The sequence below is a fragment of the Streptococcus sp. 2106 genome (assembly GCF_013277315.1).
GTDB lineage: Bacteria > Bacillota > Bacilli > Lactobacillales > Streptococcaceae > Streptococcus > Streptococcus pseudopneumoniae.
On record NZ_VMMS01000071.1, the window covers coordinates 1 to 41,217 of the forward strand.

Annotated in this window: 39 protein-coding genes; 4 read left to right on the plus strand and 35 right to left on the minus strand. The window is 39.6% G+C overall.

The features are described from left to right. The 3 genes from HT723_RS11315 to HT723_RS08025 all read right to left on the minus strand — a co-directional run. Positions 1 to 227, minus strand: a 227-nt coding sequence (locus tag HT723_RS11315) for a hypothetical protein (protein ID WP_205403120.1), incomplete at its 3' end; no start/stop codon positions are given. A 111-nt stretch (positions 228 to 338) separates the two neighbouring features. Continuing rightward, positions 339 to 1,973 (minus strand): hypothetical protein, encoded by a 1,635-nt coding sequence (locus tag HT723_RS08020; protein WP_172934999.1) that lies wholly within the window; start codon positions 1,971 to 1,973, stop codon positions 339 to 341. Next, positions 1,954 to 2,703 (minus strand): ABC transporter ATP-binding protein, encoded by a 750-nt coding sequence (locus HT723_RS08025; RefSeq protein ID WP_172935000.1) that lies wholly within the window; start codon positions 2,701 to 2,703, stop codon positions 1,954 to 1,956. The genes HT723_RS08020 and HT723_RS08025 overlap by 20 nt, the downstream gene beginning before the upstream one ends. Before the next feature lie 179 nt (positions 2,704 to 2,882). Here HT723_RS08025 and HT723_RS08030 point away from each other — a divergent pair, with 179 nt between their 5' ends. After that, on the plus strand, positions 2,883 to 4,337 hold the full coding sequence (locus HT723_RS08030; protein ID WP_001181041.1) for an alpha-amylase: 1,455 nt from the start codon (positions 2,883 to 2,885) through the stop codon (positions 4,335 to 4,337). Between the two features lie 89 nt (positions 4,338 to 4,426). Here HT723_RS08030 and alaS read toward each other — a convergent pair whose 3' ends face one another. The 13 genes from alaS to HT723_RS08095 form a co-directional block, all read right to left on the minus strand. Then, entirely contained in the window at positions 4,427 to 7,045 is a 2,619-nt protein-coding gene (gene alaS, locus HT723_RS08035; protein ID WP_000811769.1) for an alanine--tRNA ligase, read from the minus strand. Between the two features lie 21 nt (positions 7,046 to 7,066). Continuing rightward, positions 7,067 to 7,552: an LURP-one-related/scramblase family protein gene (locus tag HT723_RS08040; protein ID WP_172935001.1), complete on the minus strand. Its 486-nt coding sequence runs from the start codon at positions 7,550 to 7,552 to the stop codon at positions 7,067 to 7,069. Positions 7,553 to 7,844: 292 nt separating this feature from the next. Further along, positions 7,845 to 8,144: a hypothetical protein gene (locus HT723_RS08045; RefSeq protein WP_119947996.1), complete on the minus strand. Its 300-nt coding sequence runs from the start codon at positions 8,142 to 8,144 to the stop codon at positions 7,845 to 7,847. Positions 8,145 to 8,212: 68 nt separating this feature from the next. Further along, the gene (locus HT723_RS08050; RefSeq protein ID WP_172935002.1) at positions 8,213 to 9,367 is read right to left on the minus strand and encodes a GIY-YIG nuclease family protein; all 1,155 of its coding nucleotides are present in this window, start codon (positions 9,365 to 9,367) and stop codon (positions 8,213 to 8,215) included. Next, positions 9,360 to 11,291 (minus strand): DEAD/DEAH box helicase family protein, encoded by a 1,932-nt coding sequence (locus tag HT723_RS08055; RefSeq protein WP_172935003.1) that lies wholly within the window; start codon positions 11,289 to 11,291, stop codon positions 9,360 to 9,362. Before HT723_RS08055 ends, HT723_RS08050 begins: the two co-directional genes overlap by 8 nt. Next, positions 11,288 to 14,080 (minus strand): class I SAM-dependent DNA methyltransferase, encoded by a 2,793-nt coding sequence (locus HT723_RS08060; protein WP_172935004.1) that lies wholly within the window; start codon positions 14,078 to 14,080, stop codon positions 11,288 to 11,290. The genes HT723_RS08055 and HT723_RS08060 overlap by 4 nt, the downstream gene beginning before the upstream one ends. 259 nt (positions 14,081 to 14,339) lie before the next feature. Then, positions 14,340 to 15,410 carry an ABC transporter substrate-binding protein gene (locus HT723_RS08065; protein ID WP_172935005.1) on the minus strand — a complete coding sequence of 357 codons (1,071 nt, stop codon included), beginning with the start codon at positions 15,408 to 15,410 and terminating at the stop codon, positions 14,340 to 14,342. Continuing rightward, on the minus strand, positions 15,407 to 16,180 hold the full coding sequence (locus tag HT723_RS08070; protein WP_172935006.1) for an ABC transporter permease: 774 nt from the start codon (positions 16,178 to 16,180) through the stop codon (positions 15,407 to 15,409). The genes HT723_RS08065 and HT723_RS08070 overlap by 4 nt, the downstream gene beginning before the upstream one ends. After that, positions 16,177 to 16,983 (minus strand): ABC transporter permease, encoded by an 807-nt coding sequence (locus tag HT723_RS08075; protein ID WP_000753657.1) that lies wholly within the window; start codon positions 16,981 to 16,983, stop codon positions 16,177 to 16,179. The genes HT723_RS08070 and HT723_RS08075 overlap by 4 nt, the downstream gene beginning before the upstream one ends. Continuing rightward, a complete protein-coding gene (locus tag HT723_RS08080; protein WP_000742908.1) occupies positions 16,964 to 18,121 on the minus strand; it encodes an ABC transporter ATP-binding protein in 1,158 nt (385 codons plus the stop codon). Before HT723_RS08080 ends, HT723_RS08075 begins: the two co-directional genes overlap by 20 nt. A gap of 159 nt (positions 18,122 to 18,280) precedes the next feature. After that, complete coding sequence (murB, locus tag HT723_RS08085) at positions 18,281 to 19,186, minus strand: UDP-N-acetylmuramate dehydrogenase (RefSeq protein ID WP_172935007.1); 906 nt, start codon at positions 19,184 to 19,186, stop codon at positions 18,281 to 18,283. Positions 19,187 to 19,450: 264 nt separating this feature from the next. Beyond that, the gene (locus HT723_RS08090) at positions 19,451 to 20,668 is read right to left on the minus strand and encodes a tyrosine-type recombinase/integrase (protein WP_001291561.1); all 1,218 of its coding nucleotides are present in this window, start codon (positions 20,666 to 20,668) and stop codon (positions 19,451 to 19,453) included. Between the two features lie 81 nt (positions 20,669 to 20,749). Further along, the gene (locus HT723_RS08095; RefSeq protein ID WP_000814511.1) at positions 20,750 to 20,953 is read right to left on the minus strand and encodes an excisionase; all 204 of its coding nucleotides are present in this window, start codon (positions 20,951 to 20,953) and stop codon (positions 20,750 to 20,752) included. Here HT723_RS08095 and HT723_RS11625 point away from each other — a divergent pair. Beyond that, on the plus strand, positions 20,937 to 21,188 hold the full coding sequence (locus HT723_RS11625) for a hypothetical protein (protein WP_001845478.1): 252 nt from the start codon (positions 20,937 to 20,939) through the stop codon (positions 21,186 to 21,188). The genes HT723_RS08095 and HT723_RS11625 overlap by 17 nt on opposite strands. Before the next feature lie 225 nt (positions 21,189 to 21,413). Here HT723_RS11625 and HT723_RS08100 read toward each other — a convergent pair whose 3' ends face one another. Both HT723_RS08100 and HT723_RS08105 read right to left on the minus strand, forming a co-directional pair. After that, positions 21,414 to 21,644: a helix-turn-helix domain-containing protein gene (locus tag HT723_RS08100; protein ID WP_000857133.1), complete on the minus strand. Its 231-nt coding sequence runs from the start codon at positions 21,642 to 21,644 to the stop codon at positions 21,414 to 21,416. Continuing rightward, on the minus strand, positions 21,641 to 22,063 hold the full coding sequence (locus HT723_RS08105; RefSeq protein WP_000804885.1) for a sigma-70 family RNA polymerase sigma factor: 423 nt from the start codon (positions 22,061 to 22,063) through the stop codon (positions 21,641 to 21,643). Before HT723_RS08105 ends, HT723_RS08100 begins: the two co-directional genes overlap by 4 nt. 504 nt (positions 22,064 to 22,567) lie before the next feature. Here HT723_RS08105 and HT723_RS08110 point away from each other — a divergent pair. Further along, positions 22,568 to 22,921: a helix-turn-helix transcriptional regulator gene (locus tag HT723_RS08110; RefSeq protein ID WP_001227347.1), complete on the plus strand. Its 354-nt coding sequence runs from the start codon at positions 22,568 to 22,570 to the stop codon at positions 22,919 to 22,921. Between the two features lie 59 nt (positions 22,922 to 22,980). On the opposite strand, the gene HT723_RS08115 is transcribed toward HT723_RS08110, so the two are convergent. From HT723_RS08115 to budA, 16 genes are all read right to left on the minus strand, one after another. Further along, the gene (locus HT723_RS08115; RefSeq protein ID WP_000336323.1) at positions 22,981 to 23,148 is read right to left on the minus strand and encodes a cysteine-rich KTR domain-containing protein; all 168 of its coding nucleotides are present in this window, start codon (positions 23,146 to 23,148) and stop codon (positions 22,981 to 22,983) included. 118 nt (positions 23,149 to 23,266) lie between these two features. Continuing rightward, positions 23,267 to 25,186 carry a tetracycline resistance ribosomal protection protein Tet(M) gene (tet(M), locus tag HT723_RS08120; RefSeq protein WP_000691736.1) on the minus strand — a complete coding sequence of 640 codons (1,920 nt, stop codon included), beginning with the start codon at positions 25,184 to 25,186 and terminating at the stop codon, positions 23,267 to 23,269. Positions 25,187 to 25,437: 251 nt separating this feature from the next. Then, complete coding sequence (locus HT723_RS08125) at positions 25,438 to 26,370, minus strand: conjugal transfer protein (protein ID WP_001224319.1); 933 nt, start codon at positions 26,368 to 26,370, stop codon at positions 25,438 to 25,440. Beyond that, positions 26,367 to 27,368, minus strand: a complete 1,002-nt coding sequence (locus HT723_RS08130) for a bifunctional lysozyme/C40 family peptidase (protein WP_000769868.1) — start codon at positions 27,366 to 27,368, stop codon at positions 26,367 to 26,369. The genes HT723_RS08125 and HT723_RS08130 overlap by 4 nt, the downstream gene beginning before the upstream one ends. Next, entirely contained in the window at positions 27,365 to 29,542 is a 2,178-nt protein-coding gene (locus HT723_RS08135) for a membrane protein (protein WP_000804748.1), read from the minus strand. The genes HT723_RS08130 and HT723_RS08135 overlap by 4 nt, the downstream gene beginning before the upstream one ends. A gap of 2 nt (positions 29,543 to 29,544) precedes the next feature. Next, on the minus strand, positions 29,545 to 31,992 hold the full coding sequence (locus tag HT723_RS08140; protein WP_000331160.1) for an ATP-binding protein: 2,448 nt from the start codon (positions 31,990 to 31,992) through the stop codon (positions 29,545 to 29,547). Next, positions 31,976 to 32,368, minus strand: a complete 393-nt coding sequence (locus HT723_RS08145) for a conjugal transfer protein (RefSeq protein WP_000723888.1) — start codon at positions 32,366 to 32,368, stop codon at positions 31,976 to 31,978. The genes HT723_RS08140 and HT723_RS08145 overlap by 17 nt, the downstream gene beginning before the upstream one ends. A gap of 88 nt (positions 32,369 to 32,456) precedes the next feature. Then, positions 32,457 to 32,954 carry an antirestriction protein ArdA gene (locus HT723_RS08150; protein ID WP_000342539.1) on the minus strand — a complete coding sequence of 166 codons (498 nt, stop codon included), beginning with the start codon at positions 32,952 to 32,954 and terminating at the stop codon, positions 32,457 to 32,459. 116 nt (positions 32,955 to 33,070) lie between these two features. Beyond that, entirely contained in the window at positions 33,071 to 33,292 is a 222-nt protein-coding gene (locus HT723_RS08155; protein WP_001009056.1) for a hypothetical protein, read from the minus strand. 42 nt (positions 33,293 to 33,334) lie between these two features. Then, positions 33,335 to 34,540, minus strand: coding sequence for a MobT family relaxase (gene mobT / locus HT723_RS08160; protein ID WP_172935008.1), 1,206 nt, complete (start codon positions 34,538 to 34,540; stop codon positions 33,335 to 33,337). A gap of 22 nt (positions 34,541 to 34,562) precedes the next feature. After that, on the minus strand, positions 34,563 to 34,715 hold the full coding sequence (locus HT723_RS08165; RefSeq protein WP_000879507.1) for a hypothetical protein: 153 nt from the start codon (positions 34,713 to 34,715) through the stop codon (positions 34,563 to 34,565). A gap of 2 nt (positions 34,716 to 34,717) precedes the next feature. Beyond that, complete coding sequence (locus HT723_RS08170; protein ID WP_000813488.1) at positions 34,718 to 36,103, minus strand: FtsK/SpoIIIE domain-containing protein; 1,386 nt, start codon at positions 36,101 to 36,103, stop codon at positions 34,718 to 34,720. Positions 36,104 to 36,131: 28 nt separating this feature from the next. Continuing rightward, positions 36,132 to 36,518, minus strand: coding sequence for a YdcP family protein (locus HT723_RS08175; protein WP_000985015.1), 387 nt, complete (start codon positions 36,516 to 36,518; stop codon positions 36,132 to 36,134). A gap of 15 nt (positions 36,519 to 36,533) precedes the next feature. Next, the gene (locus tag HT723_RS08180) at positions 36,534 to 36,848 is read right to left on the minus strand and encodes a YdcP family protein (RefSeq protein ID WP_000420682.1); all 315 of its coding nucleotides are present in this window, start codon (positions 36,846 to 36,848) and stop codon (positions 36,534 to 36,536) included. Between the two features lie 365 nt (positions 36,849 to 37,213). Continuing rightward, positions 37,214 to 37,966 carry a YhfC family glutamic-type intramembrane protease gene (locus HT723_RS08185; RefSeq protein WP_172935009.1) on the minus strand — a complete coding sequence of 251 codons (753 nt, stop codon included), beginning with the start codon at positions 37,964 to 37,966 and terminating at the stop codon, positions 37,214 to 37,216. A 9-nt stretch (positions 37,967 to 37,975) separates the two neighbouring features. Then, positions 37,976 to 38,707, minus strand: coding sequence for an acetolactate decarboxylase (budA, locus tag HT723_RS08190; protein WP_172928955.1), 732 nt, complete (start codon positions 38,705 to 38,707; stop codon positions 37,976 to 37,978). A gap of 245 nt (positions 38,708 to 38,952) precedes the next feature. Between budA and HT723_RS08195 the strand changes: the two genes are divergently transcribed. Next, the gene (locus HT723_RS08195; RefSeq protein ID WP_000744852.1) at positions 38,953 to 40,224 is read left to right on the plus strand and encodes a PLP-dependent aminotransferase family protein; all 1,272 of its coding nucleotides are present in this window, start codon (positions 38,953 to 38,955) and stop codon (positions 40,222 to 40,224) included. A 19-nt stretch (positions 40,225 to 40,243) separates the two neighbouring features. Here the strand turns inward: HT723_RS08195 and HT723_RS08200 are convergent, their stop codons facing one another. Next, positions 40,244 to 41,059 carry an ABC transporter substrate-binding protein gene (locus HT723_RS08200; RefSeq protein WP_050261700.1) on the minus strand — a complete coding sequence of 272 codons (816 nt, stop codon included), beginning with the start codon at positions 41,057 to 41,059 and terminating at the stop codon, positions 40,244 to 40,246. Positions 41,060 to 41,217: the final 158 nt, after the last annotated feature.

Genomic DNA, 41,217 nt, shown 5'->3' on the forward strand with positions numbered 1-41,217 from the left:
TGAAAATGATTGAGTATCAATATACTATCAATAAATAATATTATAGAAGCAACAATAATTATAATTTCACCTATCTGCGTCATTCTATTTCGAACTTTAAATATATGTTCTATCAAAAATACTTGAATCACACACATTATAGGAATGAATGTTTTTGAAATTGAAAAATATCCCAATAAATAAACTATAAACAACAATAATAGAACTATATTATATTTCTTATTCAAAACATTCCTCTCTATATTTTTGATTACCAATCTTAATCATTTACAACTACATTCTAACAAACTATAAAAGCATTTGTCGAATTGAATTTATCAAGCAAGCGACCAACTAGCTCATCTTTTTTCTATTTCTGCCAATATGCGTGACAGGTAGTAATGATAGCCAAAAATAGCAAGAGCAAGCAAGAGGATAAGAACTCCTACTCCCAAGCTGATGGCAAGGACAGGGACGAGAGACCGAACCAAGAATAAGCTCCCTATTACAAGGGCCATTAAGATTGCACTATAAATAAAAATCAAAACTATTGCTACTATACGATTTGAACGGTTTACCAGGTCCGTAATGCTACTCCAATTGGTTGACAGATTTTTCACGTCCTTAAAGTAATTGTGGCAAGAAAGGATGACACTGGCAAGGATCCATGCCACAAGGAGGTAAATCATCGAAAGAATGGGCAAGCCTAGATATAGAGAAAGGCCAAGTAAAGTCAGAACTGGTAAAAAGGACTGGACAGCAAATATAATCCAAAATTTCACTTTCACATAACGAGCAAAGTCAAAGGGTAAACTCTTAAGAAAATCAACATTTTCCCTCTCCAAGGACAAGGCAATTGAATGCAGGCTGGTGATATTGTTATTGACAACTGCTATAAACACTCCTACAAAAAACAAAGGTAACCAGTATGGAGGATGAATGTCTGGAACTATCTGAGAATCTCGGATTTTGGAAATCAGACCGATCATCATGAGATAAGGAAGGAAAGCACTTGTAAAAAGCACTGTAATCACGCCAGTCCCCTGTCCCAAGAGGGTGAGGTGGTAGCGTAAAACCATACGGAAAAATCCCTTTTTAGTAGTTGAAATTCTCTCCTTACTGCGACGTTCTTTCTTGACCTTCTCCTCACTGTTAAGCAGAATCACGTCATAAAAACGAGGAAAAACCTTCTTTTTGCTCAAGTAAAGCAAGAAGACAGTTAGTCCTATCCAAGCGAGCAGACCCAGGATGGCTTCTGTCGAAAAAGGCTCCACTGCTATTTTGTAAAAGAGATGAATAGGATAAAGGAGAAATGGAATGTCTCTAACTTTGTCAACAATACGTCCAGAAGTCGACTGTAGAAAGAAGACATATATTAAAGGTATGAGAACTCCTATCCCAATCATCACATTCGAAAAAATAGACTGATACTTTCTGAAGACCCTAGTCTGAGCCAAGAAATGTACTGCCACTACCATCACTAAAGTAACAGAGACAAATAATAAGGCCAAGGACAGTAGCATCAAAGGCAAGCCCAGCCAAAGAGAAGGTGCTAGCCTAATATAGAGGGCTAGAAAATAAGCTGGGATTGGTAAAATTCCAGTTAGAGCTGGCAAGAGAACAGACAGTCCTTTAGCGATTATAATCTCTGATTCTTTAAAGGCATAGGGCCTATAAGATGCCAAGTCCTTACTCTCATAAAAGACATTGTAAAAGGCAGTTAAAGAAGTTGAAAAGGCAACCACTAGTAAAATAGCAACCATGAAACTAAAATAAACAGGCATTTCCTCAAAAGGAAAATGAATGGCTATAGTACTAAAAAAGATGAGCATCAAGAGACTGAAAAAAATGTAAGAACTTAGGACTCTAGCGGAAACATTTACTTTTTTCCCAGGATTCTTAGCCTGCTTCTTTCGTAGGTTAGCCAGATTAGCTTCTTGAGATGAATAGAGGATATTGATATCAACTAATTTTTTAATGACCTTGAGACGCATCTGAAACCTCCTCTTTTCTACCAGCAAGGCTAAGATAGATACTTTCTAAAGACTGGTCTGGATGGTCTTTTCTCAAGTCCTCTACGCTACCACAATAAATCAAATGTCCCTTTTTCAAAATGGCAATCCGATCACAGACTTGCTCAGCTACCTCTAGGACATGAGTTGAAAACAAGACCGTCTTGCCTTTTTGTACATGTTCCTTCATCATTTGCTTCAAATCAAAGGCAGCCTGGGGATCCAAACCAGTCAAGGGTTCGTCCAAAACCCAAATATCGGGATCAGACAAGAGTGCCCCAATGACAAAGACTTTTTGACGCATTCCGTGAGAAAGGGTTTCAATAACCTGATAACGATTTTCAGCAAAATCAAAAACGTTCAATAGCCTAGCTAGACTAGCCTCCAAGTCAGAGCTAGTCAGATCATAGGATGAAGCAATCAATTCCCAAAATTCATTGGCCGTTAAACGTAAAAATAAGTCAGGCGAGTCTGCTACGTAGCCAATCTTTCGTTTAATAGCCAAGCGATTTTCCGATAACTCCTGACCGTCTACCAAAATACGACCACTGCTGGGTGAAATGATACTGACTAGGGATTTTATAGTGGTCGATTTTCCAGCCCCATTATGGCCAATCAAGCCCATAATCTCCCCATTTTCAATCTGCAAATTGAGATTGCTCAAAGCCTCTTTATCACCATACAACTTACTAACATTTTGAAATTCAATCATGGGATGACTCCTATCTTTATCTATATCACATACTATTATACTAGCACTTTGATACAAAAAAATCAACACTTTATTTTAAGTAGATACAATAGTTTCCTTCTATTCTTACGCAAACGTTTGCGCCAAGAGATACTTTATGATAGAATAAAGAACAAGATTGACAAGTAAGAGGAAACATCATGCAAAATCAAACACTCATGCAATACTTTGAATGGTATCTGCCCCACGACGGTCAGCACTGGACACGTCTGGCTGAAGATGCTCCACACCTAGCTGATCTCGGTATCAGTCATGTCTGGATGCCACCAGCTTTCAAGGCTACCAATGAAAAAGATGTAGGTTATGGTGTCTATGACTTATTCGACCTAGGAGAGTTTAACCAAAAAGGGACTGTCCGCACCAAGTATGGTTTCAAAGAAGACTATCTTCAAGCCATTCAAACTCTAAAAGCACAGGGAATTCAACCTATGGCTGATGTGGTTCTCAACCACAAGGCTGCTGCCGATCACAGGGAAGCCTTTCAGGTCATCGAAGTGGATCCTGTAGACCGTACAGTTGAACTTGGAGAACCCTTCACCATCAATGGCTGGACTAGTTTTACCTTCGATGGTCGCCAAGATACCTACAATGACTTCCACTGGCACTGGTACCACTTCACAGGTACAGACTACGATGCCAAACGTCGTAAGTCTGGGATTTATCTCATCCAAGGGGATAATAAGGGCTGGGCCAACGAGGAATTGGTTGATAATGAAAACGGAAACTACGACTACCTCATGTATGCTGATCTAGACTTTAAGCATCCTGAAGTCATCCAAAATATCTATGACTGGGCTGATTGGTTCATGGAAACGACTGGTGTAGCTGGTTTCCGCTTGGATGCCGTTAAACACATTGACTCTTTCTTTATGAGCAATTTCATCCGTGATATGAAGGAAAAATACGGTGAGGATTTCTATGTTTTTGGTGAATTTTGGAACCCAGACAAGGAAGCCAACCTAGACTATCTTGAAAAAACGGAAGAACGATTCGATCTTGTCGATGTTCGTCTCCACCAGAATCTCTTTGATGCTAGTCGAGCAGGTTCCAACTACGATCTTCGTAGCATTTTCACAGATAGCTTGGTTGAACTCAAACCTGACAAGGCTGTGACTTTTGTCGACAACCACGATACCCAACGAGGTCAGGCTCTTGAGTCTACCGTTGAAGAATGGTTCAAACCAGCAGCCTATGCCCTCATTCTGTTACGTCAAAATGGCCTTCCATGTGTCTTTTACGGAGACTACTATGGGATTTCAGGGCAGTATGCTCAAGAAGATTTCAAAGAAGTCCTTGACCGCCTCCTAACCATCCGAAAAGATTTGGCCTATGGAGAGCAAACAGACTACTTTGATGATGCTAACTGTATCGGTTGGGTACGTTCAGGTGCTGAAAATCAATCCCCAATCGCAGTCTTGATCTCAAATGACCAAGAAAACAGCAAGTCAATGTTTATCGGCCAAGAATGGGCTAACCAAACTTTCGTAGATTTACTTGGAAACCACCAAGATCAAGTTACAATCGATGAGGAAGGTTATGGACAATTCCCAGTCTCAGCTAGATCCGTAAGTGTCTGGGCAACCAATACAATCTAATAACTCATAATAATCCAGCCAGATCCAATCGGATTTGGCTTTTTTGCATTCACAAAAAGACCTACCCAAATGGATAGATCTTTACTTGATTACAATTTACCTGCTACTGCATCCAACAATTCTTGGATTTTAGCTTGGTTGCTTCCTCCTGCCATGGCCATGTCTGATTTACCACCACCACGTCCATCGACGATTGGTGCTAATTCTTTGACAAGGTTTCCTGCATGAAGGTCTTTTGTCTTGCTGGCTACAAGGACATTGACTTTGTCACCGATAGCGGCAACTAGGACAAGAAGATCAGAGTAGTCTTTTTGTTTCCAGTTATCTGCAAAAGTACGAAGGGCACCGGCATCGGATACAGACACTTGACTAGCAATGTAACAATGACCGTTGACTTCCTTAACATCTTTGAAGATATCGCCTGCGGCTGCAGCTGCGGCTTTTTCTTTCAACTCAGCATTTTCTTTTTGAAGTTGACGAAGTTGTTCTTGAAGTCCTTCTACCTTGTGAGGTACTTCCTTGACTTGAGGTGCTTTCAAGGTTGCTGCGACAGCTTTAAGAGCATCCTCTTGTTCACGATAGGCTTCAAAGGCTTCCTTACCAGTCACTGCCAAGATACGGCGAGTTCCTGAACCGATTCCTTCTTCTTTGACAATTTTGAAGAGACCAATCTCAGAAGTGTTGCCAACATGAGTACCACCACAAAGTTCAATAGAGTAGTCACCGATAGTCACGACACGAACTTCCTTGCCGTATTTCTCACCAAAGAGGGCCATAGCTCCCATTTCTTTAGCAGTGTCAACATCCGTTTCAACTGTCTTCACTTCAAGTGCTTCCCAAATTTTCTCGTTAACTTGCTGTTCAATCGCACGCAATTCTTCAGCAGTCACTGCTTGGAAGTGGGTAAAGTCAAAGCGAAGGAATTCAACTTCGTTAAGAGATCCTGCCTGTGTTGCGTGGTTTCCAAGGATATTGTGAAGGGCAGCGTGAAGCAAGTGAGTAGCAGTGTGGTTTTTCATAACACGGTGACGACGATTTGTATCAATTGCTAAAGTATATTCTTGGTTCAAGGCAAGCGGTGCAAGGACTTCAACAGTGTGAAGAGCTTGTCCGTTTGGTGCTTTTTGAACATTGGTCACAGTAGCCACAACCTTACCTGACTCATCCAAGATTTGTCCGTGGTCAGCTACCTGTCCACCCATTTCAGCATAAAATGACGTTTCCGCAAAGATAAGAGAGGCAGTTCCTTCTGAAACAGCTTCTACTTCTGCATTGTCCGCCACGATAGCTACCAATTTAGAAGACAATTGGCTAGCATTGTAGTTGAAGACACTTTCTACAGTGATGTTTTGAAGAGTTTCATTTTGCATACCCATTGAGCCACCCTTGACAGCTGACGCACGCGCGCGTTCTTGCTGTTCTTTCATGGCTGCTTCAAAACCTTCACGGTCTACAGTCATACCAGCTTCTTCAGCGATTTCTTCAGTCAATTCAACTGGGAACCCATAAGTATCATAGAGTTTGAAGACATCTGAACCAGCGATAACAGATTGACCTTTTTCTTTCAAGTCTGCTACAATGCCTTGGGCAAAGTGTTGACCTGAGTGAAGGGTACGGGCAAATGATTCTTCTTCGCTCTTAACGATTTTCTCAATAAAGTCACGTTTCTCAAGCACTTCTGGGTAGTAGCTTTCCATGATTTTTCCAACAGTTGGAACGAGTTTGTAAAGGAAAGGCTCGTTGATACCCAATTTTTGACCATGCATAGAAGCACGACGAAGAAGACGACGAAGGACATAACCACGACCTTCATTTCCTGGAAGGGCACCATCACCGATGGCAAATGAAAGTGAACGGATGTGGTCAGCGATGACCTTGAAGCTCATGTTGTCGCCATCTTGGTCATAAACCTTACCAGACAATTTCTCGACTTCACGAATGATTGGCATGAAGAGGTCTGTTTCAAAGTTTGTCTTAGCCCCTTGGATAACCGCCACCAAACGCTCCAAACCAGCGCCCGTATCAATGTTCTTGTGTGGCAATTCCTTGTACTCGCTACGAGGAACAGCAGGGTCTGCGTTAAATTGTGACAAAACGATGTTCCAGATTTCGATGTAACGGTCGTTTTCAATATCTTCTGCAAGTAAACGAAGACCGATATTTTCTGGGTCAAAGGCTTCTCCACGGTCAAAGAAAATCTCTGTATCAGGTCCAGAAGGTCCCGCACCGATTTCCCAGAAGTTGTCCTCGATCGGAATCAAGTGACTTGGGTCCACTCCCACTTCAATCCAGCGGTTGTAAGAATCTTTATCATCTGGATAGTAAGTCATGTAAAGTTTTTCAGCAGGGAAATCAAACCATTCAGGGCTTGTCAAAAGCTCATAAGCCCAAGTGATAGCTTCGTCACGGAAGTAATCTCCAATAGAGAAGTTCCCCAACATTTCAAACATGGTATGGTGACGTGCAGTCTTCCCTACGTTCTCGATGTCGTTGGTACGGATAGCCTTTTGAGCATTGGTAATACGTGGATTTTCAGGAATAATGGTCCCGTCAAAGTATTTCTTAAGGGTTGCTACCCCAGAGTTGATCCACAAAAGAGTTGGGTCATTTACAGGAACCAAGCTCACTGATGGTTCTACTGAGTGACCTTTGGTCGCCCAGAAGTCAAGCCACATTTGGCGTACTTGTGCACTAGATAGTTGTTTCATATCGTCTCCTTATTTACTTGTTTAATGTGATTGGCTTTCTAGCATTTCCACATAGTCAATCGCGACACAGAGGGAAATGACTAGATCTGCGTAAGCGTCCTCCAGAACCGTTAAGGTATAGGTAGAGGTCAAATGGAAGAGTTCCTTCTTAATTTCCGCAATCAGCTGATCGCGATCATCCAGCAATTTGAAATTCAAATCCCAGATATTGCCCTCGATACGAAGACCTAGATTATCAAACTCATACTTATCTCGCCAGAAGGTCAACTTCTTGCGAATGACAAAACTCGAGCCATCCCGAAGCTGAATCCCAAAACGAGGAAGCAAGGTCAAGATTTCTTTACTAATCTGACTGACTTGTTCACCATTAGCATCATAGATGGTAAAAGTTTTGGGAATCTTAAAAAATGATCCCTCTATCTGATAGGCGATTTCTCCCCTGTCATCCTTGATAGCGAAGCGTTCGCCTCCAAGGCGAAACTTTTGTTTGACAAGAAATGTTTTCATCAACACCTCCAAAAATCAAAAGACAAGCTCATATCACGAAGGGCGAAAAACCGCGGTACCACCTTCATTCAATGAACTTGTCATTCTCTTGTTCTTATGCAATTGTTAAATTGAGTAGCATGACTTCCTAGCTTAGATGGCTCGCAGCACCGCCATTTCTCTGGACTAAGACAAGAGAAAATCAATTCTCAACTTTCTTATTATAACGTTTTTTTAAGCTGGCGTCAACTGGAAATGATTCTAACCAATAGTAGTGTGGTAGGAGAGAAGATATTTTGCCTTCTAACACTGTTTAATAGGTTTCACCTATACCCAGACGCTTCCACTCAGAAAACTCCACCTTGAACAATTCTGGGGCTTTTGTAGCCTTATCATATACCACAACGTAATAACCTTTTTTATTCCAGAACTTGCCTAAAATCTCAGCGTCTTCCAATTCAGCCTCATAGTCTAACATCTCATATCGTTGTGTTTCTTTGACTGTTTCCTCTTTTTTATCATTATCAACCCCAACAGTGACAAAATTTACACCTATAAAGATAACCATGTAAAACAATACCAAGGCAAAGCCCAAACCCTTTAATAACTTCATTTTCTTTTCTCTACTTTCTTCTTTTGTGTTCTCTAAATATTAAATAATCTTATAAATAGTGTCTTTCTTTATTTGAATCTAATTTCAAATCCAATTTTTTCAATCACTTCTTGGATTTCATCTAGCGATACTAAAAACCATTCTTTAGGAACAAAGCTCTCTCCATTTGGTGCTATTAATTCTATGTCTAACTGTTTGTCTGCAAAATAATGATGAAGAGTCGTTTCTAATTTTAGAGCGCTAAAATTCTGAACCTCAAAACTAGCTACTAAACGGACAGGAGCATAAAGATAGGTTCCTTCTCTTTCTGCATTTGCTAACCGTTTGGTAATTTGATCCTCTGTAAAACCGATTTTATAGAGATTACTAATGTTGGCAATTTGAGGATTGCTACTCAAGGATTTCACCACATAGATATATCCAGTTGTAATTCGTTCACCCGGACTAATGCCAATCATCACATCATCTATCAATTCGGTTACCATTCGTCCATGTCGGGTTCTATCGTGTAAATTTGAGACAAAAGAACGGAGTAAGGCCTTCTTATTTTCTGTACCATTTTCATATACGAGATGAAGTTCAGCGTTTGTATAGCCATTCTTGTCAGTGAAGTCTTCTCCTTTAGAAACAACATAAACCATTACTCCATTATCCACATAGAACATACCAGGTTTAATTTCTTTTTCTTTTATCACATCAGGCTTTCTGACTTGACGACGACCTTCACTAATTTCATCATGAACACGAGTAAATAATCCTTGATAATTTTCAAAGTTTCCCATCCGTTTACGTGTTCGTGTTTTATCACGCGCTTGAATCGTTCGTTTATAACGTGAGACATCAAATAAAGATTTTTCAGCACTATTTACTGACTCAAACAATTCATCTGATAAAATATCTGTTAAACTAGCAGGACTTGAAATAGGGGTCTCGGACTCAACTATATCTATTTTTAATAGTCCAAATTCATCATAAGGTTCTAACTTTCGGATGCTATCAGGAGATTTTCTAATACCATTCAATCGAGAAAATAAACTGCGTTCTTTAATATTTCTAGACTTTTGTGGCTCTTGCCCATTATTCTCTCTCACCCAATCTATAATTTCTAAAAATTTCTCTACTTCATGATCTGTAACTATTTTTTTCTTAGGTTTTAAAAGGGCTATTAAATGTTCAAAATCAGAATCGTTAAATATGTCATTTAAGTTTTTAAAATCAGTCATTACCGCTCTCCATCTTCAGCTTCATCTGAGACAACTGTAACAAAGCATAAGCAAGTCTCTGTTCGTACTTATCATGACTTGATTTATCTGGATGACGACCATTTTCATTTAAAAACTGCTTAATTTGAGGATAAAGAATTAACAGTTCTTCTTCAGAAAACTCCATCTTCTGACCATCCATATAATCTTGTATTAGACGCAAAGTCGGAGCATCAATTTCACGTGATATAACTTCGTAAGCTCTCTGGAAAGGATTAATCTGATTAATCAAATCAATGGATAACTCATCAATATTCACAAATTTATCTGCCATTTTTAGAAAGTCTGTTTGCCCTACTCCCTCTTTCCGTTCAGCTGATTGAACTACCGATTGACTAATAAACTGTTGACGAACTTCTTCAACTTCAGCCCCACTTAAGTCAGGATAGATTTGTTTAATGATAGCTGGAATCATTTGCTTATTAATGACTTCTGCATCCGTTCCCGCAGCAATTGCAGTTTGGATACGCGGTTCTTGTAAGATACTAGCACGTAAGTCATTCATGTCATTTTCTATGATATCTTTTGTTCTTTGAGTAGTCGGCTCTTTTAAGCCTTTCACAAACATTTCGGCACCAGAAGATTTCTGGTCTTCTCGATCTTTTCGTTTGAACTTGAAATTTGGTGCTAAAACAGACTCCATCAATAGGCTAGCTGTAATAGCCTTCATAACATTATTCACAGCAAAGAAAACTTCATCATCTTGAGCATCTGGTTGGGAAATAAGATTGGTAAATTGAGCATGCGATTTATTGGAACTATCTCGTGTTACTCGACCTATAATCTGAACAATTTCTGTTAGCGACTGACGATAGCCAATCGTCAAAGCATACTCAGCATAAGGCCAGTCAAAACCTTCTTTAGCCATACCAAGTGCGATAATGATATCGAGATCATCTAAATTGGTCATCTTGTTTAGATAATCCTGTACTTTTTCACGCCCTTCTTCCGTGACAAGGTCAGCAACCTTCAATACACGACCTGTTTCCTCAGTAACCAACCATAATCCAGTCTTAGGATCTGGAACAGCTTGCCCCAGTTCGTCTAAAATTCGGTCAACTTCATCATACTTATCCTTAGTTGACTCACCCGAGTTTACATTGGGAATATGAATAATGGTTTTCTTGCTTGTGTCCAGTACTTCGTGCAAAGCATCCGTGTAACGACCACGATAAAAGTTATAACCCATGGCAAAACTTTTCAGATATTTGTACCCCTCCAACTGTTCATAATAAGTATAGGATACCTTGTCGAATTTTTGCTCATCTTCAGGTGCCAAAATAGGTACAGAATCTCCACGGAAATAAGACCCTGTCATAGCCACTACATGGGCTGTTGAATTAGCTAATATGTTTCTCAAGGCATTCCCTAAAACTGAATTATCATCTTGAGATACATGATGAAATTCATCGATAGCTAAAAGAACATCATTAAAATCACTATCAGCCAGCTGTTCAAAGGCAAAACGCAAGGTGGCATGCGTACAGATTAAAACTTTATCGTCAGGTGACTCTGAATTCATAAAGTCTACAAACTGTTTTACCTTACTTTTGCTGGTTCCTTGTTCAGTCAAATTATTTTTGGGAAGAACTTCCCAATCCCAGTAAAAACCATAATCTGTCAATTTTGTTGAACGAAAGGATTTTCCGATAGATCTTTCTGGAACAGCTATGATAGCTTTTTTCAGACCTTGAGCATGTAGTTTATCAAGAGCAATAAACATCAGAGCTCTCGACTTCCCAGAGGCAGGAGGCGCCTTAATCAGTAAGTGTTGAGAAGTTCTCTTAGCATATACACGCGCCTGCATTTCACGCATTCCAAGTGCATTATTTGATTGACTAGCACCTGTACCATTGTAATTGATTTCAAATATATTTGAGGTCATTTCGCTTCCTTTTCTGTCATTTCTTTGTACAGATTCAATAAGACACTGAGCCTTTCTTCATCTGATTCAAAAGTTTTTTGCTGGTAGGCACGTTCTACGATACCATCAATTTTTTCATGTGCTTGGCGAAGACGTTCGTTCATCGGCTTATTGGCTCCACCGTACAATTCAGCCAAGGTTCCACCTTCTTCTTCTCGAACATCCAGCATTTCAAAAACAGCATCCTCAAGCATACTTTTCCGAGATTCCGAAAGTTCTGGAATTGGGAATGTATTATAAACCAGTCCAGCTGAATAACGATAATCTGTCTTTAATTTACCACCAATTGAACGAAGCCAAACCATATGCATTTTGGATTCTAAGATACCAAGAAGCCAGATAGGAGCATTGTAAATAACCATGGCAGAATTAGATATGACCGTATCATCTCCTACAAATCCCATAGGTACATAATCTCTAAATTCTGATGAGGTACACGGAACAACAATAGCTTGACAACCTTCTATATCGCCTTTTTCATATGCTTCGTCCCATTCACCTCGTTGTACAAATTTCCATGGCGTAGATGCAGTTTCTCTTGTTCCAGCAGCCTTAGAATTCAGGCGTTCTTGCCTTACATTTTCAAATAATTGATGGAATTCCTGGATCTTATCTAATTTAGTATATTCATCTTGATCAATCCAAGTAGTATATCTAAAATTTCCATTGATATACTCATCTGCTCCAATATACTTTTTAAAATACACTTCAGTTTCAGGATATCTTTGAACTAATTTATTTTTATCATCATTTGTCAGTATTAGATATTTACTTCTTGGTATATTCCCAAAGACTATTTTTGGAAAATTATTTAACTTCTCTGTATCATTGTGATTAGATACAATAATATCATCTGCAAAAGTCAGGTAGGGATTTATATTCTTTCCATAACTTTCTCCCTTATCACTATATATGATTCTTTTCTTATCATTTTTATTTGAAAATCCAATAATCGTAACTGTGACCCCTGCATTATGGGCCGCACTATTGTTCCATTTAAAAGATTGATACGCAAAGGAAATTTGACCATATCGTAGAAGAACATTCCACAAAATTGAAACTTGTTCACCTTGATTTATTGAATTTGTTGTTACAAAAGCATATTGAGCATTTTTACCATAAATAAGGTGAGTTGCCTTATAAAACCATCCCGAAATATAATCTAATTTTTTAGAAGAAATTTCTGAACAAATCACATTTTCTAGTTCCTTCTTTTGTTCCAAGGTCATTTTTTTAGAGCCTATATACGGCGGATTTCCAAATATATAAACTTCGTCATCTTCCTTAGCATTCAACACAGTTTCCCAGTCAATTCTTAGAGCATTCCCACAGACGATATTTCCAGCTTCTCTTAAAGGTAATAGTCTTGGATGGACATCAGCAAGAGCTTCTTCCATTTCCACATTCATCTGGTGTTCTGCTATATACAAGGATAGCCTTGCTACTTCATGAGCGAAATCATCCAATTCAATTCCTGAAAACTGGGATAGAGAAATCTTAGATGCATCAGCAATCAATTCTCCTTGATAAACAGCTTTTTCATTCAAGGAGTCACGAATTTCACGCTGTTTGACTAAGATATTAATCTCTAAACGACGAAGTTCTTTATAGGTAATGATGAGGAAATTTCCAGAACCACAAGCAGGATCTAAAAACTTGATAGAGGCCATACGAGTGAGTAACTCTTCTAACTTGGGTAAGATTTGTCGTAATTCCTTGCGACGATGTTCCTCACTAAAGTCACCACCTCCTATATAGTAATCAGCTCGTTCTTCTAATTCCGTAAATGCTGCTCGTAAATTATCTAAAAATAGTGGTTTGATGACCTTCATAATATTGGGCACGCTAGTATAGTGCATACCCGATGTTGATCTCGCTTCTGCATTTGCCACGGTTTGAATCATTGAGCCCAAAATATCTGGATTGATTTCATTCCAGTTTAGCAATTCTCCTGCTTCAATGAGTAATTGACGAGTTCTTTTATTGAAAATAAGGTCATGATGTGGCTCTGAAAAAAGCTTACCATTTACATAGGGAAAATCTGATAACCAAGACTCCAAATCTTGACGACTAAATTCAGGCATATCTAAAACAGTAAATAGTTTTCTAACACACTCATTCAAGTCAGAAGCATCTTCGGATGTCCTCATCTTAATAACATTTGTGAAAGCTCCCTTGGAGATGATATTTGTATCTTCTGCAAATAGTAGAAAAAGAACACGAATCAAAAATAGATTAAATGATTTACCATCAGTTTCAGTGATTGCTAGTTCAGGATTGATAGAAATTAGTTCATCATAAAGTTTGGTGAAACGCTCTGCCGCTTTTACATCAGCAGGATTTTCCTTATCATAATCAATCTTTTCAATACCATTCCAAGGTAAGAAGAAATCACAATGGGCTGGTAAATCATTAAAAGAAATTGCTAGAGTTAGCCCTGTCTGTGTATCCTTTGCATATAATTCTTGAAAATCTGTTGTAATAATAAATCGAGATTTACGAACCTGATCCTCCAACTCTTTATCAATCTCAGTCAGAGCAAGGAATGGCTGATTTTCAACTTTACGAAAATACAATTTGTTTTTTATTATAAAATCATCAGATGCCACTTTACTTGCTCTTGTTATGGTCGTTTTAGTAATGTCAAACAATGAAACAAATTCAATAATGAATGTCGATTTATTAAGATTCTCTACTAAAACCTTAGTTCTATCCTCAATCTCAGTGATATTTAATAACTTTTTAGCCATTAGATACCTCCAAGAAACGCAAAAAGCCTACTGAATTTTCAGTAGGTTTCAATCTATATTTTTTGCATTTTTTTTATTAGGTTATATATATATATATGCATTTGCGTAGTCTGGCTCATTTTGAACTCCTTTAGAATTAAAGTTTCAGAGATGCTATAAACAATACTAATAACTCTCTGCCTAAAACTATTATACCATAATTTCTATTTTTTCTAAAAAACGAACCAGCTTGACTGATTCGTTTCGTGACTGCTAACTCCTACTTCCGATACATTTTAAACTGTAGGAAGAGGTCGCTATATTTTCCTGTCCATTTATGGTCAAATTTCTCATAAACTTCTAGGTGTTTCATGGTTTCAGCATCTGGATAGAATGCCTTGTCTTCTTTTTTCTCCTCTGGGAGTAATTCCTTAGCTGGTAGGTTTGGTGTTGAATAGCCGACATACTCTGCATTTTTGAGTGCATTTTCAGGTTTCAACATAAAGTTGATAAAGGCATAGGCGGCATCTTGGTTTTTGACGGTTTTGGGAATGACCATATTGTCAAACCAAAGGTTGCTGGCCTCAGTCGGTACCACATAGCGTAGATTTTCGTTTTTTTCCAGCATTTGGCTGGCTTCCCCTGAAAAGGTCACACCGATAGCAGCGTTGTTCTGAATCATGTAGCCCTTCATCTCATCCGCCACAATAGCCTTGATATTTGGAGTCAGCTTGTAGAGCTTATCTACTGTCTCTTCCAACTGCTGGGAATCCTTGGAGTTGAGGCTGTAGCCAAGCGAGTTAAGCCCTAGTCCCAATACCTCACGCGCACCGTCAAAAAGCATGATAGAGTTCTTATACTCTGGCTTCCAGAGGTCATCCCAATGCTCAGGCGCTTCATCTACCATGGTTTCATTGTAGACAATTCCTAATGTTCCCCAGAAGTAAGGGATGGAGAATTTATTGCCTGGGTCAAAGGACTGGTTGAGAAACTCTGGTCCGATATTTTCAAGACCTTCAAGTTTTGAATAGTCAAGCGGTAGCAAGAGGTCTTCGTCCTTCATCTTATTGATCATATATTCACTAGGGATGGCAATGTCGTAGGTCGTTCCACCCTGCTTGATCTTGGTATACATGGCTTCGTTGGAGTCAAAAGTCTCGTACTGAACTTGAATTCCTGTTTCTTCTGTGAATTGCTCCAAGAGTTCAGGATCGATATAGTCCCCCCAGTTGTAGATGACCAGTTTTTGACTATCTCGGCTATTGATTTTACTATCGAGATGAGTCGCAATTCCCCACAAGACCAGGATAATGGCTACAATTCCTGCTAAAAATGAATAGAGTTTTTTCATGCTTTCTCCTCCTTCTCACGTGAGATAAAGTAATATCCAACCACTAGGATAATACTAAAGAGAAAGACAAGGGCAGACAGGGCATTGATTTCTAGCGAAATCCCCTTGCGAGCACGAGAGTAAATCTCGACTGATAGGGTTGAAAAGCCATTTCCCGTTACAAAGAAGGTCACAGCAAAGTCATCTAGCGAATAGGTGAAGGCCATGAAATAACCTGCAATGATAGACGGAGTCAGGTAAGGAAGCATAATTTCCTTGAACATCTGAAATTGACTGGCACCAAGGTCATAGGCCGCATGAATCATGTCGCCGTTCATTTCCTTGAGACGAGGCAAGACCATCAAGACCACGATAGGAATGGAGAAAGCCACGTGACTAGATAGAACGGTCAAAAAGCCAAGTGAAAACTTGAGTTGGGTAAAGAGAATCAAGAAGCTGGCACCAATCATAACATCAGGCGCAACCATGAGGATATTATTGAGTGATAGAAAGGCTTCTTGATATTTCTTACGAGACTGGTAGATATAAATAGCTCCAAAAGTCCCGATAATGGTCGCTATCAAGGCTGACAGAAAGGCCAAGAAAAAGGTCTGAGTCACAATTAACATAAGGCGACCATCACTAAACATAGTTTTAAAATGACTCAAGCTAAAGCCTGTAAAGCTATTCATGTCATTGCCTGCGTTAAAGGCGTAGCCAATCAAGTAAAAAATCGGCAGGTAGAGGACAAGAAAGACCAGTCCCAGATAAAGGTTGGCAAATTTTTTCATCGTTCTCTCCTTTCCTTAGTCACCCACATAGTGATGAACATGGTCAGGATGAGAATCACACCGATGGTTGAACCCATACCGTAGTTGTCATTGGTTAGGAAGTTCTGCTCTATGGCTGTACCAAGAGTGATAACTCGGTTCCCACCAATCAAACGGGTCAGCATGAAGAGACTCAAGCTTGGAATAAAGACCGACTGAACTCCACTTCGCACTCCATTCATAGACAGAGGAAAGATGACATGACGGAAAGTCTCCCACTTGGTCGCACCGAGGTCATAGCTGGCATTGATGAGATTGTTGTCCATATCGTCCAGGACATTGAAAATGGGCAAAATCATAAAGGGAAGCTCGATGTAACTTGCGACAAAGATAAAGGAGAAATCGGTAAAGAGCAACTGTTGTGAGCCGATTCCGATGAATTCCAAGAATTGGTTAATAGAGCCATTCTGACCAAAAATCCCGATAAAAGCATAGGCTTTAAGGAGCAAATTGATCCAAGTAGGCAGGATAATCAGCATAAGCCAGAGTTGACGGTGCTTGAGACGGGTCAAAAAGAGGGCTGTTGGATAGCTGATAAGCAAGGTCACAAAGGTCACAATTCCTGCATAAAGCACAGAGTTAAAGCTCATTTTTAGGTAGGTCAAGTTTTGTGACGCAAAGTAGGACTTATAATTTTCTAAACTGAACTGGCCTTCGATGTTGAAAAAGGATTGACCGAAAATCAAGACCAAGGGTGCCAGGACAAAGAGGGCAATCCAGAGCATGTAGGGCACTACAAAGAGTTTAGATCTTGTTTTCTTCATCTCTTTCCTCCTCGATTGCATTGATCAGACCTGCTTCTTGCTCTTCGATTTCCACGTATTCTTCGATACGAGCATCGAACTCTTCTTCGGTTTCGTTGAGACGCATGATGTGGATGTCTTCTGGTTCAAAGTCCAGACCGATTTCCTCACCAACAATGGCCTTACGGGTTGAGTGGATCATCCATTCATTCCCAAGTTCGTCATAGGCGATAATTTCATAGTGAACTCCACGGAAGAGCTGGGTATCGACCTTAACTTGGAGCTTGCCTTCTTCAGGAAGGGTAATGCGCAAGTCCTCTGGACGAATCACGACCTCAACAGGTTCATTTGGCTTCATCCCCCCATCAACCGCTTCAAAGCGTTTGCCGTTAAACTCAACCAAGTAGTCCTCAATCATGGTTCCTGGCAAGATATTTGACTCACCGATAAAGGTCGCAACAAAATGGTTAATCGGCTCATCGTAGATGTCCACAGGTGTTCCAGACTGGACAATCTCGCCATCATTCATGACGAAAATCCAGTCACTCATGGCAAGAGCTTCTTCCTGATCGTGAGTAACAAAGACAAAGGTAATGCCCAATCGTTGTTGCAGTTCCCGCAATTCGTACTGCATGTCTGTTCTTAATTTCAAGTCCAGCGCTGACAGAGGCTCGTCCAACAAAACCACACGGGGTTGATTGATGATGGCACGGGCAATTGCCACACGCTGACGTTGTCCTCCAGAAAGTTTGCGGATGGAACGTTTTTCATACCCTTCCAACTGAACCATCTTGAGAACTTCCGCTACGCGTTTCTCGATTTCTTTCTTGTCAATCTTGCGCAAGCGGAGCGGAAAGGCAACATTTTCAAACACATTCATATGTGGAAACAAGGCATAGGATTGGAAGACCGTATGGACGTCTCGCTTGTTGGTTGGGATATCATTGATGCGGACACCGTCTAGCATGATATCTCCTGTCGTCGCATCCAGTAAACCTGCAATGATGTTTAGGATGGTTGATTTCCCTGAACCAGATGCGCCTAAAAGGGTATAAAATTTCCCTTCTTCCAACTCAAAGTTGATATCTTTGAGAACCTTGGTGTTGCTGTCTTCAAAAACTTTTGAGACGTTTTTGAATTCAATAATTGGTTTTTTCAATTGTCATTTATTCCTTCTTTTTCATAGATTAACAGATCAGGGCTCTGTCAGGCCGCCACTACCTCGTGTAGGAGATTGAACTGCCTACATTCTTCTGCACTAACGATAGGCTTTCACCCCCTTTCCATGACATAGCAGCAGCTTTTTAGCTAAAGCTTCCTACTTGCTTTCACCTAAGATACGGACTTCTCTTTCAAGCGTGATACCTGAGTGTTCCTTGACTTTTTCGATAACAGACTCAATCAAGTCTTCGTAGTCTTTAGCCGTTCCATCTGCAACATTGATCATAAATCCTGCGTGCTTTTCTGACACTTCTACGCCACCGATACGATAGCCTTTCAAGCCAGCTTCTGAAATTAATTGACCTGCAAAATGCCCTACTGGACGCTTAAAGACCGAACCACAAGATGGATATTCCAAAGGTTGCTTGAGTTCGCGTAGGTGCGTCAAACGGTCCATTTCCTGCTTGATAACCTGATGGGTTCCTGGGGCTAGGGCAAATTTAGCTGACAAGACAACTGCACCAGACTCCTGAATGGCTGAATGACGGTAACCAAAAGCCAAGTCTTTAGCAGACAGGGTTTCGATTTCTCCATCCTTGGTCAAGACCTTACAAGACTGCAAGATGTGGGCAATCTCACCACCATAGGCACCTGCATTCATAAAGACAGCACCACCAACACTTCCAGGAATGCCACAAGCAAACTCAAAGCCGGTCAAACTATGACGGAGGGCAATGCGAGTTGTTTCAATCAAGTTAGCCCCTGCTTCTGCTTCAATGGTATAGCCATCAACGGAAACGTTATTGAGCTTGTCACACAAGATGACAAATCCACGAATCCCACCATCACGAACGATGATGTTGCTAGCATTTCCAAGGACCATCCAAGGAATATTTTCTTGATTGGCAAATTTGACAACGCGAGCCAACTCAAAACGATTTCGTGGAAAGACCAAATAATCGGCCTCTCCACCTACTTTTGTATAACTATAGCTATGCAAGGGTTCTTTAAAACGGATATCAATCCCTTCTAAGATTTCAAGCATTTTTTCTTTTACTGACATGACACTCTTCCTTTTACAAAATTCATTCCATTATACCATTTTTAAGACCATTTGACGACCCTAAAAAAATCTTGAGCTTATTTTAAACAAAAACAAAGTATAAATTTCTAATTATCTTTTTATATTTTCTTAAATGCTCGTAAAGCCTTATTCTATGTGCTTTCGAGTATTTTTACTGTAGGAAGATACTTCACGTTTCTTTGCATATTTCCTCATGTCTTAGCTGTCAGAAGTGGTAAATAAGTAGTAAATTCATTTGTACTACTAAGCAACAAGACGCTCCTGTTGCTTCTCTTTATTCAAGCGTTTCATTTCTGCCATTGCAGAATCGAATGTTGCATGTGCGTAATAGTTCAGCGTCATGGCTATATTAGCATGTCCCATAATGTACTGTAATGCCTTTGGATTCATTCCTGCATTTGCATAGTTGGTACAGAATGTATGTCGCAAACTATGTGGAGTGATGTGTGGCAATTTATCCTCGTTATACTTATTGTATTTCTTAACAAGACCTTTCATCATGCCGTTGTAATCACTTGCCACTTTTGGATAGTTCTTTCTATTAAGAAAGAGGAAATCACTATATCCATCAATCTCAACACGCTTATCATTCTTTCGATTCGCTAACACTCGCTTAAATGCTTGATAGGCTTCTTCAACCATAGGAACTTGACGTTCGCCACTTTTGGTCTTTGGTGTTTCAATGTAGTACCCAATTTCAGTATCTCTCAATAGCTGATGGTCTATATTGACAAGACGATTCTCAAAATCTAAATCTGGAAGTGTCAAACCACCAAACTCTGAAATACGAAGACCTGTTTTTAAGAGTATCAGAATTTCATCATAATTTTTGCTGTAGGTTTTATCAGCTTTTGCAAAGGCTAACAGTTTTTCTTCCTGTTCTTCTGTTAGTACGGTCTTAGGGACAGTATCATCATCAAGAACTGCTTTCAGTTGAAAGTCAAATGGATTCTTCCGAACACAATCATCTTGTATAGCAATATAGAATGAAGCCTTTAAAGAACGTTTGTAGTTATTGATGGTTTGATAAGCATAACCATTTTCACTCATTCTAATAGCCCATTCTTTAGCGTCTGATGGCTTAATACTGTCAATACTTCTTACACCTAACTTGTCTTTCTTCAAAATATCCATAAGATATTTGCGTCCAGTTTCAGTGTTTTTTCTAACCTTTGGTCTTTGAGCGTTCTGTTTTGCGTAAAGCTGGCAGAGTGTCATTTTCTTTCCTACAACATCAATACCATCATGAATGTCTTTCTGTAACTCTGCGATTTTCTCTCTAAGTGAGATACAATCACGCTTTCCTGCTGGTACTCGGTCTGTAGCCACAAGTTTCCACGAGTAAACAAATTGCGGTTCTCCAAATGAATCTATATATTTGTATAAGTATCTTCCGTCTTTTCGTTGGCTCTCTCCAGTCTTTAAGATTCGACCTTTATTGTCACGTCTTTTTTCTGACATGGCATTTGCTCCTTTCCTTTATGGAAAGAGCCTTGATACGACTTAATACTATTTTATCATATACAAGACCCTTTGGCGACGCTAGATTGCGTCCAATGTATCTATAATTTTTTCAAATTGTTTTCGTTTAATCTGAATACGATTGCCATTCATAATCAGCCAATTTGCATTTTTATTTTCCTCTGCCAAGCGTCGTAGCTTGTTTTCGCCAATACGAAAATATTTTGACGCTTCTTCAATGGTTAGGGTATAACGTTCCCAAATAGGAATGTCAGTCTGCTTCATAAAATCCTCCTTTCCAAATCACTTATTTGGATTTCATAAAAGTTGTTTTACCAGCAATCGAACAGCTTTAGCAAAGCTCACGGGAGTTCCACCCCTGCATGGTTCTCATGTAGCCATACTCATTGCCTGCGACGGTTTTATCACGCTCGGACTATTGACTGTATGGGAGTATCATTATCACGATAAGAATGTCGTTGCAGGCAATCCTGCTAAAGATTGCTTCTCGGATCACTAACATGAATCGCTCGCTATCTTTATAAGATAGGTCATGGCGGTTAGTTCCGTTGGCTCTTTTCTTATCGAAACGTATTCGATTACTTTTATTCAGTTTTCAAAGAACAATGGCTCGTTAGCCTATCAAAACACATTGAAAGCTCAATATGCTTTGGTGGAATAACAAACCTCCCTGTTCGGGAAGCGTGGAATGGTTTAGCACGCTTCCACGAAAGGAGAGAGGATATTACTTAATTTCAAATGACAAAATCTTTGTAATCAGTCTGGTTTCCATTCTTCCACGTAAGACTTCATCAACGACCATACTTTGATTGCCATATTCATCTTTCATAAGTCGTAGGGAACGCTTCGTTATGTACCCTCTGTAATGATGTAGAATCTGGTTAATCGCTTCGGTATCGCCATCTGTTGCCTTTACAATGAGAGGAAAGGGAATCATAGGATATTGTGTTTTCATTCTTCAAATTCCTCCATAAACTTTTTAATTAAGGCTAGTCCACTGGTTCTATGCCGATAGACAGTAGAACGGTTCAATTTCAACAGGTCTGCAATTTCTGAATCGCTCATGTCCATAAAGTAAAACAGCAGTAGAATTTCACGTTTCTTGTCTGGCAACTCACGTAATGCTTCACTCAACAAATCATTTTCAACGCCTACTGATAACCCATTGAGTGTAAAAATCTGAAAGTCAGTTGAATAGTTATCTGTTGTCGCAAACTGGCTAACAAGATAATCGCCAACATCCGAAAAGGACACCTCACGCTTTGCAATCCTTGAAAGATAAAGCATATAATTCTTTCGCTCGTCTTCCATAGCACGTTTACAGATATAGTCAAACTGATTTTCTATTGTGGTCTGAAAAGAAGATGGTTTCATGTTTCTCACCCCCTTTCTGTCTAGGAAAGGAAGTGAGCCTTGCTCGTTTATCTCCTTTCACTCTTAGTCCCAATGTGAAAGGGGGATTTGTTGCATTACTGATAAATAAACTTTGTAAAAAAGTTCTGAATAGCCAAAAAAGCATATAAACAGATTTATTTCTCTGTTTACATGCTTCTGTTATTCTATCTATATGATTTATAAAACCACATTGGTGGACGTACTTATCTATTGCAGATAGACGACTTTTTTTGACAAGAACCCAATGTAAGGAAATTTATTGTATATGATGTACTTCATGGCGACGTTGACCTCCAACAAACCGCCATTTGGAAGTAATATACAATATTTTAACAGCGTAAATAGCACTACCATATAACGGTTTTTTTTATTGGCGTTTAGTAGTGCTTTTTATTAAATATAAACCTATAAACCATATAACACGTTTTTCTATACCTGTTTTTAATTCAGTAGGAACAATAAAATGTATAGAGGTGGTCTACTATGCGTAAAAAAGAAGATAAATATGATTTTAGAGCCTTTGGTTTAGCCATTAAAGAAGCTCGATTGAAACGAGGTTTAACTCGTGAACAAGTGGGAGCATTGATTGAAATTGACCCACGGTACTTAACTAATATTGAAAATAAAGGGCAACACCCCAGCATACAAGTTCTTTATGACCTTGTATCGTTACTTCATGTTTCCGTTGATGAATTTTTCTTACCTGCTAATAACTTGGTAAAAAGCACCCGACGATTACAGATAGAGAAATACATGGATAGCTTTACAGACAAAGAACTATCCTTAATGGAATCTTTAGCCAGCGGTATCAACGAAGCAAGAAACATCGAAGACTAATTAAAAGAATCCATACATAACGGAAAGAGCCGATAAAATGAGATTGTATTAATCTCATTTTATCGGCTCTGCGTCTTTGCGTCTGGCTCTGTAATCACAGTTACTTTGAACTGCTTTATTTCAATTAAATTTTCTTGTCTGCATTTCGGACAATAGAGGGGGAATTTTTTTAATTCAGTATCTTCCCTTATCTTTAATCGTGTTTTATTTCCACATACAGGACACAATATCCACTTGTAGTTTATAATAACTATCTCCTCCTTTACACTTTAATTCAAATCTTTATTAAAAAATATTTCATCTTATTTAACAAGAAACCATATTTATATAACAACATAAAATACACTAAGTTATTTTATTGAACATATATCGTACTTTATCTATCCGACTATTTGGACGACGGGGCTGGCAAACAGGTTCACCGGTAGTAACATGGTACCCTTTTAACTCTGTTAAACAAACACTACGTCCATTTGTAAAGAAAGTTAAATCACTACGATATTCTTGAATACACCGAGCAGGGATTTCTCCACTAAGAATGACCTCATTATTTTTCAATTGAGTGTCTACGATGTTCGCACAATATTTAGGAGCATCGTTGTATGCTCGTGAAAGATATTCCTGTGGCGCATAAATTTTAAAACTAAGATATGGCTCTAACAATTCTGTTCCAGCTTTTTTTAAGACTTGTTCCAATACAATAGGAGCAAGCATCCGAAAATCTGCTGGGGTACTAACAGGGCTATAGTATAAGCCATACTTAAAACAGATTTTACAGTCCGTCACATTCCAACCATACAATCCTTGTTCACAGCCATAGCGTATCCCTTCCATAACTGCATTTTGAAATGATTGATTTAAGTATCCAAGAGAAACCGAGCTCTCATACTGCATTCCACTTCCCAACGGAAGCGGTGATACAGATAAACCAATGGAAGCCCAGAAAGGATTTGGCGGCACTTCGATGTGAATGGTATATTCTGCATTTTTTAACGGTCTCTCCATATAAATGACTGTAGGCTCTTTTAGTTCTATCTCCACATGATACTTTTCTTGCAACAGTGCACTAATCACTTCCATTTGTACTTTCCCTAAGAAAGAAAGTATAATTTCATGTGTCGTAGAATCCACGTAATATCGTAGAAGCGGATCACTATCTGAGATTTCCAAAAGGGCATCAAGCAACATTTCTCTCTGTTCAGGTTTACTCGGTTCAACAGTTGTTTGTAGTAGAGGGTGCGGATTTTCAATCTTTTTTCTCTGTGGCAATAGTTTTGTATCTCCAAGAACACTATTTAACTTCAAAAACTCATTTTGCAAAATAACAATTTCTCCAGAATAAGCTCTATCAATCTTACATAATTCACCATTTATTGAAGTATACATTTCTGTAACTTTTATTTTTTCTTTTTCTGATACTCTAACCGAATCTCGTAAATGTAGTACTCCACTATAAAGGCGTATATATGCAAGACGTTGTCTTTTTTTTGTATATTCAATTTTGAAAACATTTCCGCAAAGTTCAGACGGACCTCGATGTGTTGATGAATAAAATTTATTAGTAATAACTTCTATAAGGTTATCAATCCCTATATTACTTTTTGCACTTCCATGATAAAGAGGGAACAGAGAACAATTCTGAAATCTTATGCTTTCCTCTTGTTCGAGTTCCAATGCTTCTAATGATTTACCGGACATATATTTCTCTAAAAGGTCATCGTTTCCCTCTATTACCGTATCCCATTGTTCAGATTCGGTAAAGTTCGTCACACACATATTAGGATACAGTTCTACCTTCTGTTTGATTACAATTTCGGCAGAAAGTTTCTCTTTAATATCCTGATAAACCGTTGATAAATCAATTCCATTTTGGTCAATCTTATTGATAAAAAAGATTGTGGGAATCCCCATTTTCCTAAGTGCATGAAATAATATACGAGTTTGTGCTTGTACGCCATCTTTTGCAGAAATCAGTAGAATTGCCCCATCTAAAACTGATAATGAACGATATACTTCTGCTAAGAAATCCATATGTCCTGGCGTGTCTATGATGTTCACCTTCGTATTTTCCCACTGAAAAGAGGTTATTCCTGTCTGAATTGTAATTCCTCTCTGACGTTCTAAAAGCGTATTATCCGTCCTCGTTGTACCTTTGTCCACGCTTCCTAATTCTGTAATCGCTCCACTGTTATATAATAAGCTTTCTGTTAAGGTAGTTTTTCCTGCATCAACATGAGCTAAAACTCCAATATTAATAATTTTCATGTGATTTTCCTCCATTCAAAAACCCAAAAGGGCATAAAAAACTAAGCCCTCCTAAAAAAGGACATCTAATTATTTGTTCCCGCTATCAAATTGACAGTTTATTTAAGAATACCTTGCCGCATATTTATTAACTCCTTTTAAATAGTCACTTAAATAATAGCACGTAAGAGCATATTTGTAAAGGAATCTCCAATTTTTTATCAAAAAGAGTACATGATTACAAAGTATCTGTAATCATGTACCAATATTTGTTATTTTACAATCTTCCAATTACTCCCGTTCTTTTCAAGTACCAAATCAAATTGAGATACCTGCGTTGCTTTGGTCTGCTGGTCGATATACTCCACTGTCAGCGATACCGTGACTTGATTATCCTTACGATTGTGAATAGGATTTACCAGTTCTTGAAAGATGTACTCTTTTCCGATTGGTTTTAATATCCCGTCATTCACATAGTAGGAAAGTTCACTGGCTGTCGCTGTAGGATAGAGCTTGAAGAACGTCGTTAAAAACTCATTGATTTCATTGGTTGTAATGGAATCAACCGTCCCCTCACTTTCAATGGCTTTTGGTTTATAACTTGATTTCTTAGGTATGTTGGTAATGGTCGGATTCTTAACCAGTACCATATTTCCAGAACCATCTACATAGACACTCACTATATAAGCAGAGTGGACGGTCTTTGTATTTTCTCCCTCTGTAATGAGCTGGTCTACACTGTAGGTTACATTAAACTCATTGTCGCCAGTTGGCTCTACCGTCCATATCTGAAATCCTCTTACAGAAGACGATACAGGAATATCTTTGCGTACTGTATCAACATTGAGAGCTTGAAGTTCATCTGTCAGATAGCCTTTTAGACTTTCCATTCGATTATCAATGGACTTATCGGATTGCTCCCATGAATAGTAGACTTTCGCAAAGTTCTCTACAAAATTTTCTACATGATGAGTATCAACGTATTCCTTTTCTATGATAGTTGTTTCGTGAATAGTATGAGTATCTATAGCTGTAAAGTGCTTGAATATCGCAAAGCTGAAACTAAGCCCTAAAAGTACCCACAAGGCAATCACAACCTTTTTATGAGGATTGACCTTATAGACACGAGGTTTCTTTTCCTTTGGTATCTGTTTTTCTTTATTCTGATTTTTTCTAAATTTCATCATTAAATCTTCCTTTCTCATTGTTTGATTCGTCCTGCTCCCACTAAATGCTGTTGCCAGTAGGGGCTTGTTAAGTCGGCATAACCGATTGGGTCGCCTGCATGAAACATACGGTTATTGCCAAGGTATATCCCAACATGAGTAATATAAGAGCCAGCGTTATAGGTAGAATGAAAGAAAACCAAATCGCCAGCTTGTGCTTCCGATAGTGGGATATGCTGGGTCACATCATATTGCTGTTGTGCGGTTCGTGGTAAGTTAATTCCAGCTTTTCCATACGTCCATTGTGTCAGTCCGCTACAATCAAAAGAAGTAGTCGGGGAAGCTCCACCGTAAACGTATCGCCAGCCCTCATATTTCAGTGCTTCGTCCATGATGGCTTGTACCGTATCATCATCAAACTCTGTTGTGACAAGATACTGCGTTACCAGTTGCACATAAAACATATTGCCATAGTTGTATCGCCAGCCCCCATTGATAGGTATGGCTATGGGATTGGGGTAAGACACTTTTTCGCCACCTGAATACTCTTTTGAGAAACTTTGAGCCAGTTCAAAGGTATATTTATTTCCACGATTAGCCACATACCCTAAGAAACCACCACCATAATTGTAGGACTGGATAACCGATTCTAAATCTACACTGAGCCTTTCGCTACTGGCTAATAATTCACTGAAATACTTCACACCTTGCTTAATGGATTCTTCTGTACTCAATGAATTAGGTGGAAGACCGAGGGATTCCGAGGACTGCATAACATCTTCCGCAGTACCGCCCGATTCCACCTGTATAATCGCAAGAAGTATGTTGACATATTCTTCAACGCCATATTCTTTGGCATATTTTTCTACCATAGGCTTATGAGCCAGCACTTCTGCGGAAACATTCACACCTCCATAATGAATATTGGAAATTCCGCTGTCCTGTTCATCTGAAAATAAAATGGCAACAAACAGAAGCAGTGAGAAGACCATCAAGAATAATCCAGAACCACCAATCACTAAAGTTTTCAACTTCATGGTTTCTTACCGACTTTCTTAATGGTGGCGGTTTTGATTGGTGGTCTACTTCTTGTATTTTGTAGTGGTACTCTTTGAACAGTAGACGGACGTTCTTTTGTGATTGGACGTTGTGAAGTTCTATCTGCTGTAGTGGTTGAAGTTGCTGGCTTTTGAACGGTTTTTTCTTGAACGGTATTGCCTTGGCGTTCCACTTTTGGACTTGAAAAATCGGACTTAACTGCTGGACGCTCTTGTTTGGCTTGTTGAGATTCCTTATATGAAGTCTGAATATTAGACTGTTTTGAGGTCTGTTCATCATGATATTGTTCTTGTCTTGTAGTCGGTCTTTCATGAACAGAAGAAGCAGGCTGTTTTTTCTGTTTGACCTGTTCCATTTCAGAGCGACGCTTCGCAATGGTTTTTCGCCTTTGTTCCTGCTGTTCCTTGCGTCCACTGGCTCTGTCCGCTTTGGTTTGAGAAATACTACTGGTTAAATCACGGACATTCTCTTTTACTTTGGATTTTCCTTGATATACTGCATATCTTGCATTGGTCGGCAAATCTTTAACCTGTTCTTTCAAACCACTAGCAGTGTCTACCATTCTGTCTTTGGTATCAGCTACTGTACCGATGGTTTGACCGATACGTTTTCCAAGTGTTGATTTTTCCTTTCCGTCTGGTCGGGAGTGATCTGCTTGTGTCCTTGCAGAACTCCCCGAACCCGACTGTCCTTTTTTACCTGTAACAATGGCAGACCCAGCCCCTAGAGTAGTCATGGAACGTCCAAGTTTCCGCTGTAGACGGTGCATGTGAGCGTGCATAAGCATACGAGGTTTTCTCATCACACGACTTCCCACACTTTGAGAATCGTTACTCTGTAGAGAAAACATACTCATTAAATCGCCCAGCTTGAAGTAGATTCCTGCAAAGGTCACAATCTGTAGAAAAGCAATCAAAAAGAACGGATAACCAGCCGATAAGGTATAGAGCATGGTTGAAATACTAAATGCTGTCGTAATAATCAATGTGATTCCAGCTCGTGTCAAAATGGTATTAAAGAGCTTTGTTATGGCTCGTTTTGACATACCATCAAATGATGGAATCATGCTTAAAATAAAGCTCACAGGCAGAAACATAGCATAGATGATAAAAAGTACCTGCGAGAAAATCATGATTCCTGTTAATAGGAATACAAATATGGAAATCCCAATATTGAAGACAAATAGGAAGAAGACTGTACCTAAACGGTTAATGGTCTTTGTAATGGTTAGATTGGTATTGCTTCTGTCTTCAATTTCTTCCGCAACAATTTTTTCTCTGTCTTCGCCATTGTTGGAATCTGGGCTGGTGGAGAGCAGGCTTTCCACACGGTCAATACCGATACTTTCAATGTCTGAACTGTTGTATTGAAGCAGTAGCCACGGTTGCTGAACCTGTATGGAAAACAGGCTATCTCTGATTAAGTCCACGCTGTCCTTGCCTTGACTATCGGAATGGGGCATGACAATCTTCGTGCCAAGTGATAAACTGGCATTACTGATGTCTGATGAAAAGTCATTGATTTTTTTAATGTAGTCGGGAGCGTAGGCAATAAAGGAAGCCGATAGGATAAACACCAGCACAAAATTCATAATGGCATGAATTGCCTTTGTGGTTTCTCTCTTTATCAGTCCCGTATAGGCAACATAAACCCCAAGAACCAAAATCAAGAGTAAGAGGAATCCAACATAGAAACCCTCTGTTGAAAATCCGTTTGCACTCACACCAGCTAAGGTCTGCATATTCTTACCAATGGAATCTGCTGTAGCGGAAATGAAGTCTAAGGAATAGGCTTCCTGTACTAAGTAACCTGTCGCATTGGAAACATACAAACTGATTGTCCAAATAAAATTGGTAATGGCATATAGTCCATACATGACCTGTTTTCCAATCCCGTCCGACCAGTTCCACGGAAGCCAGCCCCAGCTATTATCCACATAAAAATCCAGTTGATAGTTTTCAAGTGGGTATCGGCTGTATTCATTTGCCACATTGACCGTATCATCTACCAAGCCCGCAGCTTGAACCACCGTTCCCAGCATGGCTAAAAGAAAAATGGCAATCACAAGTGTGAAAGCCACTGTCATTGCCACTTTACCTAGACGTTTCAGCGTCCAGTTTGATTTTATTCTGTTTACTATTGATGGTTTCACATTTACACCTCTTTTCGCACAGGTGGTCTGGTATCAAAGGCATGGAGCAGTTCTTCAAATACAGGGTGGAACTGTATCACACCGACACGACCATATAAATCACTGATAAGGCATTGCCCGTTTTCCAAATCACGCAATCGCTTCTGATTGTTTTCGTCCTCTGGGTCTACACCAAAAAAGGCTAAGGTCTTTTTAATCTCGTTAAGGTCAGTGGAACGAAATGCAAATTTTAAGCCGAGGTTATTTTTCAGTTTTTCATCTAAGAGGTCGTCTGTATTTTGGGTCACGAAATATACCCCAGCGTTCATAGCACGACCAGCCCGAACCAGCTTCATAGATAGTGTTTTTCCTTGTGCTACCTGTAAAAAGCTCCATGCTTCGTCTAAATCTACAATCTTGAAAATGCTTCGGTCTGTATGGATAAAGTCTAAAGCAAAGGTACTAATGACAATCAGCATAGCAACGGATAAAAGCTCCATAGTGGTATATTCCTCAAAGGAAGTTTCCTTGTCGGGAAGTACCAAGTCCGCAACCTGTATAATGTTCAGTTGTTTTTCTAAGCTGATAGACTGCTCCACATAACCATTACTGAATAATAAATGTGCAAAGTCATAGTCTGTAAAACTTTCGATATGGTCGGCTATACTGGTACTTAGTGGCGTATTCTCAACCCGTAATTCCTCAATCACTTTCATCAACCCTCGTACTTCACTATTGGTTACTGCACGAATGGCTTTTCTAAGGATTGGGAAGCGTTCCCCATCACGAGAGGAAATCCCCGTAAGGAATGTCAGAATATCAATAGCCAGTGATTCAGAATCTTTGGGATTTTTCATAATCACATAAGGGTCAAGTAAGCCTTTGTTTTTCTCATCAGAAGTCAGAGTGACGATATTGATTTCATGGGAAATCTCTGGCAAGGTTTCTTTCCATCTGCCACGTTCTGCTTTTGGGTCTACAATCACTGCTTGTGCCCCATAAAGCACCGCATAATAGACGATAAGGTTATTCGCAAAGGATTTACCACCACCCAGCGAACCAACAAAAGCCGACGCTAACGCATTGGTTACTGAACCCTTAACCCCTTGACTGGCAAGAGCAGGTTTCAGATAGACATTGCGTCCAGTATCTAAGCTGTAGCCAACATAAATCCCCTCATTTTCCCCCAGCATTTGAGTAGCACCAAAACCTAAACCAGCGAGGAAATCAGAGGTCACGTATTGAATATAATCATTCATATAACGCTTGCTGGCAGGTAAAAATTCTTCATGTAAGCCGAGCATATCCCCAAATGGTCGTACCAGTTTTACGCTTAAATCGTCATAAAAATCTTTCACTTCATTACAACGACGTTTGAGTTCGTCAAGATCATTTGCTGATACCCTTACCACATAAGACAGCTTGTACATAGATTCCTTGCTTTGGTCTAAATTGGTTTCCAGCTCATTCACACTTTCCAGAGCTTCCGCCACATTGGAGCTGGTTTCATTATCACTTTGCCAAGCGTGGTTATCCAAGTCTTTCAGTTCTTTCTTTTTATTGCGGACAGTAGATAGGGCTTTACGATTCGCTACAATTTCCACATTCATTGACGTATCAATCGGGAATGTAAATTGCTGTTGCTGGTAGTAGAAGATTTCAGAGGACGGGAAGTCCAGTTCTCCGACAATGCTGTTAATGGTAAAGTAAGCTACATAGACGGTTTCATCTTCCTGCTGGATTTTCAAATATCGCTGTTTTTCTTCCACCAAACAGCGAGTAGGCTTAATCAAGTCATAGTATTTAATCAGCGTTTCATTATCCAGCTTTTTCTTTGATAGATGGTACTCATACTCTTCATAGGCAGTGCCTGTCTGTCCGTAAAGGTGTTCAATCAGATAGCCGAAGTCGTCCTTATCTAACCTGCGGATTTTGAAACGACGAGAGATTTTATTTTCTAAGAGCTTTTCCATCTTCTGAAAACGCAGGATTTCATCATTACTCATACTAACAAAATCGCCCATCAGCTTATGGTTCACATCATAGACAAAATCAGACAAAGCATTTTTTGCTTCAACGGTAAGACTTTTCATAGAAAACTCCTGATCGTTGAGAAGCAACTTAAAGCCGATAAAGAAACGGTAGTTCACTTGATTTTCGCCAATCATGGATATTAAAGCGTCTGTCTGTTGGTCGATTTTGTCATAGGCAACCGCTTTGAGCTTGCCAGTGACTTCATTTTTGGAACGCTCTTGTGCAGAACGTATGCTGGATTCTGTACTGATTTGTAAAGCATGAATTTTGCCATCACGATTTTGTGCGATAAGCTGTCTGAAAGAATCATGCACTTGTATTTTCTGTTCTGGACTTAGAAATGAGTAATTGTAAGGAACAAGCTCATAGTAAGCATAACATTCCCCGTCTTTATTCCAGACGAGATTGTTTTCAATGTATTTAATTGGATATGCCATAAAATTCACTCCTAACTGCTGTAATGGCTTCTTGTGGCTGGTTTCTGCCAAGCGTTACTTTTTTTCCTGCATAGGTCAGCTTTGGTCGCAGTGCATAAGCAATGACAGACTTCAAAAATCCATAAGGCTTTTTACCATCAAAAGTTTTTGTAGACATAAACCATGTGAAAGCCACAGGAATCCCAAAGTATTTGAGAAATGCTCCCTCTATCATGGAAAGAGGGGGCAAGTTGCCAAGTATCATCACTGCAAAGAGTGACACGACAAACCATGTCATTTGCGTAAAGGTTATGGGAAACGGAAGTCTAAAATCATTGATAGAATACAGTACCTTTTCCACAGACCAGATACTGGTATAGCTTCGTATTTTCTTCATGTAATCAATCCTTTCATAAAAAATAGGGGTAGCTGATTGAGCCACCCCGTAAAATAGAAAATCTGCCAGTAGTAATGTACCGACAGATTTAATAGACGATTTCAAAAATCCCATGATTGGTTGAGATAAACGTTCCTGAAAGGTCTAAATCCCGACCATAGGCTTGATAATCAATATAGTTTTGAAGACTAGCTGGTACTTCGCCTAAAGCACCCGTTTCTTCAATGTAGTAGCGTGCCACGTCATACATATCATCACAATCGGAATGAATGATAATATCCTCTTGATGTTCGCTTAGTTCTTCAATGCTTGAAAAATGAGTGAGCAGAGCAGATAGCTCCGATTGTAATTCTTCGGGTAATTCCGATACCATTTCCCATAGTCGATTGAGTTCGCCAATGGAAGTGTATTCGTCAACCGTAAAGGGTAACTCGTAGTCATGAATGGCGTATTCCTCATATTCATCATTCAAGCCGATTTTCTCTTTGACTTCCTCAAAGTCAATGGGAAAGGTAAACCACGCACCGACCAATTCGCCCTCATTGTATTTGCCTAAATTCGCAATATAGACTTGCATATCGTCCATATATTCACGTCCTTTCTTTGTAGAGATTCAAAAATCCCTACCGCACTTCGTTTGGTGTACCATTCCTTTGCGGAACATAAGAAAACCACTTATATTCCACAAAAGAACGGTTTTATTTAAGCACCAATAATGCGATTGAATAGCTCTAGTAAAATGTCTTTTACTCCAGCAGCGTTGAAGACTAAGCCAACCGCAATAATCGCAATAATTAAAAAGCCAATCAGTTTGCTAAACTCACGCTTGAAGCCAAGATACAAGCCAATCACAACGATTGCTAAAAGCACCAGTGATTGAGCGTTTGATAGAAACCAGTTATAAAGGTTTTGTCCAAAATTCATAAAAATGTTCTCCTCTCTATATTCAATGAATTTGTATTTGAGTTATTTTTTTGTTGTTATCACGTTCTGTTCTTTTACTGACTGTTGCTTCAAAATCTGCTTGTGTCGGTCTGTCAGTTTCGCATGGTCGAGAATGTCTTTTACAACCTGCGTCTGGTTGATTTCATCAAGTTTAATCGCAACCTTTAAGGTCGGGGCAACTTGATGAGATAGCCAGTTCAGCGTCCTTTGGAAGGAGTAAGGCTCTGGTTTTGTGGTTAGTTTTAATCGTTCACGATTGTTCCCAATAAACCAAGCCCATTCTTCATTCAGTTTCCAATCAGAACGAGGTTTGGAATCGTCTTTATCTACAAAACGGATATACCGATTGATAATTTTAAAGGCGGTATGCTCTGGATTGTCATAGACGAGTAAATCACGGACTGCATAATAGGCACGCTCATTTTTCAATCGAATCTCAAAACGGTTTTTTACTTCTGCGTCTTCAATGGGAATATCATTTTTCTTGTACTGCTCGTAGTCCTTTTCATAGATACAGAAATAAACTTCACTTTGTAATGAACCGATATAGAGGGTGTTTCCCATACATTCCTTTTCCTCTTTGCGTACCAGTTCGCCACTGCGATAGCTTTTAAAACTGCGGAAGACGGAGATACATTCTTCCTGTTGGCACTTTTCAGTGAGTACAGGGATATTTAAAATCCCTGTCTTATCGTTAATGGCAAGGTCAAGGCGTTTCATCACACCGCCAGCCACCAAAACGTCCATAAAGAACTCATACCAGCTTCTTTGTTGTGCCAGAAGATAGCTTTCAAATTGTCTGCACCCACGACCTTTCAATTCCACCAGAACTCCTTTGTCCAGTTCATGGGAGCAAAGGACGAATATGTCGCCTAAAGCATAATGCTCTGAATAAGAATAGAAACCATAGTCCTCATGAAGAAAATAGGACAGTTTCAGTTGTAAGATGTTTTCGACCACCTGCTGTACGTCTGTTGTCGGAAAGCGAATTCTTACATAATCAAACAGCATTTCAAGGGGAGCGTCGGGATTGAAGCGTTCCAGAGCTTCCCAAAGGGACTGCTGTAAATCCTCTGATGGCTTGACTTTTCCTGTTTCAATATCGCTTAGATACTGCCTTGTAATACCAGTCGCAACAGCTAAACGGTTTTGAGATAGTCCATAAGCCAAGCGTTTTTCTTTTAAATGCTGTAACCAAGTTTGTTCATTCAGTAAAAATCCCTCCAATCAAAAAGGCGTATGTCAACTTTTAAAGCCCATTTGACATACGCTGAAATTTTGTAAATCCCTTGTAACCAAAGGATTTTCTAATGTTTTTTTGACTGTTTCCTGTCGATTTGTACCCCCCTGTTAGATACGGGGGGTTAAGTGCTGGCGTGGCTATTGCCACACCAGCCAGCAAGATCAGTCCACACCTGCGACTTCCGCTTCGCACGTCGCCTGCGTGGACTGTCTGCTGTTGGATAACTTTTTAATTTCCTCCAAGAAATCATATCCTTTTGGTACAAGGGGAGTATAAAACTCTGATATGACACTTGTTCCTACATCAACATAGCCACGACCTTTGATTCGCTTTAAGAAGAAATCCTTTTGTACGTCACTGCCAAACATCATGCCATAGCCCATTTCAGACATACGACCTAAAGCCACTCTGAAATTAAACTGATCACGGATTCCGTCGCCTAAATATTTTGCGTCTGGACGTTGACAAGCCAGTATTAGAAAGAAGCCAGCTTGACGACCTAACATGACAATCTGTTTCAGCTTATTCATAACTGCGGTGTTTTCTTTTGTTCCCAGCATTTCCATGAAAGCGACGTATTCATCAAAGATTAAGAAGTGTGCCGGGAGACCTAAGTAAGCATAATTTTTGCCAGTCTTATAGTTCTTCATCTGCTTCATTTCCTCACTACGTTTCATCATTTCTTCATAGAATGTTTCAATGCAAGAAAGCAAGTCTTCTTTTCTATAGTAGACATTTGCCATCACAGAACCTAAGTCCGCAAGATCAGCATTTTTCGGGTCAAGAATATACAGTTTTGAATCTGTATGAAGCAAGGCTTCAATCAGTGTCAGTATAAAGTAAGTTTTACCGCCACCTGTACCACCAGCAATCAACATATGAGGGAGCTTATCATATTCCCACCATACGTTTTTCATTAAGCGAAGTTTACCATCTTTAGCTTCTACTTCATCAATAGAAATACGACTGGCTATGGTGTCATAGAGCAAAGTATATTCCACATAGGAATCCTTTAACTCTTTATCCGTCAGCTCACAGTACAAGCCACTCTCTAATTTCTTTTCCAAGTGTAAGAGTTGGTCTTGATATTTTCCCAGCGTGATTTCCACCCGTATCTGTATCAAGCCATTTTTAAGTCGATAATACATTTTAGGGAAGTAGGTTATCTTTTCCTTTGTACGACCAGCACTATCTTTAAAGAAACCCTCTGTTTTGACCTGTTCAGATTCATACCACTTGTTTTCAAGTATCATCTTTGCCAGTTTTTGACGGTGGTAAAGTTGTTTAACCGTATCATAGCGAACCCGTTTGAATACAAACGCTACCAGCAAGCAGATAAGAATTGCGACACTGAAACTGATAATTAAATAGGGAATGTCAATCTTATCTGCTTGTGATAGGTTAAAATCCTGCCAGTTGATCTGCTGGATTGTCTTCACATGAAACAGTCCGACAACCAGCAGGAAAACAGGCAGGAGTGACGCTATCGTAAAATGAAAGACTAAATCTTTACCAGATGGGCGAATCCTTTTACCACGCTGTTTCATGCGAAAAAGTCTCCTTTCTACCTAGCGACTATTTGTCTTGTGTCGGTTCTTTCTTTGCTTGTGGTTGAGCTTTGAATGAACTAGAATCCTTTGTCAGCACAATATCGTCTGCCTTGATATACCAGTCAACATCTGCTCCTTGATAGGTGGCAGTAGCAACGGTGTCCGCAATGGGATTGATAAGTTCCACCCGTGCGTTATAATCAAACTCTTTCAAAGGCACGCTGGCAGGAATACTTACTTGAATCATGCGTCCTTGTCCTTTGGATTTTAAGTCATAGGTACGTTCCTTGATTTCATCTGAAACCGACCCGTCTTCATTTTGGATTCTCACTTCACGACGTAGAGCAGAGAATTTCAATTCTCCAAAAGTCGTGTCTTTATCTAATACAATGCCATTTGCTAATCTCATCATTTTTCCTCTCTTTCTTTATTCTTTTATCATGTCGTCAGCATGTAAAAGGTAATTTGTAAAACCACGAGTGCCGATTTTGTAGCCCTCTGCGGTAATACGTGGATTGACTAACTTCACACGTTCCTCAAAGCCGAAATGTTTTTCGCCAGCTTCAGCAGGAAGCACCACCACAATATCATCTGCTCTTTGAACATCAGAATAGAGATTATAGCTTCTTGATAAGACAGTTAGCCGTCCGTTGATTCTTCGCTGAACGACTTTATCCTCGCCAGCAAATTCTAAATTGCCGAATGTTTTTTCCATGTTGGGAATCACAAATTTAAGTTCCATATTTTTACCTATCCTTTCTTTTTTATTGGCTGAATGAATGTTTGATGGTCTTAAAGAGTGGGGAACGACCTTTTGATTCTTGATTTTTTGTTTTCATAAGTTCACTTCCTTTCAAAATCGGGTAAAAAAATAGACACCTCATTTTTTGAAGTGTCTACCTATTAAATATTCAAATTTTATTGGAAGTATCTTTATATCTTCACTTTTCAAGGATAAATCGTCGTATCAAAGCTCATTCATAAGTAGTAAATTAGTAGTAAATTGAGTGGTTTTGACCTTGATAAAGTGTGATAAGTCCAGTTTTTATGCGGATAACTAGATTTTTATGCTATTTTTGAAGAGAAAAAGAGGTTTCCCCCTTTTTCTTATGATTTTTTGCAAAAGATAGCCTTTGTTCCATAGGCAAGCAGAACAAGTTCAAGTGCTAGGACAACTTCAACCAAGACTGGATTGGTCAACCAACCAACTTGGGCAAGAGATGGTGCCAGGTCAAAGAAGGCATGTAGGCCATAGGCCGCTAGGAGATAAATCCATTTCTTCTGGCGAACAGCTTGGTAAACCCAAACAGTCAAGAGTAATTGGAAACCAAGCGCCAAGATTCTCTCAAAACCAAGCAAATAAATCTGCCAGACTGATAGCGACTGAATGGTTTTCAACATATTTTCAGACAGTAATTGCATGACCTGTGGATCCTGCGTTTGAACCGCCGAAAGCACGATGTAGAGATTGAGTAAACTAGCAAGGCCTAGGAAAATTAATTCCAAACCACCATGCCCTAACCCATAGGCCAAGGCGTCTGCCTTTTCCAAACTTCTCTTTTTCTCCAACCATTTGAAGAAAACAAGACGAGCAGTTTCCTCAAAAAATGCTGCCATGGCTAGGCCATAGATGATATAGACAATTGGATGATCTTGCAAGAGGGCAATACTACCGTCTTTTTGAGGATGCAAAACTAAGATATGCACCAGTTTTTCCAAAATCTGTGAAGAGACAAAGAAGGCTACGGCCCCCAAGCCCAAAACAGCTAAATTAATCTTATATTTCTTTTTGGAATACCAAATGCTCCCTATCAAGAAAGCCAGTAACAGCACCATGGTAATGATAATATGAATGGTCATTTTCTTCTCCTATTCTGCCTTTTCAATATCTTTTTTCATCTCGTCAACATTGAACTTAGCAAACAAGTATTGACGGTCTTGGACTGGGAAACGTTGGTCCAACTGGTCAATAGCTCCCACCTCGATAATGCCTTCCTTGATAACAAAGTCCATAACATGCCCACCGAAGGTCAAATCATCTGAGATAAAATGTAGATGATATCCTGCCAAACTGACCCCATTGAAAATCTCTGGCGTCCAGAAACCAACGATGGTTCCTGCCACATTGTCACGACTATATTCAGGTTGATGGGTTGCGACATCAGCAAACTTGGTATCTGGTGCCGACTTAGGAATCATGCGCACATGCATATGTGAAAATTCCCCACGAATCTTGATAGAGCGGAAAAGATTTTCCCCGTCATAATAAGACTCAATCCGTTCTTCCAATTCCTTGTCTGTCATCTCAAAGCGCTGGCGGAAAATGACCTCTGCCTGATGTGGTACTACTGCTGCGTAAGGAATAAGGGCATCTGGTGATACTTCTACAATTTCCGGTTGCTCTCCTGAGCCTTTGGCTTGATAAGCCTTGCCATCCAAGACAATCAATTCCCCATCAATGGAATCCAAGGTTCCCAAACCAAGGTCTCCATGCTCTAGCAATTCTCCTACTGTCATGGTCCCACCATAAAGGCCAGCCATCAAGGCTCCAAGGGTATTGTATTGAAATAATTTCACTGGTTCCTGCACGTTCTTAACCATTCTCTTTCTTGTTTGTTATACTCAATGAAAATCAAAAAGCAAACTAGGAAGCGAGCCGCAGGCTGNNATATCTACGGCAAGGCGAAGCTGACGTGGTTTGAAGAGATTTTCGAAGAGTATTATTCTATAAATCTTACTCCTAAGTATACCACATTTGCTCTTAGATGTGAACGAGAGAAACACCCTAGATATTGCCAAGAAGGAAAAAAAAGGGTACAATGTAACAAAATCAAGGGAGGTCTGGAATGAAGAAACAAAGCAAGTACCAAGAGGTCGTTTCCTATCTGAAAAATGGTATCGAGTCTGGACGCTTTCCGACGGGAAGTCGCCTGCCTTCTATCCGTCAACTAAGCCTTGACTTTCACTGTAGCAAGGACACCGTTCAGCGCGCCCTGCTGGAATTACGGCACGAACAATACCTCTATGCCAAGCCCCAGAGTGGCTACTATGTCCTAGAACAAGGGCAACACCAAGACCTCGAAATCGAGGTTACGGATGAACACGCCAGCGCCTATGACGATTTCCGACTCTGTGTCAATGAAACTTTGATTGGCCGGGAAAACTACCTCTTCAACTACTATGAAAATCAAGAAGGTTTAGAAGACTTAAGACAATCCATTCACCAACTCCTCTTTGACCAAGCCCTCTACTGCAAGGCTGACCAACTGGTACTGACTTCTGGAACCCAACAAGCCTTGTTTATCCTTTCTCAAATTTCCTTCCCTAGCCAAGCCAAGGAAATCTTGGTGGAACAACCGACCTACCATCGAATGAATCGCCTCTTGATTGCTCAGGGTCTGGACTATCAAACGATTGAACGAGGCATTGATGGGATTGACTTGAAGGAACTGGAAGGCCACTTCAAAACAGGAAAAATTAAGTTTTTCTATACCATTCCTCGATTTCACTATCCTCTAGGCCATTCCTATTCTGAGCAGGACAAACGAGCTATTCTTGACTTAGCAGCCAAGTATGATGTCTATATCGTAGAGGACGATTATCTGGGTGATTTGGACTCCAAGAAGGGCCAAACCTTCCACTATCTTGATACAGAGGAGCGTGTCATTTATATCAAGTCCTTCTCGACCAGCCTCTTTCCAGCCCTTCGTATTACAGCACTCATTCTTCCAAATGCTATCAAAGAAGCATTTGTGGCCTACAAAAATATCCTAGACTACGACAGCAACCTCATCATGCAAAAGGCCTTATCACTCTATATCGATAGTCAATTGTTTGAGAAAAATCGTCTGACTCGCTTGAATAATCAAGAAACTTACCAAAAACAAATCAAGGAAAGACTAGCTTACAGCCCCTGTCCTCTTCCTCATTTTCCTCTTCACGATGGTTTATTGCTAGACCTGAGACAGTATCCTAAAATCGCCAATCTCAAACACAGTCAACTAGGCTTGGACTTCTTTGAAGAGGCCTATTTAAGCACCTGTCCTTATCAATTTGCCAAGGTGTCCCTAGACAATCTGGAAAAGGTTTTAAACTATTTAAAAGCAGAATTGGAATGACATCCAACTCTGCTTTTTCTTATTCTTCAACTTCAGTTAGACTTGCTGCTTTTTCAAGATAGCTTTGGTAAGTTCCTTCATCCTTGAGTTTTTGGATGACCTTGTCTACCACTTCTCTCAAATCATCACTATTTTTTCTAAGAGCAACGGCATTGGCGTCGCCGTCCTTCATCTTCAAGCTGACAATTGCGACAGCTAAGTCAGCGTTTTTAGCAGCATAACTAAGTGCAACAGGCTCATCCATATGAACAGCATCTACTTTTCCAACCTGCAATTCATTGACTGCTTCACCCATATTAGTTAGGGAAGTTAATTGAGCTTTTGGCAATTGTTCCTTGACCATTGATTCTGGAACAGTCCCTTTTTGAGCCGCAATATTAGCACTTTCAAGGCTAGTTAAATCCTTGTATTTTTCTACATCAGCCTTACGAACCAAGAAACTAATCTTGTTTTCATAGTAAGGGATTGAAAAATCAAAGACTTCTTTTCTCTCGTCAGTAGCGCTAATTCCCGCAACTGCCAGGTCAGCCTTACCTGTTTGAAGACTGGTCAAAACATTGTCAAAACTCATGCTTGAGATTTCCAACTTAACCCCAAGTTCATCAGCGATAGCCTGAGCCATGTCGATGTCTGCACCGACTACCTGGTTCTTTCCATCAACCAATGATTGAAATTCAAAGGGTGCATAGTCAGGACTGGTTGCCACAACTAATTTCCCCTTTTGCTTAATGGCCTCAACAGCTGACTGAGAACCATTAGAACCTGACTGGCAAGCTACTAAGAAGAAACTTGCAAGAAAATTACATAAAACAAATATCCATTTTTTTGATTTCATAAATAAACAACCCCTCTGTTAATTTTGTATAATTATAACGATATCTAAGTTGCTTGTCAAGTGTTTTCTTGCATTTTCATAAAATATATTTACTAAAAAATAGAAGCCAAATTTCAAGTTCAAGTTAGCCATGAAGAATAAATTCTCTGGGTGATTTG

Excerpts from the sequence above, each read along its gene's own strand:
- HT723_RS08055 (WP_172935003.1), bottom strand. The coding sequence starts at position 11,291 with ATGACCTCAAATATATTTGAAATCAATTACAATGGTACAGGTGCTAGT.
- HT723_RS08105 (WP_000804885.1), bottom strand. The coding sequence starts at position 22,063 with ATGAAACCATCTTCTTTTCAGACCACAATAGAAAATCAGTTTGACTAT.
- HT723_RS08200 (WP_050261700.1), bottom strand. The coding sequence starts at position 41,059 with ATGAAATCAAAAAAATGGATATTTGTTTTATGTAATTTTCTTGCAAGT.
- HT723_RS08075 (WP_000753657.1), bottom strand. The coding sequence starts at position 16,983 with ATGAAGAAAACAAGATCTAAACTCTTTGTAGTGCCCTACATGCTCTGG.
- HT723_RS08140 (WP_000331160.1), bottom strand. The coding sequence starts at position 31,992 with ATGGCATATCCAATTAAATACATTGAAAACAATCTCGTCTGGAATAAA.
- HT723_RS08125 (WP_001224319.1), bottom strand. The coding sequence starts at position 26,370 with ATGAGAAAGGAAGATTTAATGATGAAATTTAGAAAAAATCAGAATAAA.
- HT723_RS08065 (WP_172935005.1), bottom strand. The coding sequence starts at position 15,410 with ATGAAAAAACTCTATTCATTTTTAGCAGGAATTGTAGCCATTATCCTG.
- HT723_RS08100 (WP_000857133.1), bottom strand. The coding sequence starts at position 21,644 with ATGAAAACACAATATCCTATGATTCCCTTTCCTCTCATTGTAAAGGCA.
- HT723_RS08025 (WP_172935000.1), bottom strand. The coding sequence starts at position 2,703 with ATGATTGAATTTCAAAATGTTAGTAAGTTGTATGGTGATAAAGAGGCT.
- HT723_RS08110 (WP_001227347.1), top strand. The coding sequence starts at position 22,568 with ATGCGTAAAAAAGAAGATAAATATGATTTTAGAGCCTTTGGTTTAGCC.
- HT723_RS08155 (WP_001009056.1), bottom strand. The coding sequence starts at position 33,292 with ATGAATTTTGGACAAAACCTTTATAACTGGTTTCTATCAAACGCTCAA.
- HT723_RS08090 (WP_001291561.1), bottom strand. The coding sequence starts at position 20,668 with ATGTCAGAAAAAAGACGTGACAATAAAGGTCGAATCTTAAAGACTGGA.
- HT723_RS08185 (WP_172935009.1), bottom strand. The coding sequence starts at position 37,966 with ATGACCATTCATATTATCATTACCATGGTGCTGTTACTGGCTTTCTTG.
- HT723_RS08130 (WP_000769868.1), bottom strand. The coding sequence starts at position 27,368 with ATGAAGTTGAAAACTTTAGTGATTGGTGGTTCTGGATTATTCTTGATG.
- HT723_RS08195 (WP_000744852.1), top strand. The coding sequence starts at position 38,953 with ATGAAGAAACAAAGCAAGTACCAAGAGGTCGTTTCCTATCTGAAAAAT.
- HT723_RS08150 (WP_000342539.1), bottom strand. The coding sequence starts at position 32,954 with ATGGACGATATGCAAGTCTATATTGCGAATTTAGGCAAATACAATGAG.
- HT723_RS08170 (WP_000813488.1), bottom strand. The coding sequence starts at position 36,103 with ATGAAACAGCGTGGTAAAAGGATTCGCCCATCTGGTAAAGATTTAGTC.
- HT723_RS08145 (WP_000723888.1), bottom strand. The coding sequence starts at position 32,368 with ATGAAGAAAATACGAAGCTATACCAGTATCTGGTCTGTGGAAAAGGTA.
- budA (WP_172928955.1), bottom strand. The coding sequence starts at position 38,707 with ATGGTTAAGAACGTGCAGGAACCAGTGAAATTATTTCAATACAATACC.
- murB (WP_172935007.1), bottom strand. The coding sequence starts at position 19,186 with ATGTCAGTAAAAGAAAAAATGCTTGAAATCTTAGAAGGGATTGATATC.
- HT723_RS08040 (WP_172935001.1), bottom strand. The coding sequence starts at position 7,552 with ATGAAAACATTTCTTGTCAAACAAAAGTTTCGCCTTGGAGGCGAACGC.
- alaS (WP_000811769.1), bottom strand. The coding sequence starts at position 7,045 with ATGAAACAACTATCTAGTGCACAAGTACGCCAAATGTGGCTTGACTTC.
- HT723_RS08020 (WP_172934999.1), bottom strand. The coding sequence starts at position 1,973 with ATGCGTCTCAAGGTCATTAAAAAATTAGTTGATATCAATATCCTCTAT.
- HT723_RS08095 (WP_000814511.1), bottom strand. The coding sequence starts at position 20,953 with ATGAAGCAGACTGACATTCCTATTTGGGAACGTTATACCCTAACCATT.
- HT723_RS08060 (WP_172935004.1), bottom strand. The coding sequence starts at position 14,080 with ATGGCTAAAAAGTTATTAAATATCACTGAGATTGAGGATAGAACTAAG.
- HT723_RS08070 (WP_172935006.1), bottom strand. The coding sequence starts at position 16,180 with ATGAAAAAATTTGCCAACCTTTATCTGGGACTGGTCTTTCTTGTCCTC.
- HT723_RS08045 (WP_119947996.1), bottom strand. The coding sequence starts at position 8,144 with ATGAAGTTATTAAAGGGTTTGGGCTTTGCCTTGGTATTGTTTTACATG.
- HT723_RS11625 (WP_001845478.1), top strand. The coding sequence starts at position 20,937 with ATGTCAGTCTGCTTCATAAAATCCTCCTTTCCAAATCACTTATTTGGA.
- HT723_RS08180 (WP_000420682.1), bottom strand. The coding sequence starts at position 36,848 with ATGGAACTTAAATTTGTGATTCCCAACATGGAAAAAACATTCGGCAAT.
- HT723_RS08030 (WP_001181041.1), top strand. The coding sequence starts at position 2,883 with ATGCAAAATCAAACACTCATGCAATACTTTGAATGGTATCTGCCCCAC.
- HT723_RS08175 (WP_000985015.1), bottom strand. The coding sequence starts at position 36,518 with ATGATGAGATTAGCAAATGGCATTGTATTAGATAAAGACACGACTTTT.
- HT723_RS08050 (WP_172935002.1), bottom strand. The coding sequence starts at position 9,367 with ATGACTGATTTTAAAAACTTAAATGACATATTTAACGATTCTGATTTT.